Source organism: Dickeya sp. NCPPB 3274, from assembly GCF_000406205.1.
Classification (GTDB): Bacteria; Pseudomonadota; Gammaproteobacteria; order Enterobacterales; family Enterobacteriaceae; genus Dickeya; species Dickeya fangzhongdai.
On record NZ_CM001979.1, the window covers coordinates 998,690 to 1,054,964 of the forward strand.

Annotated in this window: 53 protein-coding genes and 3 tRNA genes (1 of these 56 only partly in view); 32 read left to right on the forward strand and 24 right to left on the reverse strand. The window is 56.5% G+C overall.

Annotated elements, in window-relative coordinates; genetic code table 11:
- Positions 1 to 16: 16 nt before the first annotated feature.
- Positions 17 to 92 (reverse strand) — tRNA-Phe (locus DXX3274_RS05235).
- 665 nt (positions 93 to 757) lie between these two features.
- On the opposite strand from DXX3274_RS05235, the gene DXX3274_RS05240 reads away from it, so the two are divergent.
- Complete coding sequence (locus tag DXX3274_RS05240) at positions 758 to 2,911, forward strand: ornithine decarboxylase (protein WP_042858954.1); 2,154 nt, start codon at positions 758 to 760, stop codon at positions 2,909 to 2,911.
- Between the two features lie 67 nt (positions 2,912 to 2,978).
- Here the strand turns inward: DXX3274_RS05240 and ansP are convergent, their stop codons facing one another.
- From ansP to mutY, 4 genes are all read right to left on the reverse strand, one after another.
- Positions 2,979 to 4,436 carry an L-asparagine permease gene (gene ansP / locus DXX3274_RS05245; RefSeq protein ID WP_042858955.1) on the reverse strand — a complete coding sequence of 486 codons (1,458 nt, stop codon included), beginning with the start codon at positions 4,434 to 4,436 and terminating at the stop codon, positions 2,979 to 2,981.
- Positions 4,437 to 4,915: 479 nt separating this feature from the next.
- Entirely contained in the window at positions 4,916 to 5,998 is a 1,083-nt protein-coding gene (gene mltC, locus DXX3274_RS05250; RefSeq protein ID WP_042858956.1) for a membrane-bound lytic murein transglycosylase MltC, read from the reverse strand.
- A 54-nt stretch (positions 5,999 to 6,052) separates the two neighbouring features.
- A complete protein-coding gene (locus DXX3274_RS05255; RefSeq protein WP_038661627.1) occupies positions 6,053 to 6,325 on the reverse strand; it encodes an oxidative damage protection protein in 273 nt (90 codons plus the stop codon).
- 2 nt (positions 6,326 to 6,327) lie between these two features.
- Positions 6,328 to 7,413, reverse strand: a complete 1,086-nt coding sequence (gene mutY / locus DXX3274_RS05260) for an A/G-specific adenine glycosylase (protein ID WP_042861900.1) — start codon at positions 7,411 to 7,413, stop codon at positions 6,328 to 6,330.
- A gap of 158 nt (positions 7,414 to 7,571) precedes the next feature.
- Between mutY and trmB the strand changes: the two genes are divergently transcribed.
- The 6 genes from trmB (at position 7,572) to DXX3274_RS05290 (ending at position 15,026) form a co-directional block, all read left to right on the forward strand.
- Positions 7,572 to 8,291 carry a tRNA (guanosine(46)-N7)-methyltransferase TrmB gene (gene trmB, locus DXX3274_RS05265; RefSeq protein ID WP_042858957.1) on the forward strand — a complete coding sequence of 240 codons (720 nt, stop codon included), beginning with the start codon at positions 7,572 to 7,574 and terminating at the stop codon, positions 8,289 to 8,291.
- Positions 8,291 to 8,635, forward strand: coding sequence for a YggL family protein (locus DXX3274_RS05270; RefSeq protein ID WP_038661622.1), 345 nt, complete (start codon positions 8,291 to 8,293; stop codon positions 8,633 to 8,635). Before trmB ends, DXX3274_RS05270 begins: the two co-directional genes overlap by 1 nt.
- A 108-nt stretch (positions 8,636 to 8,743) precedes the next feature.
- Complete coding sequence (locus DXX3274_RS05275; protein ID WP_038661619.1) at positions 8,744 to 9,463, forward strand: DUF2884 domain-containing protein; 720 nt, start codon at positions 8,744 to 8,746, stop codon at positions 9,461 to 9,463.
- Positions 9,464 to 9,619: 156 nt separating this feature from the next.
- Positions 9,620 to 10,189 carry a TetR/AcrR family transcriptional regulator gene (locus tag DXX3274_RS05280; protein ID WP_042861902.1) on the forward strand — a complete coding sequence of 190 codons (570 nt, stop codon included), beginning with the start codon at positions 9,620 to 9,622 and terminating at the stop codon, positions 10,187 to 10,189.
- Positions 10,190 to 10,240: 51 nt separating this feature from the next.
- Positions 10,241 to 11,158, forward strand: a complete 918-nt coding sequence (locus DXX3274_RS05285) for an oxidoreductase (protein WP_042858959.1) — start codon at positions 10,241 to 10,243, stop codon at positions 11,156 to 11,158.
- 931 nt (positions 11,159 to 12,089) lie between these two features.
- Positions 12,090 to 15,026 (forward strand): autotransporter domain-containing protein, encoded by a 2,937-nt coding sequence (locus DXX3274_RS05290; RefSeq protein ID WP_238556085.1) that lies wholly within the window; start codon positions 12,090 to 12,092, stop codon positions 15,024 to 15,026.
- 56 nt (positions 15,027 to 15,082) lie between these two features.
- On the opposite strand, the gene DXX3274_RS05295 is transcribed toward DXX3274_RS05290, so the two are convergent.
- From DXX3274_RS05295 to mutH, 4 genes are all read right to left on the reverse strand, one after another.
- Positions 15,083 to 16,123 (reverse strand): NADP(H)-dependent aldo-keto reductase, encoded by a 1,041-nt coding sequence (locus DXX3274_RS05295; RefSeq protein WP_042858961.1) that lies wholly within the window; start codon positions 16,121 to 16,123, stop codon positions 15,083 to 15,085.
- 214 nt (positions 16,124 to 16,337) lie between these two features.
- The gene (locus DXX3274_RS05300) at positions 16,338 to 16,556 is read right to left on the reverse strand and encodes a YgdI/YgdR family lipoprotein (RefSeq protein ID WP_042858962.1); all 219 of its coding nucleotides are present in this window, start codon (positions 16,554 to 16,556) and stop codon (positions 16,338 to 16,340) included.
- A gap of 153 nt (positions 16,557 to 16,709) precedes the next feature.
- Positions 16,710 to 17,426, reverse strand: a complete 717-nt coding sequence (locus DXX3274_RS05305; RefSeq protein WP_042858963.1) for a TerC family protein — start codon at positions 17,424 to 17,426, stop codon at positions 16,710 to 16,712.
- A 98-nt stretch (positions 17,427 to 17,524) separates the two neighbouring features.
- Positions 17,525 to 18,211 (reverse strand): DNA mismatch repair endonuclease MutH, encoded by a 687-nt coding sequence (mutH, locus tag DXX3274_RS05310; protein ID WP_038661602.1) that lies wholly within the window; start codon positions 18,209 to 18,211, stop codon positions 17,525 to 17,527.
- A 773-nt stretch (positions 18,212 to 18,984) separates the two neighbouring features.
- Between mutH and rppH the strand changes: the two genes are divergently transcribed.
- The 9 genes from rppH (at position 18,985) to ptrA (ending at position 28,762) form a co-directional block, all read left to right on the forward strand.
- Entirely contained in the window at positions 18,985 to 19,512 is a 528-nt protein-coding gene (gene rppH, locus DXX3274_RS05315) for an RNA pyrophosphohydrolase (RefSeq protein ID WP_042858964.1), read from the forward strand.
- 14 nt (positions 19,513 to 19,526) lie between these two features.
- On the forward strand, positions 19,527 to 21,773 hold the full coding sequence (gene ptsP, locus DXX3274_RS05320) for a phosphoenolpyruvate--protein phosphotransferase (protein ID WP_042861903.1): 2,247 nt from the start codon (positions 19,527 to 19,529) through the stop codon (positions 21,771 to 21,773).
- Between the two features lie 193 nt (positions 21,774 to 21,966).
- On the forward strand, positions 21,967 to 22,830 hold the full coding sequence (gene lgt / locus DXX3274_RS05325; protein WP_038918058.1) for a prolipoprotein diacylglyceryl transferase: 864 nt from the start codon (positions 21,967 to 21,969) through the stop codon (positions 22,828 to 22,830).
- Between the two features lie 31 nt (positions 22,831 to 22,861).
- Positions 22,862 to 23,656 carry a thymidylate synthase gene (thyA, locus tag DXX3274_RS05330; RefSeq protein ID WP_042858965.1) on the forward strand — a complete coding sequence of 265 codons (795 nt, stop codon included), beginning with the start codon at positions 22,862 to 22,864 and terminating at the stop codon, positions 23,654 to 23,656.
- Positions 23,657 to 23,895: 239 nt separating this feature from the next.
- A complete protein-coding gene (locus DXX3274_RS05335) occupies positions 23,896 to 24,432 on the forward strand; it encodes a prepilin peptidase-dependent protein (RefSeq protein ID WP_071604014.1) in 537 nt (178 codons plus the stop codon).
- Positions 24,426 to 25,019, forward strand: coding sequence for a prepilin peptidase-dependent protein (locus tag DXX3274_RS05340; protein ID WP_042858967.1), 594 nt, complete (start codon positions 24,426 to 24,428; stop codon positions 25,017 to 25,019). The genes DXX3274_RS05335 and DXX3274_RS05340 overlap by 7 nt, the downstream gene beginning before the upstream one ends.
- Positions 25,009 to 25,455, forward strand: coding sequence for a YgdB family protein (locus DXX3274_RS05345; RefSeq protein WP_193747059.1), 447 nt, complete (start codon positions 25,009 to 25,011; stop codon positions 25,453 to 25,455). Before DXX3274_RS05340 ends, DXX3274_RS05345 begins: the two co-directional genes overlap by 11 nt.
- The gene (locus DXX3274_RS05350) at positions 25,421 to 25,825 is read left to right on the forward strand and encodes a prepilin-type N-terminal cleavage/methylation domain-containing protein (RefSeq protein WP_152495228.1); all 405 of its coding nucleotides are present in this window, start codon (positions 25,421 to 25,423) and stop codon (positions 25,823 to 25,825) included. The genes DXX3274_RS05345 and DXX3274_RS05350 overlap by 35 nt, the downstream gene beginning before the upstream one ends.
- Positions 25,826 to 25,864: 39 nt before the next feature.
- The gene (gene ptrA, locus DXX3274_RS05355) at positions 25,865 to 28,762 is read left to right on the forward strand and encodes a pitrilysin (protein ID WP_042861906.1); all 2,898 of its coding nucleotides are present in this window, start codon (positions 25,865 to 25,867) and stop codon (positions 28,760 to 28,762) included.
- 119 nt (positions 28,763 to 28,881) lie between these two features.
- Here ptrA and argA read toward each other — a convergent pair whose 3' ends face one another.
- Complete coding sequence (argA, locus tag DXX3274_RS05360) at positions 28,882 to 30,207, reverse strand: amino-acid N-acetyltransferase (protein ID WP_050569814.1); 1,326 nt, start codon at positions 30,205 to 30,207, stop codon at positions 28,882 to 28,884.
- Between the two features lie 224 nt (positions 30,208 to 30,431).
- Between argA and amiC the strand changes: the two genes are divergently transcribed.
- Positions 30,432 to 31,670, forward strand: coding sequence for an N-acetylmuramoyl-L-alanine amidase AmiC (gene amiC, locus DXX3274_RS05365; protein ID WP_042858970.1), 1,239 nt, complete (start codon positions 30,432 to 30,434; stop codon positions 31,668 to 31,670).
- A 79-nt stretch (positions 31,671 to 31,749) separates the two neighbouring features.
- On the opposite strand, the gene DXX3274_RS05370 is transcribed toward amiC, so the two are convergent.
- Positions 31,750 to 31,826, reverse strand: a tRNA-Met gene (locus tag DXX3274_RS05370).
- A gap of 39 nt (positions 31,827 to 31,865) precedes the next feature.
- Positions 31,866 to 31,942 (reverse strand) — tRNA-Met (locus tag DXX3274_RS05375).
- Positions 31,943 to 32,152: 210 nt separating this feature from the next.
- On the opposite strand from DXX3274_RS05375, the gene mltA reads away from it, so the two are divergent.
- Positions 32,153 to 33,304: a murein transglycosylase A gene (gene mltA / locus DXX3274_RS05380; protein ID WP_042858971.1), complete on the forward strand. Its 1,152-nt coding sequence runs from the start codon at positions 32,153 to 32,155 to the stop codon at positions 33,302 to 33,304.
- Positions 33,305 to 33,363: 59 nt separating this feature from the next.
- Here mltA and DXX3274_RS05385 read toward each other — a convergent pair whose 3' ends face one another.
- From DXX3274_RS05385 to DXX3274_RS05400, 4 genes are read right to left on the reverse strand one after another with little or no spacing between them, the layout of a single operon-like run.
- Positions 33,364 to 33,876 carry a GNAT family N-acetyltransferase gene (locus DXX3274_RS05385; RefSeq protein ID WP_042858972.1) on the reverse strand — a complete coding sequence of 171 codons (513 nt, stop codon included), beginning with the start codon at positions 33,874 to 33,876 and terminating at the stop codon, positions 33,364 to 33,366.
- 53 nt (positions 33,877 to 33,929) lie between these two features.
- Positions 33,930 to 34,409, reverse strand: a complete 480-nt coding sequence (locus DXX3274_RS05390) for a GNAT family N-acetyltransferase (protein ID WP_042858973.1) — start codon at positions 34,407 to 34,409, stop codon at positions 33,930 to 33,932.
- Entirely contained in the window at positions 34,409 to 35,419 is a 1,011-nt protein-coding gene (locus tag DXX3274_RS05395; protein WP_042858974.1) for a D-2-hydroxyacid dehydrogenase family protein, read from the reverse strand. Before DXX3274_RS05395 ends, DXX3274_RS05390 begins: the two co-directional genes overlap by 1 nt.
- Before the next feature lie 20 nt (positions 35,420 to 35,439).
- Positions 35,440 to 35,886 carry a GNAT family N-acetyltransferase gene (locus DXX3274_RS05400; RefSeq protein ID WP_042858975.1) on the reverse strand — a complete coding sequence of 149 codons (447 nt, stop codon included), beginning with the start codon at positions 35,884 to 35,886 and terminating at the stop codon, positions 35,440 to 35,442.
- Positions 35,887 to 36,103: 217 nt separating this feature from the next.
- Between DXX3274_RS05400 and tcdA the strand changes: the two genes are divergently transcribed.
- Positions 36,104 to 36,955, forward strand: a complete 852-nt coding sequence (gene tcdA / locus DXX3274_RS05405; protein ID WP_042858976.1) for a tRNA cyclic N6-threonylcarbamoyladenosine(37) synthase TcdA — start codon at positions 36,104 to 36,106, stop codon at positions 36,953 to 36,955.
- Here the strand turns inward: tcdA and csdE are convergent.
- Together csdE and csdA are read right to left on the reverse strand one after the other, a co-directional pair.
- Positions 36,943 to 37,386 (reverse strand): cysteine desulfurase sulfur acceptor subunit CsdE, encoded by a 444-nt coding sequence (gene csdE, locus DXX3274_RS05410; RefSeq protein ID WP_042858977.1) that lies wholly within the window; start codon positions 37,384 to 37,386, stop codon positions 36,943 to 36,945. The genes tcdA and csdE overlap by 13 nt on opposite strands.
- Positions 37,387 to 37,389: 3 nt before the next feature.
- Positions 37,390 to 38,595, reverse strand: coding sequence for a cysteine desulfurase CsdA (gene csdA, locus DXX3274_RS05415; protein WP_042858978.1), 1,206 nt, complete (start codon positions 38,593 to 38,595; stop codon positions 37,390 to 37,392).
- A gap of 171 nt (positions 38,596 to 38,766) precedes the next feature.
- Between csdA and DXX3274_RS05420 the strand changes: the two genes are divergently transcribed.
- The 4 genes from DXX3274_RS05420 to rlmM all read left to right on the forward strand — a co-directional run bounded on the left by DXX3274_RS05420 (position 38,767) and on the right by rlmM (position 41,806).
- Complete coding sequence (locus DXX3274_RS05420; protein ID WP_039691636.1) at positions 38,767 to 38,988, forward strand: YgdI/YgdR family lipoprotein; 222 nt, start codon at positions 38,767 to 38,769, stop codon at positions 38,986 to 38,988.
- 353 nt (positions 38,989 to 39,341) lie between these two features.
- Positions 39,342 to 40,268: a transcriptional regulator GcvA gene (locus tag DXX3274_RS05425; protein WP_038661551.1), complete on the forward strand. Its 927-nt coding sequence runs from the start codon at positions 39,342 to 39,344 to the stop codon at positions 40,266 to 40,268.
- 49 nt (positions 40,269 to 40,317) lie between these two features.
- A complete protein-coding gene (locus DXX3274_RS05430; RefSeq protein ID WP_038661549.1) occupies positions 40,318 to 40,704 on the forward strand; it encodes a DUF423 domain-containing protein in 387 nt (128 codons plus the stop codon).
- A gap of 1 nt (position 40,705) precedes the next feature.
- Positions 40,706 to 41,806: a 23S rRNA (cytidine(2498)-2'-O)-methyltransferase RlmM gene (gene rlmM / locus DXX3274_RS05435; protein WP_042858979.1), complete on the forward strand. Its 1,101-nt coding sequence runs from the start codon at positions 40,706 to 40,708 to the stop codon at positions 41,804 to 41,806.
- Positions 41,807 to 41,858: 52 nt separating this feature from the next.
- Here rlmM and xni read toward each other — a convergent pair whose 3' ends face one another.
- Entirely contained in the window at positions 41,859 to 42,620 is a 762-nt protein-coding gene (xni, locus tag DXX3274_RS05440; protein ID WP_042858980.1) for a flap endonuclease Xni, read from the reverse strand.
- 53 nt (positions 42,621 to 42,673) lie between these two features.
- Positions 42,674 to 44,038, reverse strand: coding sequence for a nucleotide 5'-monophosphate nucleosidase PpnN (gene ppnN / locus DXX3274_RS05445; RefSeq protein WP_042858981.1), 1,365 nt, complete (start codon positions 44,036 to 44,038; stop codon positions 42,674 to 42,676).
- A 274-nt stretch (positions 44,039 to 44,312) separates the two neighbouring features.
- On the opposite strand from ppnN, the gene syd reads away from it, so the two are divergent.
- The 4 genes from syd (at position 44,313) to DXX3274_RS05465 (ending at position 47,118) form a co-directional block, all read left to right on the forward strand.
- The gene (gene syd, locus DXX3274_RS05450) at positions 44,313 to 44,861 is read left to right on the forward strand and encodes a SecY-interacting protein (protein ID WP_042858982.1); all 549 of its coding nucleotides are present in this window, start codon (positions 44,313 to 44,315) and stop codon (positions 44,859 to 44,861) included.
- A gap of 677 nt (positions 44,862 to 45,538) precedes the next feature.
- On the forward strand, positions 45,539 to 45,859 hold the full coding sequence (locus DXX3274_RS05455) for a YqcC family protein (protein WP_042858983.1): 321 nt from the start codon (positions 45,539 to 45,541) through the stop codon (positions 45,857 to 45,859).
- 2 nt (positions 45,860 to 45,861) lie between these two features.
- The gene (gene truC, locus DXX3274_RS05460; protein ID WP_042858984.1) at positions 45,862 to 46,647 is read left to right on the forward strand and encodes a tRNA pseudouridine(65) synthase TruC; all 786 of its coding nucleotides are present in this window, start codon (positions 45,862 to 45,864) and stop codon (positions 46,645 to 46,647) included.
- Between the two features lie 18 nt (positions 46,648 to 46,665).
- Positions 46,666 to 47,118 carry a flavodoxin gene (locus DXX3274_RS05465; RefSeq protein ID WP_042858985.1) on the forward strand — a complete coding sequence of 151 codons (453 nt, stop codon included), beginning with the start codon at positions 46,666 to 46,668 and terminating at the stop codon, positions 47,116 to 47,118.
- An 88-nt stretch (positions 47,119 to 47,206) separates the two neighbouring features.
- Here DXX3274_RS05465 and DXX3274_RS05470 read toward each other — a convergent pair whose 3' ends face one another.
- From DXX3274_RS05470 to map, 4 genes are all read right to left on the reverse strand, one after another.
- Positions 47,207 to 47,593, reverse strand: a complete 387-nt coding sequence (locus DXX3274_RS05470) for a DUF3461 family protein (RefSeq protein ID WP_038661528.1) — start codon at positions 47,591 to 47,593, stop codon at positions 47,207 to 47,209.
- 122 nt (positions 47,594 to 47,715) lie between these two features.
- Entirely contained in the window at positions 47,716 to 48,540 is an 825-nt protein-coding gene (gene dapD, locus DXX3274_RS05475) for a 2,3,4,5-tetrahydropyridine-2,6-dicarboxylate N-succinyltransferase (RefSeq protein ID WP_042858986.1), read from the reverse strand.
- 65 nt (positions 48,541 to 48,605) lie between these two features.
- Positions 48,606 to 51,287 (reverse strand): bifunctional uridylyltransferase/uridylyl-removing protein GlnD, encoded by a 2,682-nt coding sequence (glnD, locus tag DXX3274_RS05480; RefSeq protein WP_042858987.1) that lies wholly within the window; start codon positions 51,285 to 51,287, stop codon positions 48,606 to 48,608.
- Positions 51,288 to 51,339: 52 nt separating this feature from the next.
- Entirely contained in the window at positions 51,340 to 52,134 is a 795-nt protein-coding gene (gene map, locus DXX3274_RS05485) for a type I methionyl aminopeptidase (RefSeq protein ID WP_039691628.1), read from the reverse strand.
- A gap of 364 nt (positions 52,135 to 52,498) precedes the next feature.
- Here map and rpsB point away from each other — a divergent pair, with 364 nt between their 5' ends.
- The 5 genes from rpsB to ispC all read left to right on the forward strand — a co-directional run.
- The gene (gene rpsB / locus DXX3274_RS05490) at positions 52,499 to 53,224 is read left to right on the forward strand and encodes a 30S ribosomal protein S2 (RefSeq protein WP_033569777.1); all 726 of its coding nucleotides are present in this window, start codon (positions 52,499 to 52,501) and stop codon (positions 53,222 to 53,224) included.
- Positions 53,225 to 53,349: 125 nt separating this feature from the next.
- Positions 53,350 to 54,207 carry a translation elongation factor Ts gene (gene tsf, locus DXX3274_RS05495; RefSeq protein ID WP_038918082.1) on the forward strand — a complete coding sequence of 286 codons (858 nt, stop codon included), beginning with the start codon at positions 53,350 to 53,352 and terminating at the stop codon, positions 54,205 to 54,207.
- A gap of 155 nt (positions 54,208 to 54,362) precedes the next feature.
- Positions 54,363 to 55,094, forward strand: a complete 732-nt coding sequence (gene pyrH / locus DXX3274_RS05500) for a UMP kinase (RefSeq protein ID WP_042858988.1) — start codon at positions 54,363 to 54,365, stop codon at positions 55,092 to 55,094.
- Positions 55,095 to 55,360: 266 nt separating this feature from the next.
- The gene (gene frr, locus DXX3274_RS05510; protein ID WP_024104878.1) at positions 55,361 to 55,918 is read left to right on the forward strand and encodes a ribosome recycling factor; all 558 of its coding nucleotides are present in this window, start codon (positions 55,361 to 55,363) and stop codon (positions 55,916 to 55,918) included.
- Positions 55,919 to 56,117: 199 nt separating this feature from the next.
- Positions 56,118 to 56,275: the 5' end (the start) of a 1-deoxy-D-xylulose-5-phosphate reductoisomerase gene (ispC, locus tag DXX3274_RS05515; protein ID WP_042858990.1), read on the forward strand. The gene runs 1,036 nt beyond the window's last position; 158 of the gene's 1,194 nt are visible here — the first part of the coding sequence; the start codon lies at positions 56,118 to 56,120; the stop codon falls past the right edge of the window.

Here is a 56,275-nt window from a genome sequence, read left to right on the forward strand (position 1 = left end):
CATAAAAAAGGAAAGGTGGTGCCCGGACTCGGAATCGAACCAAGGACACGGGGATTTTCAATCCCCTGCTCTACCGACTGAGCTATCCGGGCAACGGGGCGCATTAAACCGTATATCGTGGGGAGCGTCAACGAGTTTCTGTCATAATCGCTGCGGTTGGTCTATTTTCAGTCAGTTACCCTCATTGGCAGCCGGTTTCCGGCGTGCCGGAACGTTCCTGCGATGACGCGGCAGGCCAGACGGCGCGCGGTGTTGCGCCGATAAATACTGTCACATTCGTTTTCTTGAATTCGGCGAAAAATAATGCCACTATTGCGCGGTTTTTAACTTACCTTTCACCTGCGGTTATTAGAGGGTTGCGGATATGTCGGATTCAATGCTCATGGTACAGACGCCGTGCGCCGGATCTCTGCTGCTGTCGCCGCACCCTGAACGCCCTGTGTTAACCCCGTCCCTGTTTTCCCGATTATCCCTCGCCACCATGCGGTGAGGCGTGCTGACGCTCCCTGTTAGGCATGATTAAAAATAGAGCCGGTCTCTGATTTTACTGATGTCTATCGGACGGTGCTGGTCCCAGATGATGCGATGTTTGCCTGCGCTACCGGCGCGGGTCATACGTTTGTCGCGGTTGGCTGGCACGCTGTTCGTCGTTTTGGGCAGTAGTTGATCGGGTGCGTTACGCTTAAAGCGTGGCGTTATCCCTGCGAGGTGTCTTTTAGACACGTGCACTCATTCTTAACCGTTTGGGTTTGGTTACATGAAACAGTTAAAAATTGCGGCTAATGCGGCGGTTGCCTCCCGTCTAATCACCCTGCGTCCGGTTGTGGCGCTCAGTCAAACCGATTTTACCGACATCGCGGCCGTCGTGGTCTCGGTTGAAGAGGCGCGCAGCGGCATCCTGTCGGTGATGCATCACTCCGGTTTCGGTATTCCGGCATTTGTAGTGCGGGAATCCTGGCATAGCAGTCAGGAAACGTTGCCGCCGGGCAGCGAGTGGCTGAGTCTGGATAAAGGCGGGGAACACTCGCTCCTGCTGGAAAAAGCGGCGGCGGAGTATCAGGCCCGGTTGTTGCCGCCGTTCTTTGACACGCTGTCCAAGTATGTCGGCATGCGCAACACCACTTTTGCCTGCCCGGGTCATCAGGGCGGGGCGTTTTTTCGCAAGCATCCGGCCGGCCGCCAGTTTTTCGATTTTTACGGCGAAAACCTGTTCCGGTCCGATATCTGCAACGCGGATGTGAAGCTGGGCGACCTGCTGATTCATGAAGGGGCGGCCAAAAAGGCGCAGAAATTCGCGGCCACCGTGTTCAACGCCGACAAAACCTACTTTGTGCTGAACGGTACCTCGGCAGCCAACAAAGTGGTGACCAACGCCTTGCTGACGCGCGGCGATCTGGTGCTGTTCGACCGCAATAACCACAAATCCAATCATCATGGCGCGCTGATTCAGGCCGGCGCGACGCCGGTTTATCTGGAAACCGCCCGCAACCCGTTCGGTTTTATCGGTGGGGTGGACGCGCACTGTTTTGACGAAAGTTACCTGCGTGAGCTGGTGCGCGAAGTCGCGCCAGAACGTGCTGATGAAGCCCGCCCGTTCCGTCTTGCGGTGATTCAGCTTGGCACCTACGACGGCACTATCTATAACGCCCGGCAGGTGGTGGACAGCATCGGTCATCTGTGCGACTACATCCTGTTCGACTCCGCCTGGGTGGGATACGAGCAATTTATCCCGATGATGGAGCAGTGCTCGCCGCTGTTGCTGGACCTTAACGAGAACGATCCGGGGATTTTCGTCACCCAATCGGTGCATAAGCAGCAGGCTGGTTTCTCGCAGACCTCGCAAATTCACAAGAAAGACAACCATATTCGTGGGCAGAAGCGCTTCTGCCCGCACAAACGTCTCAACAATGCCTTCATGTTGCACGCGTCCACCAGCCCGTTTTATCCGCTATTCGCCGCGCTGGATGTCAACGCCAAAATGCACGAGGGGCCGAGTGGCCGTCGGCTGTGGATGGAGTGCGTCAGGTTGGGGATCGAAGCGCGCAAGCAATTGCTGGAGCGGTGTTCCCTGATTAAGCCGTTCGTGCCGCCAATGGTGGGCGGTATGCGCTGGCAGGACCATGACACCGACGTGATGGCGCAGGACGTGCGCTTTTTCAACTTCGAGCCGAGCGACAACTGGCACGCCTTCGAAGGTTATGCGCAGCAACAGTATTTTGTCGACCCGTGCAAACTGCTGCTGACGACGCCGGGGATTGACGCGGTGACCGGCGCTTATACCGAATTTGGTATTCCGGCGACTATTCTCGCCAACTATCTGCGCGAACACGGCATCATTCCGGAAAAATGCGATCTTAACTCGATTCTGTTCCTGCTGACCCCGGCGGAAGACCGGGTGAAGATGGAGCGCCTGGTGGCGGCGCTGGTGCAGTTCGAGCAACTGATCGAGCAGGATGCGCCGTTAAGCGAAGTCTTGCCCAACCTGTATCAGAAATATGAGCAGCGCTATGCCGGTTATACCTTGCGCCGCCTGTGTCAGGAAATGCACGATTTTTACGTCAGCCACGATGTGAAGCGGCTGCAAAAAGAGATGTTCCGCAAAGCCTCGTTCCCGCAGGCGGTGGTGTTACCGCAGGATGCTCACACTGCGTATATCCGCGGCGAGGTGGATCTGGTGCCGTTGGCCGCAGCGGAAGGGCGCATCGCGGCGGAAGGGGCGTTGCCTTACCCGCCGGGTGTGCTGTGCGTAGTGCCGGGGGAAGTCTGGGGCGGGGCGGTGCTGCGTTATTTCCAGGCGCTGGAGGCAGGCATCAACCTGATGCCGGGTTTTGCGCCGGAGCTACAGGGTGTCTACAGCGTCGCGCAGGAAGACGGCAGCAAGCGCCTGTGCGCGAATGTGATTGCTCGCTAACTGACTTGCACGGTATCTACCAAAGAGAAAACCGGGGAAATCCCCGGTTTTTTATCGCTAGCGGTCATCAGACCGCGGCTTTCTCGTGTTCCGCTTTCAGCCGGTTAACTTCTTCTTTCTGTTTACGCAGCCCGTACCAGCCGACAATCAGCAGGATCGCCAGCACCGGGATGGTGGCGATAGTCCAGGTGCCGTTCGGATAATCCAGCGCCATCAGCACCAGCACACTGAACAGAAACGCCAGCGTCAGCCAGGAAGAGAACGGCGCCAGCGGCATACGGAAGGCGACCGGGCTGGCTTTGCCCTGATTAATGGCCTGACGCAGCTTCATCTGGCAGATGATGATGAATGCCCAGGAGGTGATGATGCCGAGCGACGCCACGTTCAGGACGATTTCAAACACCTGCGACGGCACGATGTAATTCAGAAATACCCCGATAATGTGGATGCAGACGGTGACCAGAATCCCGGCGTAAGGCACCGATTGCGCGTTCATATTACCGAGAAATTTCGGTGCGGAGCCGCCCTGAGACAGCGAACGCAGGATACGGCCGGTGGAATACAACCCGGAGTTGAGGCTGGAGAGCGCCGCCGATAGCACCACGATATTCATGATGGTGCCGATATAAGGCACGCCCAGTTTGCTGAAGAAGGTGACAAACGGGCTTTGCCCGGCCTGGTAGGCATTCCACGGCAGCAGGCACACCAGCAGAATGATCGACCCGACGTAGAACAGGCCGATACGCCAGATCACGCTGTTGACCGCTTTGGGCAGCGTTTTTTCCGGGTCTTTACACTCGCCGGCGGCGGTGCCGATCAGCTCCACCCCGGCGAAGGCGAAAATCACGCCCTGAATCAGCACCAGCGCCGGCAACAGGCCGTGCGGGAACAGGCCGCCGTTATCGGTAATCAGGTGCAGCCCCGGCACGTTGCCGTCCAGCGTTTTGCCGGTACCGAGGAAAATGGTGCCCACTACCAGGAACAGGGAAATCGCGGCGACCTTGATCAGCGCGAACCAGAACTCCATCTCGGCGAACCATTTCACGCCAATCATGTTCATGGTGGTGACGATCGCCAGCGCGCCGAGCGCGAACATCCATTGCGGTACGTCGGCAAAGGTGCCCCAGTAGTGCATGTAGAGCGCGACCGCGGTGATATCGACGATGCCGGTCATCGCCCAGTTGAGGAAGTACATCCAGCCGGCGACATACGAGGCTTTTTCACCCAGAAACTCGCGGGCGTAGGAAACAAAGCTGCCGCTGGACGGACGGTGTACGATCAGTTCGCCCAGCGCCCGCAGAATGAAGAAAGAGAAGATGCCGCACACCAGATAAACCAGCGCCAGCGCCGGGCCAGCCATCTGCAGCCGCGCGCCTGCGCCCAGAAATAAACCGGTGCCAATTGAACCGCCGATGGCAATCATCTGTACCTGACGGTTGCCCATACTTTTGTGGTAGCCCGCTTCATGTGAATCGAGCCAGCGCCGTTTGGCATGGTGTTCGCTCTCGTTGTTATGTTGAGTCATTGCCCGTTTGATTCCCTTGTCTGTCATTCAGGAGAATGAATTGGCTGTTGTATCACAGCGTTGTGTCACAGCCTGGCTTATTGAGTGGATGGTGTTTCTCGGGCCGAGCCGGAACCGGACTCCCTGCCGGGGCCGGGCCAAAAAACGTCAGCGATGCTACCGTTTCCTGACCTGAGAGGCAAAAATTCTCTGCGCTGATTCGGTGGGTTTGTTTTGTTTGTATGCTTTAGTTTTTATTTATATCAAACGATTAATCCGTTAATTGTTTATTTTTAAGTCTTTAAGGCTATTAAATGCTGTTGAGATAGTGTTTGCTTATGACTGTAACCAATCGTTTGCATTGGTTATTTGTTAATCATTGCTGATGTGATCACGGCGGTGAGAGAAGGGGGGGTAGCAGAAAAATGCTGACCGGGAGCCGGCGAGCGGTGTCCTGTGCCGGACAGGAACACCGCTTGTTCGGGGCTGAGGCTGTGCCGTCAGCGACTGTAGCCGCGATAGTTTTTCTGCGCGGTGTTGACCTTATACAGGTAATGCCGCGATTCAGCGGACGGATGGCGCGTCGTCAGGGTTTGGTAGACCTCGCCGGGCGACATATTGTTGATGATGCCGAACGCGGTGTCCTTATCGCTGGAGAACACTCGCAGCACGCTGCCCGCGCCGCCGTTATAGGCGGTGATGACGGCGTAGCGCTGCGACGTCGGGTCCTGAATGCCCGACAGGTAGACATTTTTCAGCATCGACAGATAAGCCGTGCCGGTGTCGATGTTGTTCTCCGGGTCGAACAGGTAGCTGCGGCTGGGTTGTCCCCATTTGCCCTTCATCTTGAATACGTCGCGGCCGGCGCTGTGCTGCACCACCTGCATCAACCCCAGCGCGTCGGAACGGCTGACCGCGTAGGGGTTGAAGCTGGACTCGGTCTGCATGATGGCCAGAATCAGCGAGGCGTCGATGCCGTAGCGCTCGGAGGCCTGACGCACCATCGGCAGATATTTGTGCGCTCGTTTATCCAGGTGGTTCGGCACCAGTTGAATGGTGACCGACCAGATCACGCGCATGCCGGAGGTACGGCGCTGCAGCCGGTTCTGAATCAGATAATCGGCAAAGTTGCCGGCGCGGCCTTCCCAGCGAATCGGCTGGCCGGTGTTATCCAGCACCTGACCGTACAGCAACGGTTCACGGCTGATCTGGATATCGTTGGCGTCGGAATAGAGGTCGGTGTTGCTGGCGTTATCGCCCATCAGCAGGGTGGTGATGATCGCCTGACGCAGGCTGGCCTGATAATTGGTAGAAGAAATGGTTTCGATGGTGATGGTACCGGCGTCGAAGTTGACGTGACTACGCGTCATGTATTGGTCGGAGTATTTGACGTAGTCTTTGGGGCCGGCGATCAGAACCTCGTTCAATCCCCAGATGTTTTCGATGTTATTGGCGAATTGCCCCATCAAAATGTCGAAGGCGTTGGTGTCTTTGATAAAAGCCTCGTTGTTCTCGCTTCCTTTTTTGCTGGAGCAGGAGATCAACAACGGGGCAACAAGCAGCAAAGCAAACAGTTTCTTCATCGTATCAAGCCGTACGGGATCAGGGACGCGTCAGGGCCTGGCGGCCCCTGTCATTTAATGTTGCGGTGGGGTGTAACCGTCGATATGCACGTCCTTGCCTTCGAACAGGAACTGCACCATCTCCTGCTCCAGCAGCTTACGATGCTCCACATTCATCATGTTGAGCTTTTTCTCGTTGATAAGCATGGTCTGCTTGGTCTGCCACTGGGACCAGGCTTCCTTTGAAATGTCGTTATAGATGCGTTTGCCCAGCTCGCCGGGGTAGAGCTGGAAGTCGAGCCCTTCGGCGTCGCGTTGTAAAAAGGTACAGAAAATGGTTCTGCTCATGCTTATTCCTCATCATGTGCGCAGGCTTCAGCGAAGATCGATTGTGGCTGAGCCAACTGGCGTAGCAGCCGTTCCACCGGGGCGGCGAGCCCTACGGACGGCGGCTGCGCTAAGTTATACCAGAGACCGGCACCTTCATCCATGCAGGAACCTTGGTCGGAAAGATCCAGCCACATCGGCACAATATCCAGATGGAAGTGGCTGAAGGTATGACGAAAAGCAATGCCCTGACGCAACGCCTGCCGCCGGATGCCGCGCTGGTCGAGCCATTGCGTCAGGTCATCCGGGCTGGCGAATTGCGGGAAGCAATACAGACCGCCCCACAGGCCGACCGCCGGGCGCTGTTCCAGCCATACCGTCTGCGCATTTTGCAGCAGCAGAAACCAGGCGGTTTTCTCCGGCAGCGTTTGTTTGGGTTTTTTGCCTGGATACTCGGCCCAGCTATGGTTGGCGTAAGCGACGCAGCCGTTGCTCAGCGGGCACAGTTCGCATTTCGGGCGGCTGCGGGTGCAGACCATCGCGCCCAGATCCATCATCGCCTGATTGAATTTTTCGACCCCGAGTGCGGGCGTGACGGTTTCACTCAACGTCCAGAGCCGCTTCTCGACCTCTTTTTTCCCCGGCCAGCCGGCTACGGCGTAGCAGCGCGCCAGCACCCGTTTGACGTTGCCGTCCAGAATCGGGTAGTGCTGACCGAGCGACAGCGAGAGAATGGCGCCGGCGGTGGAGCGGCCCACGCCGGGCAGATCGGCGATGTCGTCAAAACGGGTCGGAAACTCGCCGCCGTGGCGGTCGACGATGGTCTGCGCCGCCTTGTGCAGGTTGCGGGCGCGGGCGTAATAACCCAGCCCGGTCCATAAGTGCAGCACTTCATCCAGCGGCGCGGCCGCCAGTTCGGCCACCGTGGGAAAACGCGCCATGAACCGTTCAAAATAGGGAATGACGGTGGTCACCTGGGTCTGTTGCAGCATGACTTCCGACAGCCAGACTTTATAGGGGGTTTTTTCGAGTTGCCAGGGTAGGGTTTTACGGCCGTAGCGCTCGTACCACTCCAGTACCTGTTGCGCGAACTGTTGCGCTTGCATCATAGAGGCGTCGTTATCCGGCTGGTAAAAATTTGACAGCGATTGCAGCACAGAGTGAATGTACTGTAAACCGGAACTTTCCGCCTCCGGCTACTTGCTAAACAACCGTATCCTTGGATAATGCGCGTTTTCCCAACCCAATCAGACTTACAGAAAGCATTATGATCAATAACGTCATCTCTCCGGAATTTGATGAAAACGGACGCCCGCTGCGCAGAATCCGCAGTTTCGTGCGCCGCCAGGGCCGCCTGACCAAAGGGCAGCAACAGGCGCTGGATGATTTTTGGCCGGTGATGGGCGTGGAGTATCAGAATGAGGCGCTGGATTTCGCCCGGCTATTCGGACGCGACGCGCCAGTGGTGTTGGAGATTGGTTTTGGGATGGGGGCGTCTCTGGTTACGATGGCGCAGCAGCATCCGGAACAGAATTTTATCGGTATAGAAGTGCATGTGCCCGGCGTAGGGGCTTGTCTGGGCGCGGCGCAGGAAGCGGGCGTCGACAACCTGCGGGTGATGTGCCATGACGCGGTGGAAGTGCTGGAACGCATGATCCCTGATGGTTCGCTTGCTATGGTGCAGTTGTTTTTCCCCGATCCGTGGCACAAGGCGCGCCATAATAAACGCCGCATTGTGCAAGTGCCTTTTGCCGAGCTGGTGCGCAGCAAGCTGGCCGTCGGCGGCGTGTTCCATATGGCGACCGACTGGGAACCTTATGCGCAACATATGCTCGAAGTGATGAGTTCGCTCGCAGGTTATCGCAACCTGTCGGACCATAATGATTATGTGCCGCGCCCAGAGTCGCGGCCATTGACCAAATTTGAGGCCCGCGGCCAGCGGCTGGGGCATGGTGTCTGGGATCTGATGTTTGAGAGGAATCAATAATGGCTAAGAATCGGAGTCGTCGTTTACGTAAAAAGCTGCACATCGATGAATTTCAGGAATTCGGCTTCTCGGTAAGCTGGCGTTTCCCGCAGGGGACCAGCGTAGAAGCGATCGACAGCTCGCTGGACCTGTTCGTCGATGAAGTGATCGAGCCGAATGGGCTGGCGTTTGAAGGCAGCGGTTATCTGCAGTGGGAAGGGCTGGTGTGCCTGCAAAAACTGGGTAATTGCACCGATGAACATCGTGAACTGGTACGCAAATGGCTGGACGCGAACCAGATGACGGACGTGACGGTCAGCGATCTGTTTGACATCTGGTGGGATCTGCCCGCCAACCTCGGTTAAACCGCGCATTCTTCGTCATCACCGGCGGTTCCGCCGGTGATGACGGCTGTCGGTCTTGGCGGCCGGTCGTTCCGGCTGGCGTCGGGCGCTGTTTTTTCAGGAGTCTTTATGTTGCGTAAAATGACCTTGGGTGCATTGATGTTACTGGCCTGGCAAGCGCAGGCGGCCTATCAGTGCAATGTTCAACCTCAGGACGACATCATCATCAGCCCGCAGAGTGTGAAAGTGGTCGGCGCCAGCGGCAATTTGCAGATTTCGCCGCAGGGCGACATGCTGAGCAACGGCAGCGCGCTGAATCTCGATGCCGGACAGCGTCAACAGGCCAAAGCGTACCAGTCTGAACTGCGTCAGCAACTGCCGTGGATTGATGAAGGCGCAAAGCAACATCTGGAGAAAGCTCGCCAGGCGCTGGACAAGGTGATTGTGCAACAGTTGGGCAGCGACAGTAATGTGCGCAACCGTCTCGGCACGCTGGACGAACAGTTAAAGCAGCAGATGAACCGGATTATCGAACACCGTAGCGATGGCCTGACCTTTCATCATCAGGCGATTAAGCAGGTTGAGCAGGACGGACGGCAGATTGTCGAACGCAGTCTGGGCGGCGTCTTACAGGATAGCCTGAATGAAATGGGCGTCAAACAGATGGGCAGCGGTGGCGGCGGTAATCCGTTGCAGGCAATGATGGGTAATCTGGGCGGTCTGCAGAAAGCGATCCAGACCGAGTGGAACAATCAGGAAATGGATTTTCAGCGCTTTGGCCGTGATGTCTGCAATCGGGTGACCGCGCTGGAAAATCAGCGCCAGACGTTATTGCAGTCGATTAAATAACCCTTCTTTATAAAAGGGCAAATTTCGTTTTGTATTTGCCCTTGATTCTCCGGTCGTTCCGACAAAATGTATTCTGCCTGTCTTGATCGCGTCTCTGGGCTGACTTATATTAATGAGCAAGTAAGTGCTCAATTATAAGCGTGAGTGGTTGATGACATGGCTCGTCCCCTGAGTGAAGAAAAGCGTGAATCGATCCTGACCGCTGCCGCTGAACTGGTGGCGGCGCTGGGAACCGGTGCGTCCACGGCGAAAATCGCCAGCGCGGCCGGTGTTGCCGAGGGAACATTGTTCACGTATTTCGCCACCAAAGACGAGTTGCTGAACCAGCTGTTGCTGGAGATTGAAACCGACCTTGCGCGTAGCGTACTGGATTCCTGTACGGCGTGCGGTTCCTCGCGCGAGTGTATTCAGCGCATATGGGATTGCCTGGTGGACTGGGGGATGGCTCATCCGGAGCAACGCAAAGCAATGCGTCAGCTTAAGGTCTCGGACCGTATCAGCGACGAGTGCCAGCAGCGTTGTAATAACTTGTTTCGTGAGGCTCGGGAGAGGGTGGAGCAGTGTCTGACCGGACATGTCGATCCGGAACGCGCGGCTTTTTATATCGATACCATACTGCTTGGGCTGGCTAATATGACGATTGACGCCATTACCGCTAATCCTCAAGGCCAGGAGCACATACGGCAGGCTGGTTTTGACCTGTTCTGGAAGGGAATTGCCGCATGATTTTTTATATCTCAAAAATGAGCAAGTACTCAATCAATTAAAGGGGGAGCCATGTCAAACACTGGATTTACTGAAGCCGATGTTCCCGATCAAGCGGGCAAGTGCTTTGTTATCACCGGGGCGAATACCGGTATCGGTTTTGAAACGTCACGCGTACTGGCGGCGCGTGGCGCACGAGTCATCATGGCCTGCCGTTCAAGAGATAAAGCGGATGAGGCCATTCGTCAGATCAAATTGTTGACCCCTCAGGCCGAGCTGGTGTTTCTGCCTTACGATCAGGGTGATCTTGATAGCATCAGGACGTCTGCCAGACTATTGGCTGAAGAATCAAGGATCGATGCGCTGATTAATAATGCCGGTGTGATGACGCCACCGCTGATGCGCACAAAACAAGGTTTTGAGCTTCAGTTCGGCGTCAACCATCTCGGTTGCTTCGCGCTGACTGCGCTGCTTCTGCCCACGTTGATGAAAACCGATGGCGCGCGAATCGTTGTTACGTCCAGCGTCGCCCATCGGGGGGCGAATATCGACTGGGACGATCTTAATGCGCAGAAAAGTTATGATCGAATGAAGCGTTATGCGGCCAGCAAACTTGCCAATGCGCTGTTCTTCTTTGAACTGGCCCGCCGTCTGTCAGGTTCTGCCGTAATAGCCGTGGGCTGTCATCCGGGTTCTGCCGCGACCGATCTGGGGCGCCATATGGGAGCGCTTCAAATACTGTTGCCGCTGGTCCGTGTCTTCCTGAACAGTGCGGCGAAAGGGGCGTGGCCTGCGTTGCAGGCGGCCACCGGGAATGTAACGCCGGGGGGTTATTACGGGCCGATTGGTTTCGCGGGGATCCGAGGTAAGTCTGGCGAATCAAGCCGTACCGGGCAGGCGCAAGACCCGGAACTTGCCCGTCGGCTGTGGGACGTATCCATCGCTATGACCGGGATTGACCCTGGTTTGCCGCCGTTTACAGAGAAATGATGTCGTTATCGTCTGAGTGCGCGGCGATTGTTGGTTGTGATAGATAACGAGAAACTGCCTGTTTTATTTGATTTATCATTCGCCCCAGTTGCCTGACTGCAATAAGCTACTGGGGATTCACTTCATTACCACTTTCCCGCAGTTCGAATTATTTTCGGTATAACATCTGATGGCGCAGACCCTGATGGCCTGAATTTTTATAAATGTTTTTTTCTCTCTGTCCCTGAGTGTTTCTCTATTTTTCTATTTATTTCTTTATGGTTTTTATTCATAAAATCGTCAATTAAAAGGCTTGTTTTGTTCATTTTTATAGTGTAAAGATATCGTTAAGAAGCGCATTTTTTGTGATTTCAAATAAAGCGATTTTGAGTTAATGGAATATGCTTGCCGAAAAGGGATGATGGTAAATGGCATCTGGTTGCTACCGTAAGAATAGTATTTTAATAAATATGATGATAACGCGCGAAATTTTTATCTTTTGGCGAAAATCATCAATTTTATTTCTTTATTCAGTATCGTTTTTTCGAATGTATACCCTAAATAATTCAGGTGTGCAGGATGTCTTGCGCATCTGCAACTTGAATTATGGCGAATATATCGGATAAAGCGATGCTCCCCGCACAGCAGATAAATGCACCCGTAATGCTTGATTAGCGGATCACGCGATCCGTTTATTGAGATTTTATTATTCTTTAATATCGCCAGGATGTGTCATATGCGCATGACGTTTAATACGTTAGGGTTTTCTTATGTCAGAAAATCAATAGTTTTTCACCGTATAAAAACGGATTTTTATCACCGTGGGAACGCGCAAGATAAAAAGCGATTTAACAGGCGGTTGATCGCCGCGCTGCTGCTGGGCCAATTGACGGGCTCCGTATTACATCCGGCGCTGGCTGCGACCGCTGAGGACTTTCGGACCCGCGAATATATGTTTAACGGCGCGGCGCTGGATTCCATGCATGTCGCCGAAGCCTACGCGTTGGGATACAGCGGCGCCGGGGTAACGGTCGGGATTATTAACCGCGTCGGCGATCTGTCCGGTAATGACGAATTCAATGGCAAGGTGGACGCCGGTTCACACTGGATCAGCGACCCCAGCAGAGGCAGCTCGCATGGGTATTGGGTGGCTGGGGTCATTGGCGCGGCAAGGAATGGTTTCGGCATGCAGGGCGTGGCCTATAATTCGAACCTGCTAACGCTGGGAACGGATAATACCGTCAATGCGCTATTTCAGGGTATGGTCGATATGGGCAACCGCCCGGATGTGAAAATCATCAGCAACAGCTGGAACTTTCTGTTTTATCCCGACCAGATTTCCTCTTATTCCGCCGTCATGCAGGATTTTTTGTTAAATACGATGGTGCCGGTATATACCAGCGCGGCGGATGTGCTGGCCAGTCAGGGGCAGTTAATGGTGATGGCGGCCGGGAACGAAGGGCACCTGACGCCGGCGCTGTTTGCTGCGTTGCCTACGGTGCTGGACAATAATGGCTTGCAAGACAATATCGCCAACAGCTGGATTAACGTCATGGCGTACGATCCGTCTCAGCCCACCAGCAGCGCGGCGTTTATCGCTACCTTCAGCAACCTGGCGCAGGGCGCGACCGACTATAGCCTGCTGGCGCCGGGCGTGAATGTCATCACCTCCTCCGCCAACAACACCTATGTTAGCATCAACGGCACCTCGTTTGCTTCACCCTATGTCGCCGGCGTCGGCGCGCTGGTCAGTCAGGCGTTTCCCTACATGAGCGGCAAGCAGATTGCCGATGTGCTGCTGTCTACCGCGACGCCGCTGACCGGCAGTAATTTGCCGAAAGCGGTGGTGCTGGCCAACGAGCAGTATGATGAAAACCGGTCGCTGACCGGCTCCGCCGTTAAGGTCTACTCCACCCATACCGGCATTACGTTTACCGACGACGAACTGACCACGCTGATAAGCTCGCTGAAGATTAACAGCACATATAGCGTCATGACGGACGACCAGGTTCGCGCTGCGATTCTGAGCGCCGCCGCCGACCAGAATATTACCGTGATGACGCAAAGCGACTATCAGGCGCTGTTCGGTCAGGGGGTGGTTAATGCCTTCAAAGCGGTGCAAGGCCCCGGCTTGCTGAACGCCAAACGTCTGGTGAACAGCGATCTCAGCAGCGGCGCCTTTGGCGGGAACTTTGCTCTCTATTCGATTGATACCAAGGGCATCGACAGCACCTGGAGCAACGATATCGGTCAGGTGAAAAACACCGCCAGCGGCAGCGCGCTGTCTGGGCTGGACGTCGGCTTGCGTAAGCAAGGCGCCGGTACGTTGTATCTGACCGGCAATGATACTTTCGCCGGCCCGACCGTGGTGGAAGGCGGCAAGCTGATCGTGGGCAAGGTCGCCGGCGGCTCCGGCAGCCTGGCGGGAGACGCCTGGGTGCAATCCGGCGCGGTACTGGGCGGGCACGGCGCCATCAACGGCTCGGTGGTAGTGCAGAGTGGCGGTACGCTGTCGCCCGGCAATTCGGTCGGGACGCTGACGGTCGGCAATGTACGTTTTGATCCCGGTTCGATTTATGAATTTGAGATTGATCAGCAGGGCAACGCCGACCAACTGGTGGTGACCAACAATGCCCAACTGGCGGGAACCGTGAAGCTGGTCGGGCGGACCACCGGACATCTGGGCGACAGGTTCGCGTTGGTGCAGGCGGGAGGAACGCTGAGCGGCGCGTTCGACAAGCTGGAGTCGACTAATAACTCGCTGTTTTTGGCCGACGCGCTTGCCTACAACCCGCAAAGCGCGTTTGTTAGCGTGGTGCGTAACAACGTACGCTTCAGCGATGTGGCGCAAACCGCCAATCAGAAATCGGTTGCGAACGCCATTGATAACCAGTCGGGCACCGCGGTGTTGAGCGCCATTGCTGACCAGCAGGATGCCGACAGCGCCCGGCGCGCCTTTGACAATCTGAACGGCGAGTTCTACGCCACGGCGCGCAATGCGCTGATTCGAAACAGCCGCTCGGTACGCGATATCCTGAACAGCACCATGAGCGGTGCGGGCAAAGGCGCCGAGCCCTGGGTGAGTAGCTGGGGGTATGACGGCCGTCAGGACGGCGACGGCGCGCAGGCGGGCATGAAATACCATGGCTATGGTCTGCTGCTCGGCAACGGCGGGCATTTGGGGGAACAGGGAACGCTGGGGGTTGCCGTTGGAGCGGAGAAAGGGCGGATCACCATGGACGATCGCGCGTCACGCGGCGATCTGGACGCCTGGCATGCCGGCGTTTATCTGTCAGGCCAGGCGCTGGCGCTCGATCTGCGGTCCGGACTCAGCTACAGCTATCTCACCCTCGACAGCCAGCGCGGCATCAACGTCTCCGGGCTGAGCGGTCAGGCGACGGGCGACTATCGCGCTAATCTGGTACAGGGGTTTGTCGAAGCCAGCCATCGGTTTGATTTCTTTAATACCGTGAGCGTGGAGCCGTATGGCAACACCGCCTGGGTTTGGCTACAGAATCAGAGCGGGCAGGAGAGCGGGAACGGCGCGGCGCTGGTGTTTGCGAAGGACACCACCCGCGCGGCCTTTGCAACCGGCGGCCTGCGCCTGAAAGTACAGCCATTGTCACGTCTGCCGGTATCGCTGTATGGGGATATCGGCTATCAGCGCCGCTTAACCCGCGACGATAATCAGGTCCGGCTGCGCTTTGTTTCCGGCGGCGATGCCTTTACCACCGAAGGTTTGCCGCTGGCGGACAATACCCGATTGATGCGGGCGGGCGTCGCGGTGGACTTCTCCCGCAACATCCACCTGTCGCTGGGGTATCAGGGCGATCGCGCAACCCGGGTTAAAGACGACAGCGCGCAGGCCCTGTTCAGTATGGCGTTCTGACAGCATGGCGTTTTGAGGTAAACATGCCTTCCCGATAAGGAAGGCGTGTTGCGAGGTCAGGGCGCGGGAATGGTAAAACGACGGTGGATGGCTTCCAGTTCCGTCAGTACTTCCTCGCCGAGCGTCAGGTCAAGGCTGCCCAGGTTAATCTTTAATTGTTCCAGCGTGGTGGCGCCGAGCAGGGTGCTGGCGACAAACGGCTGCTGACGCACAAACGCCAGCGCCATCTGCGCCGGATCCAGACCGTGTTTTTGCGCCAGCGCCACGTATTCGGCGATGGCCTGCTGGGTATGGGGCGCCGAGTAGCGCACAAAGCGGCTAAACAGCGTATTGCGCGCGCCGGCCGGTTTGGCGCCGTTCAGATATTTGCCCGTCAGTGTGCCAAACGCCAGCGGCGAGTAGGCCAGCAGTTCCACCCCTTCATGCTGGCTGATTTCCGCCAGCCCGACCTCGAAGCTGCGATTTAGCAGGCTATAGGGATTCTGGATCGAGACAATGCGCGGCAGGTCGTGCTTTTCCGCCAGTTGCAGATAGCGCATCACGCCCCACGGGGTTTCGTTCGACACGCCGATATAGCGAATTTTACCGGCGCGCACCTGCTCGTTCAGCGCTTCCAGCGTTTCCAGCAGCGTGACGGCCGGTTTTTCGCTGGTGTACTGATAGCTCAGTTTGCCGAAGCTGTTGGTCTGGCGCTGCGGCCAGTGCAACTGATACAGATCGATGTAGTCGGTGTTCAGACGCTTGAGGCTGTCGTCCAGCGCGGCGCGGATATTTTTGCGGTCCAGCGCCTGCTGCGGACGCAGGCTGTTGTCGTTGCCGCGCACCGGTCCGGCGACTTTGCTGGCGATGATCAGTTTTTCGCGCCCGCCGCGGCTTTTCAGCCAGGAACCGATATAGCTTTCCGTCAGCCCCTGCGTTTGTGAACGTGGCGGAACCGGGTAGATTTCCGCGGTATCAATCAGATTAACACCGGCGGCGACCGCGAGATCCAACTGGGCGTGGGCATCCGCTTCGCTGTTCTGTTCGCCAAAGGTCATGGTGCCCAGACCCAGCGTACTGACTTCCAAACTGCTGTGGGGAATACGGTGATAGAGCATTGCAGTGTCCTTTTTATTCTTCTGAGTAACGCGGGTGCGACGGCACCGCATTTTCGACTATAACCAAGCCGTGACGAGGGGGGAAGACTCTTTGTGCGGGAAGGCCGGGCATTAATGCGGGGAAAATGGTTTTTCCCCCAGATAGGGAAGGCGACGAGGATGGCGGGGCCAAACAGAATCTCCGAATCTGGCCCGGCAGATGCGAATAACCGCTCTAGCGTTCAATCACCTGGGAAATGTTGTCGTTATTGATCTGGTGTTTCACGCCTTCTTCATCAGTATAACTGAGCAGACCTGTAGCCGGATCCAGCGTCGGTTTTCCCTTGGTCAGCAACATCTGGCCGTCTTTGGTGGCGATAACATAGTGGCTGGAACAACCGGAGAGCAGGACGACAAAAGTCAGGGCAACGGCGGTTTTTATCCGAAATCGCATGCTGAATTTACCTGTTATTTAGCAAAAAAACTGAACGTCTTTTCAGTCTAGCAAAGCGTTGTCCGGGCGAGGTTAGGATTTATGGCAAAAAAATTAAAAAGATACGTAAGGATGGGACGGGAAACGGCGCGCTGGCCGTTTCCCGCAGGGGAATTACCGTTTTTTGACGGATTTCTTGCCGCGCATCAGGTTCAGCGCCTCTACCGACATGGAGAAGAACATGGCGAAGTAGATGTAGCCTTTCGGCACGTGGATATCGACGCTTTCCAGAATCAGCGTAAAGCCCACCAGAATCAGGAATGACAACGCCAGCATTTTCACCGACGGGTGGCGATCGACAAATTCGCCGATGGGACGGGCGGAAAACATCATAACGCCGACGGCAATCACCACGGCGGCCATCATAATGAACAGATGGTCGGACAGACCTACGGCGGTAATTACCGAATCCAGGCTGAAGATGATGTCCAGCAGCATAATCTGCACGATGGCGCCAAAGAAGGAATGCACCTGCGAGGTATGGTCTTCCGCGCCGCCTTCAATGGTTTCGTGGATCTCCTTGCTGGATTTCCAGATCAGGAACAGGCCGCCGAGGAACAGAATCAGGTCTCGGGCGGAAACTTCCTGCCCGAACACGCTAAACAGCGGATTGGTGAGTCTGATAACCCAGGCGATGGACGCCAGCAGACCGAGACGCATCAGCATCGCGCCCATCAGGCCGATACGGCGGGCTTTGTTCTGCTGATGTTTGGGAAGCTTGGCGACGACCAGCGACAAAAAGATGATGTTGTCGATGCCAAGTACGATTTCCAGTATGGTGAGTGTTCCCAGCGCCAGCCAGGCGTTGGGATCCGCGATCCAATCGAACATTATCTCAGTGCTTCCTTAAACGAAACGTAAATGACCATTATCTCTGGCCTGCTACCGTGCAGGCAAGAGGATTTAGGCTGTGTCCCGCCCGCAAGGCATTACAGCAGAAAATGTCGGGCCAGTAACGGCGTGGTGAAGGTTTTCTTCAGGTAAAAGCCGCGTGGTAACGTCAGAATCGGTTGCCCGTGTTCGCCAATAGCTTCAGTCAGCGCCCGGCTGTTGGCGGCCTTGGGGCGCAACTGCAACACCTCGCCGTGACGGGCGGTGATGCTTTCCACTTTACCCAGCACGATCAAATCCATCAGTTCTTCCCAGTCCTGCCGTAATTGCCGCTCTTCCTCCGGGCTGGGGCTCCATAACAACGGCGCGCCGATACGGCGCTCCCCCAGCGGGATAGGCCGCGACCCTTCCACCGGAATCCACAGCACTCTGGTCAGTTTATGGCGCACATGGCTGCTTTCCCAGGTCACGCCGCTGTTGCCGGTTAGCGGCGCCACGCAGACAAAGGTGGTTTCCAGCGGCCGCCCTTGTTCATCCACCGGGATGGTTTTCAGCTCAATCCCGATGTCAGGAAAGTCCTGCTCCGGCTTACTGCCGGCGCTGGCGCCCAGAAAGCGCTCCAGCAGCACGCCGATCCACCCTTTGTCTCGCTTAAGGTTGGCGGGCAGCGGCAGTTGGGCGATTCGGGCCAGTTCCGCCAGCGAATAGCCGGCCAGCGCCTGTGCCCGCAGCAGCAGGGCCTGTTCACTGTCCGGTGCGTCCTGGTGGGGAATGGGTGTCTGCATGGGATTGCGTATCCGTTACTGATAACAAAGGTGATTAAAAAAAATACAGCCATAACGGAGGATAACGTCAGGCATTCAGCTATTCAGGTGAAAAATAATAATAGCATGATTCCTTTATGATTTTTCTTCCTCTCTCCACAGGGGAAAACACGTCGCCGATTTTTGTTCATGACAAGACACCGACAATGAACAGGATTTTACACTATGTTATCCACAGTTTTTTGGGATAACCGGGATAAGTCGGGATCACTGTTTTGATTTACAGCCTTGACTGGCGATGCTTTTGCTGGTTTTGCCGATTTTTTGGCTGGTTTTCGGCTGTTGCCTGTGGATAAAACCGTCGTAGTGCGATCTTTCGCCATTCCGAAAACCACATCGGAATCGGGTTACGTCAGGCGGTGGAGAAGTCGGGGAAAGGCAGGTTAATTGGTTGAAAGGGAATGGCAATTTAGCAGAGAAGATCGCAGCGACGTGAAGGTCGAAATGAGTTTTACGCACTTTTTCATGATGTTCTTCACAAAGATGTCCACAGAAAAAGTGAATAAACCGACGGAATTGCCGTGTGAATGTTTATAACTTTGATCTTATCTGTGGGTTAACGGCGTTTTATCAGCGTGGCGCGGGAACGTCGAGGCGGCGGCTTAAGCCGCCGATGCCCGGTGCGATAGCCGGAAGCGGCATCAATAAAAGGGATGTAAAGCGGGAGTTTACCGTCTGTCAGGAGTGTGAAACAATCGAGCCATCTTTGCATTCTAGTTTATTGAGGTAGTCCGGTGATCGACGATGATGGCTACCGCCCGAATGTTGGTATTGTAATTTGTAATCGGCAGGGTGAGGTATTGTGGGCCCGTCGCTACGGTCAGCACTCCTGGCAGTTTCCTCAAGGGGGAATCAACCCCGGAGAGAGCGCGGAACAAGCGATGTACCGCGAACTGTTCGAGGAGGTTGGGCTGCGGAAAAAGGACGTTCGTATCCTGGCTTCCACCCGAAGCTGGTTACGCTATAAATTGCCAAAACGTTTGGTGCGTTGGGATACAAAACCGGTATGTATCGGCCAAAAGCAAAAATGGTTTCTGCTACAGTTAATGTGTAATGAATCAGACATCAACATGCAAAGCAGCGGCACCCCGGAATTCGACGGGTGGCGCTGGGTGAGCTACTGGTATCCGGTACGCCAGGTGGTGTCGTTCAAACGTGACGTTTATCGAAAGGTGATGAAGGAATTTGTCATTGCCGTGATGCAGCTACAGGAGAATTCGGCTACCCGAATGTCATCAGGAACCAGACGAAAACGAGGATAATCCGACACATCATGATGCTCACGCGACTGCGAGAAATTATTGAGAAGGTTGCAGCCGCGGCCCGGCTGAGTGATGCGTTGGACATTCTGGTGAATGAAACCTGTCTGGCGATGGATACGGAAGTCTGTTCCATCTATCTGGCCGATCACGATCGTCAATGTTATTACCTGATGGCGACGCGCGGGCTGAAAAAGCCGCGCGGCCGCACCATTACGCTGGCGTTCGGTCAGGGGATTGTCGGGCTGGTCGGTGAACGGGCGGAACCCATCAATCTGGCGGATGCGCAAAGCCACCCCAGTTTCAAATTCATTCCTGCCGTACGTGAACAACACTTCCGTTCGTTTCTGGGCGTGCCGGTGATCCACCGGCGTCAACTGCTGGGCGTGTTGGTCGTCCAGCAGCGCGAACACCGGCAGTTCGACAAAAACGAAGAATCGTTCATGGTGACGCTGGCCACCCAGATGGCGGCCATTCTGTCCCAGTCCCAGATGAAAGCGCTATTCGGGCAATACCGGCAGACGCGCATCAAGGCGATGGCGGCGTCTTCCGGCGTGGCGATCGCCCCCGGCTGGCAGGACCGCGGCCAGCCGTCGCTGGAACTGGTATTTCCGGCCTCCAGTCTGGATAGCGACCGTGAACGATCCCGGCTGCTGATGGCGATGGAAGAGGCCGCGGCGGAGTTCCGCCGTTTCAGTAAGCGTTTCAGCGCCAGCGCGCAGAAAGAGAGCGCGGCGATCTTCGATTTCTATTCCCACCTGCTCAACGACGCGCGCCTCAAACGCGAGCTGTTCCAGGAGGTGGATACCGGCAGCGTGGCCGAATGGGCGGTCAAAGTGGTGATCGAACGGTTTGCCGCGCAATTCGCCAGCCTGCAGGACCCCTATCTGCGCGATCGTTCCAGCGACTTGCGGGCGCTGGGGCAGCGTCTGCTGTTCCATCTCGATGACAACGCCCAGAGCAACGGCCAGTGGCCGGAGCGTTTTATTCTGGTGGCGGATGAACTGACCGCCACGCTGCTGGCGGAGGTGCCGCAGGAGCGCCTGGCCGGCGTGGTCGCGTATGACGGCGCCGCCAATTCCCACGCCGCCATTCTGGTGCGGGCGATGGGCATTCCCACGCTGATGGGCGCCGATATCCAACCCGAACTGTTGCATCAGCGTCTGCTGGTGCTGGATGGTTATCGCGGCGAGTTGCTGGTGGATCCGGAACCGGTGCTGGTGCAGGAGTATCAGCGTCTGCTGAGCGAGGAAAACGAGCTTACCCGGCTGGCGGAAGACGACATGGAACGCCCGGCGGTGCTGAAAAGCGGCGAGCGGGTGGAAGTGATGCTCAACGCCGGTCTGAGCGCCGAGCATGAAAAGCGTTTCATCAATCAGGTGGACGGCGTGGGGCTGTATCGCACCGAAATTCCGTTCATGCTGCAAAACGGCTTCCCCTCGGAAGAGGAGCAGATGACGCAATATGAAGGCATGTTGCGGCTTTATCCGTCCCGCCCGGTGATGCTGCGTACGCTGGATATCGGCGCGGACAAGCAACTGCCTTACCTGCCTATCAGTGAAGAAAATCCTTGTCTGGGCTGGCGCGGCATTCGCGTAACGCTCGATCAGCCGGAAATCTTCATGATCCAGGTTCGCGCCATGCTGCGCGCCAACGCGCATATCGGCAATCTGAGCATTTTACTGCCGATGATCAACAGTCTGGATGAGATCGATGAGGCGAAACGGTTGATCGATCGCGCGGCGGCGGAAGTGTCGGAAATGCTCGGCTTCCCGCAGCCGCGGCCGCGCATCGGCATTATGATCGAAGTGCCGTCGGTGTTGTTCCTGCTGCCGCATCTGGCGTCCCGTATCGATTTTGTCTCTGTCGGCACCAATGACCTGACCCAGTATCTGCTGGCGGTGGATCGTAATAACCCGCATGTCGGCTCCCTGTACGACAGCCTGCATCCATCGATGCTGCAGGCGCTGAACATGATCATCACCCATTGCCGACAATATTCGTTGCCGGTATCGGTGTGCGGCGAGATGGCCGGCGAGCCGATGGGCGCGCTGCTGCTGATCGGGCTGGGATACCGTACGCTGAGCATGAACGGGCGCAGCGTCGCCCGCATCAAATACCTGCTGCGCCGGATTGGCGAGGAAGAGTCGCGCCAGTTGACGGACAAGGTGCTCAGGGCGCAAACCGCCAGCGAAGTGCGCCAGTGGGCGTCGATTTTCATTGAAGAGCGCGGGCTGGGCGGCCTGATTCGCGGCGGGCGTTGAACGCGGCGTCGCCTCATTTTCATACCGGATTCATGCCGGAAATGTTTACAGTTCTTTTATCCCCTCGTCGCCAACTGTTTCCATTGGCTATGCTATCATGCGCAACCGCGGACGGCTGACGGAAGCCCTGCCTTCCTTCCGGCCCTTGAATAGCCCCGAAATCAGGGACAAAGCAACGATAATGTGGTGATCGATGACGACGAGCTATCTGGTATTTCCCCAGTTTGATCCGGTAATTTTTTCGTTAGGGCCGGTTTCCCTGCACTGGTATGGATTGATGTATTTGGTCGGGTTTGTGTTTGCCATGTGGCTGGCGGTACGCCGGGCGAACAAACCGGGTAGCGGATGGCGCAAGGAAGAGGTGGAAAACCTGCTCTATTTCGGGTTCCTCGGCGTATTTGTCGGTGGTCGTCTGGGTTATGTGCTGTTCTACGCTTTCCCGTCGTTTCTGGATAATCCGCTCTATCTGTTCCGCGTGTGGGACGGCGGCATGTCTTTCCACGGCGGCCTGCTGGGCGTCATCGCGGTCATGCTGTGGTTTGCGCATCGCACCAAACGTCATTTCTTCCAGGTATCTGATTTCATTGCCCCGCTGATTCCTTTTGGTCTGGGCGCCGGGCGTCTGGGCAACTTCATCAATGGCGAACTGTGGGGCCGCGTCAGCACCGATGCGCCGTGGGCGATGCTGTTCCCGGGGTCGCGCGGCGAAGACATGGCGCTGGCGGCCGGCAACCCGCAGTGGCAGGCGATCTTCAATCAATACGGCGTATTGCCTCGCCACCCGTCGCAGTTGTATGAACTGGTGCTGGAAGGGGTAGTGCTGTTTATCATTCTGAATGTGTTCATTCGCAAAGCACGCCCGATGGGCAGCGTATCCGGCCTGTTCCTGATCGGCTACGGCTGCTTCCGCATTATTGTGGAATTCTTCCGCCAGCCGGATGCTCAACTGGGGCTGTTCGGCGGCGTCAGTATGGGGCAGATCCTGTCGGTGCCGATGGTATTGGCCGGAATCCTGATGATGGTCTGGGCGTATCGTCGCCAGTCTGCCCGGCAGTAAATGTTGATAAAAATTAAGTAGGTGAGATGGTATGAAACAGTATCTGGAACTGATGAAAAAGGTGCTTGAAGAAGGGACTCCCAAGGATGACCGCACGGGCACGGGGACGTTATCGATTTTCGGCCATCAGATGCGTTTCAACCTGCAGGATGGCTTTCCGCTGGTGACCACCAAGCGTTGCCACCTGCGCTCCATCATCCATGAGCTGCTGTGGTTTCTGAACGGCGATACCAATATCGGCTACCTGCATGACAACAAGGTCACCATTTGGGATGAATGGGCGGATGAAAATGGCGACCTGGGGCCGGTTTACGGCAAACAATGGCGCGCCTGGGGTGCGGCGGACGGCCGTCAGATCGACCAGTTGCAGACGGTGCTAAAACAGCTGAAACAGGACCCGGATTCCCGCCGCATCATCGTTTCCGCCTGGAATGTGGGCGAGCTGGACAAAATGGCGCTGGCGCCCTGCCACGCTTTTTTCCAGTTTTATGTCGCGAACGGCAAACTCTCCTGCCAGTTGTACCAGCGCTCCTGCGACATTTTCCTCGGCCTGCCGTTCAACATCGCCAGCTACGCGCTGCTGGTGCATATGATGGCGCAGCAGTGTGACCTGGAAGTGGGTGATTTCGTCTGGACCGGCGGCGACACCCACCTCTACAACAACCACCTTGAGCAGACTCGTCTGCAGCTTAGCCGTGAGCCGCGTCCTTTGCCGCGACTGGTGATCAAACGCCGTCCGGCGTCGCTGTTTGATTACCAGTTTGATGACTTCGAAATAGAGGGTTACGACCCGCACCCCGCCATCAAAGCGCCGGTAGCCATTTGAGTCTTATCCTGCTCTGATACCGCCCAACGGCGGATGTCGCTGACAATGGAAATGGCTGTTTCCTGTTGATCAGTCGGACATCGCGCCGTTGGGCGGTTTTTTTGTCTTATCTGCTGATTTGCGAGCAACCGCGCAGTTTCTCTGCATGTTGCCGTCGCCCTGTATCTTGCCTGCGAAGCGTCTCGTAACCTCATCCTCTGCTGCTATTCACGCTGAAACCACGCTCTAGAATGGCGGTCATGAATAGAAACCACGCAAATAGAAACCACGCAAATAGAAACCACGCAAATAAAAGCAACGCATGGCAACAGGGTTTTTCCTTGCTGGAACTCATCGTGGTGATCACCATTGTGGCTTTGCTGACGGGCGGCGGGCTGCATAGCTGGCTGGCTTATCGCCAGGCTCTTTTGCTGGAGCAGCACGCCCGGCACCTGCTGGCATTCATGACGCGCATACAGGCCAACGCCTACTGGCACAATCAGACCGACAGTCTGTGGTTCAAATCGGTGGGCGATAACTGGTGTATTGGGAATGGCGCCGAACCGGCTTCCTGTCCGCCGGAAAGCGCTTTCGTTTTTACCCGCGCCGTGCGGGACGCCGCTATCGCCGAAACCACCAGCGAGCGGTTGGTGTTTTACGGGCTGCGTAATGCCGCACAGGCTGGGCATCTCACCCTGAGCAACCCGGCCGGGCGTGTGAGGCTGGTGATCTCGGCGCGCGGGCGCTTGCGCCTTTGCAGCGAGTCGCGGCCAGTACAGGGGATCCCGGTATGCTGAACAGATTAACCGGGAAAGCCGCGGGCGGTTTTACCCTGCCGGAAGTGATGCTGGCGATGGGGATGAGCAGCCTGATCATGCTGGCGGTGGCGCAACTGCTGCCGTTGCTGCGGGCCCAGACGCAGGATAGCGCCAGCCTGATCCGGCTGGAACAACTGCTTGGTCAGACTCTGTTCGGAATAGAAAAAGACATTCGGCGCGCCGGATTTTGCGCCGGCCGCTGTCAGGGAAATGCGCTGACGCTGGAGGCCGGCGCCACGAAACAGGTGAGTTGCCTGTCGGTGGCTTATGACGTCAACCGCAATGGCCGTTGGGATACGGGGGAACAGTCGGAGCCGGAGTTTTTCAGTTATCGCTTGCGCGATGGCGCGCTGGAGGTGCAAACGGGCGGCCCTCGTTGTCAGGGCAACCGCTGGGAGAAATTGCTGGATCCCGGCGAGGTGACCATCGCCCGTTTTGAGGTAACGAAGGAGGCGTCCGGTACGCTACCGCGTTATCGGGTATTGCTGGACGGGTACTGGACCGCGCGTCCGACACGGCGACGGCAGGTCGACAGCCTGGTGGCAGGGAGGAATCATGCAGGGTAGGCGACAGCAGGGCAGCATACTGGTGATAGTGATGCTGGTTATGATGATCGGCTTGTTAATGTTGGGCGGATTGCAGCGCCAGTTGGATATTCAGTTGCAGCAGGGAATTGACGAACAGCGCTTCTGGCAGGCATTCAATCAGGGACTGTCGTCGCTGAATTGGGGAATGGGGTTGCGCTGGCAAACCACCGGCGAGTGGCAGTGTCAGGCTCAGCAGTCGGCGCAGTTACGCGCCTGTCTGCGTATGAATGGCGAAGACCATTCCGGGCTATTGCGGGGCGAGGGACGGATAGCCGGTAATCCGCAGCCGCTGGCGTTTTATCATCGGGTAATGGCCGATGCCGCAGCGGCCGACGGCGGCCTCCGGCCCGTCGCGGGCGGATGGCTGGATTTTTGCCCGGATGCGACGGAGCTGGCTTGTGTCCCGGCGCAATGAAAGGTCGCGTCGTGATTCCTGCGTTGGGTTCAGTCTGCCGGAAACGCTGGTCGCCACGCTGTTATTTGCGGTTTCGTTGGTCGGCCTCTTGCAATATCATCAGGTACTTCAGCAATCGTTGTTGCATCAGATGCAGCAGCGTCAGGCGTGGCGGCTGGCTCATCAGCAACTGGAAACCGAAGGCGCAGACCGCGTTTCATCGTCGCGGAGCGTTCCCGCCGGATGGAGTGTGAGCCGGGAAGAACAACGCCATCCTCCGGCCTGTCGCCGCGTGACGGTGACCGTAGTGACGCCCTATCGCTATCGTGCGGTGCTCGGCCGCTGGTTTTGTGATACCCCTGACGCAGTTGCGCAACGTGACAGCCCATAGCCTGGAATAACTGCCTGTATAACGCCTTTGGAGATGTTGATGCGGAAATCTTGTATTTGGTTAAGCGCTTTGTTGCTGTGTTTCTGGTTTCCGATCAGTCAGGCGGCGGATGGCTGGCAGCCGCTACCCGAGACGATAAGAAAGAGTGAGAATGACGTTCGGCAGTATCAGGCGATACGGCTTGATAACGGTATGACGGTTCTGCTGGTGTCCGATACGCAGGCCACCCGTTCGCTGGCGGCGCTGGCGCTACCGGTCGGTTCGCTGGATAACCCCCCGCAGCAGCCGGGTCTGGCCCACTATCTGGAACACATGCTGCTGATGGGGTCGAAGCGTTACCCGCAGGCGGATGGGCTGGCCGAATTTCTGAAAATGCACGGCGGCAGCCACAATGCCAGCACGGCGTCTTATCGCACCGCTTTCTATCTCGAAGTGGAAAACGATGCGTTGCAGCCCGCCGTCGACCGGCTGGCCGATGCGATTGCCGAACCACTGCTCGATCCGGTCAACGCCGATCGTGAGCGTCACGCGGTAAATGCGGAGTTGACCATGGCCCGCGCTCGCGATGGCTTACGCATGGAGCAGGTGGAAGCCGAAACCATTAACCCGGCGCATCCTGGCTCCCGCTTCGCCGGCGGCAACCTGGAAACCCTCAGCGATAAGCCCGGCAGTAAACTGCATGATGAACTGGTCAATTTCTACCAGCGCTACTACTCCGCCAATCTGATGAAAGGCGTGATTTACGGCAAGTTGCCGTTGCCGGATCTGGCTGCCATCGCCGCCTCGACCTTCGGGCGGATAGCCAATCGCCAGGCCAGCGTACCGTCGATTGCCGCACCTGTGGTGACTGATGAACAGCGCGGGCTATTCATCCATTATGTCCCGGCGCAACCCCGCAAGCAGTTGAAGATTGAATTTCGGATCGATAACAACAGCCCGGCGTTTCGCAGCAAGACGGATACCTACATCAGCTACCTGATCGGCAATCGCAGTCAGAACACGCTTTCTGACTGGCTGCAGAAGCAGGGGCTGGCCGAGTCGGTGCGCGCCAGTTCTGATCCCATGTCCGAGCGCGACAGCGGCGTCTTCAATATCAGCGTTGATTTGACCGACAAAGGGCTGGCACAGCAGGACAACGTGATCGCCGGGGTGTTCAGCTATCTGGACAAATTGCGTAAGGAAGGGATTCAGCCGCGTTACTTCGATGAGATATCACGGGTGCTGGGTATTGATTTCCGCTACCCCTCCCTTACCCGCGATATGAGCTATGTGGAGTGGCTGGTGGATACCATGCTGCGGCTACCGGTGGAATACACCCTTGAAGGGCCCTATCTGGCGGATCGGTTCGATCCTGAGGCGATCAAGGCGCGGCTGTCGGCCATGACGCCGCAAAACGCGCGCATCTGGTTAATAAGCCCGGAGCAGCCCCACAATAAAGAGGCGTATTTTGTTGGCGCGCCTTATCAGGTAGACAAGATTGGCGACGAGCGGATGGCGCAGTGGCAGAAGACGGCACAGTCGCTGGCGCTCAGCCTGCCGACGCCCAACCCCTATATTCCGGATAGTTTTTCGCTGATTGCCGCGGATGTCGCCATCACGCATCCAAAGAAAGTGGTCGACCAGCCGGGGCTGCGCGTGTTTTACATGCCCAGCCGCTATTTCGCCAGCGAACCCAAAGCCGATATCACGCTGATGCTGCGTAACCGGATGGCGGACGATTCCGCTCGTCATCAGGTGCTGTTCGCCCTGAATGATTATCTGGCCGGTGTGGCGCTGGATGCGCTCAGCTATCAGGCATCGGTGGGCGGCATCAGCTTCTCCACCGGCAGCAATGACGGGCTGATGATGACGGCCAGCGGTTATACCCAACACTTGCCGGAACTATTGCTGACGCTGGTGGAGCAATACGCCAGCTTCAGTTCGACGGAAGAACAGCTGGAGCAGGCAAAATCCTGGTACGCCGAGCAGTTGGATGCAGCCGAGAAGGCCAAAGCGTATGAGCAGGCGATGTTCCCGATTAAGGGGTTGTCGAACGTGCCTTATAGCGAACGAAGCGAGCGACGCAACTTACTGAAGGACATTACGCTGCAGGAACTGATGGAATACCGTAAGGCCTTACTGCATCAGGCTGCGCCGGAAATGCTGGTGGTCGGCAATCTGGAACAGGACAAGGTGGTTAGCTTGTCGCACAGTCTGCGTGAACGTCTTGGCTGCGGCGGCACCGAATGGTGGCGCGGACAATCCGTCAGCATCAGCCAGTCACAGCGGGCCTCGCTGCAGCGCAGTGGCGGCAGCACCGATTCGGCGCTGGCCGCGGTATATATTCCGACAGGGTATGATGAATTACAGAGCGCGGCTTACAGTAAGCTGCTGGGGCAGATCATTCATCCCTGGTTCTTTAATCAGTTGCGTACTGACGAACAATTGGGCTACGCCGTGTTCGCCACCCCGATCTCTGTCGATCGCCAGTGGGGGATTGGTTTCCTGCTGCAAAGCAACAGCCAGCAGCCTGCCTACCTTTATCAACGTTATCAGGACTTTTTTGGCAAGGCGGAGCAGCGCCTGAGCGCCATGAATGCAGAGACTTTTGCCCAGAACAAGCAGGGGTTGATCAATGCGCTCAGTCAGCCGCCTCAGACGCTGGATGAGGAAGCGGCCCGCCTGCGCGGCGATCTGGAACGGGAGAATTTTGCCTTCGATACCCGCCAGCAGTTGATCGGCCAACTGGCGTCCATTTCGTCGGCGCAGTTAACCGACTTTTTCCGGCAGGCGCTGCATCCACAGGGGTTGGCGATTCTATCCCAGATTTCCGGCAGTGCGAGTGGGCAGGCGGATTACGCCCGGCCGTCGGAATGGCAATCCTATGCATCGACTTCCGCACTGCAACGAACGCTGACGTTGAAACCGGTGGAACAAAAACAGACGGAAACCCAGTAAGGCGCTGGATAGTAAGGTGCCGCTGAAGTATGAATGCCTGTGCCAGGAGAAATGACTGGCACAGGGGAAAGAAGGGAAACCGAGGGTAACGCGTGGCGATGAACCACGCGTTATTTGCCTTACAGGTCGATGACCAGAATCTTGGAACGACGCTGGTAGTTGTAAAGCTCCTGCTTGCGTTTCGGCAACACGGCGACTTCCGCCGGCTGGAAACCGCGTTCCTGGAACCAGTGGATGCTGTGGGTGGTCAGCACAAACAGGCGTTTGAGCCCCTGCTGGCGAGCCTGTACGGCGATATGGTGCAGCAACTGATCGCCACGCGACGAGTTGCGGTATTCCGGGTGCACCGCCACGCAGGCCATTTCACCGATACTCTCTTCCGGAAACGGATAGAGCGCGGCGCAGGCGATAGTCAGATTATCGCGGACCACCACGGTGAATTTGTCGATCTCCATTTCCAGTTGCTCGCGCGAACGGCGCACCAGAATGCCTTGCTGCTCCAGCGGGCGAATCAGCTCCAGGATACCGCCGATGTCATTGATGGTCGCCCGGCGGATTTGCTCGGCGCTTTCCATCACGATCTGGGTGCCGATGCCATCACGGGAGAACAGTTCCTGCAACAGCGCGCCATCTTCCTGATAGCTGATCAGGTGGCTGCGGCGTACTCCGCTGCGGCAGGCCTTCACCGCGCCGCGCAGAAAACGCACAATCTCGGAATTATAGTCACCGGCTTCCTCCAGTGACTGAATACGCAGCTGGGCTTCGTCTGGCAACAGTTCGGACACAATACTGCCTTCGATATTGGTCACGCCCTGGGAAGCGCAGAAACCGATCATCTTTTCGGCCCTGAGTTTTATAGCCAACTGGGTGGCGACTTCTTCCGACGTCAGATTGAAACTTTCACCGGTGACGGAAACCGCCACCGGACCCAGCAGCACGATGGCGCCGCTGTCCAACTGGCGATGCAGCGCTTCTTCGTCAATGCGGCGAATGCGCCCGCTGTGGCAGTAGTCGACGCCATCATCCACGCCCAACGGCTGGGCGATGATAAAGTTGCCGCTGACCACGTTAATGTGCGCGCCCTGTAGCGGCGTGTTCAACAGGCTCATCGACAGCCGGGCGGTGATGTCCAGTTGCAGCATGCCTGCCGCCTGTTTCACCAGTTCCAGCGTGGTGCTGTCCGTTACGCGGGTATGTTTGTGGTAGCGAGGCTCGTAGTGATGGGCCATCAGGTTCGCATCGATCTGGGGGCGTGCGCCGTAAACCACCACCAGCTTGATGCCCAGACTATGCAACAGCCCGATATCATTGACGATTTTGGCAAAATTTTCATGTTCGATAGCTTCGCCGCCGAGCATGATGACAAACGTTTTACCACGATGTGCGTTGATGTAAGGAACTGAGTGGCGGAAGCCTTGAACCAGTTCTGTACTACGTTCCTTCACTGCGAGCCCTCTTTGAATTTTTATTCGATATTTTCGTATTTTTATTCTTCGTAAACTAAAAGGCAAGCGATAACTTTTCGGTCTGGCCCGATAGTTCAGAGAAGTCTGCTTATCACAGTAAAAAACATAAAAATGATTTTTGCATGACAGCCTGATGCGTATTGGTTAAAGTTTTTGACGTTTTTATCAATCTGCCTGATTTCTTTAGCCATTACCGGAGTTGCATGTCTGATCCTAAGCACCATTTGACCCGTCGTCATTTATTACAGGGCGCCGCCGCCACCTGGTTACTGAGTATCAGCGGCATCGGACTGGCCGCCGCTTCGCAGGTGATTGCCGTGCGGGTGTGGCCTTCTTCCGCTTATAGCCGTGTGACGCTGGAGTCCAGTCAGCCGCTCAGGTATCGCCAGTTCATGCTGGAAAATCCCGATCGTCTGGTGGTGGATATTGAAAACGCCTCGTTGAATAGCGTGCTGAAAAATGCCGGTCGGCAATTCGAACGACCGGATCCTTTCATCAAAACGGCGCGCGCCGGGCAGTTCGACAAGAATACCGTGCGTCTGGTGCTGGAATTAAGGCAGAAGGTCAATCCTAAACTGTTTACGTTGGCGCCGGTCGCCGGCTTCCGAAACCGTCTGGTGATGGATTTATATCCCGCCGCCGGTCGTTACGACGATGCTGATGACCCGCTGCTGGCGTTGCTGGAAGATTACAACAAAGGCGATCTGGAACGGACGTTGCCGCCGGAAAAGCCCAAAGACGGCAAGGCGGGGCGCGAAAGGCCGCTGGTTATCATGCTTGATCCGGGGCACGGCGGTGAAGATCCGGGTGCCATCGGCAAAAACCGGACCCGCGAAAAAGACGTGGTGCTGCAAATTGCCCGGCGCCTGAAAGCGCTGATCGAGCGTGAGCACAACATGAAGGTCTATATGACCCGCAATGAAGATGTGTTTATTCCGCTCAAAGTGCGGGTGGCTAAAGCGCGCAAACAGCGCGCCGACCTGTTTGTCTCCATCCATGCCGATGCCTTCACCAGCCGGGCCGCCCGCGGTTCCTCGGTGTTTGCGTTGTCAAAAAAAGGCGCGACCAGTTCAGCGGCGCGCTATCTGGCGCAAACCCAGAACGAATCGGATTTGATTGGCGGCGTCAGCCTGAGCGGCGACCGCTATCTGGACAGCACCATGTTTGACATGGTGCAAACCGTGACTATCAACGACAGCCTTAAATTCGGCAAAGAAATTCTGCATCGGTTGGGAAAGGTTAATCACCTGCACAAAAACAGCGTCGATCAGGCCGGGTTCGCGGTGCTGAAGGCGCCGGATATTCCGTCGGTGCTGGTGGAAACGGCGTTTATCAGCAATCTGGAAGAAGAGCGCAAGCTGCGCACCAGCCGTTTTCAGCAGCAGGTGGCGCAATCGATTCTGGAAGGGATAAAAGCTTATTTCGCGGCTCAGGTGCGGTAAGCGCCGAAAGGCGTACTGTGCCGGAAAGAACGGCCTGAATTGCAGGCATAAAAAAACACCCGTTTGGGTGTCTATTTATTGGTTGCGGGGGCCGGATTTGAACCGACGACCTTCGGGTTATGAGCCCGACGAGCTACCAGGCTGCTCCACCCCGCGTCCGTCTTCTTTCTTCTGATATGATGCTAGTACATCAATTGGTTGCGGGGGCCGGATTTGAACCGACGACCTTCGGGTTATGAGCCCGACGAGCTACCAGGCTGCTCCACCCCGCGTCCGTGGATGCGCACTATACTCCGCGTTCGTTTCGATGCAACCTCTTTTTGCAAATAGTTTACGCTTTTGCTGACAGGTGGTGGAAATGTCGGCATTGCGTTGTTTTTTTAGACTGCCGAGTGTCGTTTTGATGCGATGCGTTTTATTCTCTCCGCCTGTTTGTTATCGTTCTGCGTGGTTTCACACTCAAGCAAGAAGAGAGCACGGAAATGAAAGGATGGTGGGGGAAATACGTGTTGACCGGGGTCGTCATCGCCATACTGGCCGGTTGTCAGACCCGACCCAGCGATCGTGGTCAGCAATATAAAGATGGCCGTCTCGATCAGCCACTGGAATGGGTAAACGCGCCGAACGCTAACGGCAAGCCGGTAAACGCAGTCGATTTTTCCCAGCAAGTCAGCCAGATTCAGGCATCCTCTCCCGGACTCTACTCCCGCAACAGCGATATCTTTCAGGCCATTCAGAACTGGATTCAGGCTGGCGGCGATACCCGCCAACTGACGCAGTTCGGCCTCGGCGCCTGGCAGATGGAAGGCGTCGACAGCTTTGGCAACGTGCAGTTTACCGGCTACTACACCCCGGTGGTGCAGGCGCGCCACTACCGTCAGGGCGAGTTCCGTTTCCCACTGTACGCCATGCCTCGCGTGCGCAAGAACGGCCGTCTGCCGGATCGCTCCGCCATTTATTCCGGCGCGCTGAGCAACGAGCTGGCTATCGCCTGGACCAACTCGCTGATGGACAACTTCATGATGGAAGTGCAGGGCAGCGGTTATGTGGATTTCGGCGATGGCAGCCCGCTGACCTTTTTCGGTTATGCCGGCAAAAACGGTCATGCTTACCGCAGTATCGGCAAGGTGTTGATCGATCGCGGCGAAGTGCCCAGAGAAGAGATGTCGATGCAGGCTATTCGGCAGTGGGCCGACCGGCATACCGAAGCGGAAGTCCGGGAATTACTGGTGCAGAATCCCTCTTTCGTGTTCTTTAAATCGATGGCGTCGATGCCGGTGAAAGGCGCCAGCGCGGTGCCGCTGGTGGCTAAAGCGTCTGTGGCGTCTGACCGCTCGCTGATCCCGGCCGGCACCACGCTGCTGGCGGAAGTGCCGATGCTGGATAATCAGGGCAAATTTACCGGCAAATATGAGATGCGTTTAATGGTCGCGCTGGATGTCGGTGGTGCGATAAAAGGGCAGCATTTCGATATTTATCAGGGTATTGGGACTGATGCCGGGCACGCCGCCGGGTTCTACAATCATTACGGCCGGGTGTGGGTATTGAGAAACGCGCGGTCTTCTTCTGCCATGCCGCTGCTCAGCGCAGGCAACAGCAACGGGGCTGGTGGACTGGTTAGTAGTTCTAACTAATGATTTTCGTCCCGCCGTACTATTGATGTATCGCGGCGGGACATTCCTCTTCCGCTGGCCTACCGGTTGGTTGTATTTGTCGGGCGTATTCTCGCCATGTGAAATACATCCGTGAAACGACCATGACGGAAAGCGTAATCTTTGGACTCGCCTTCGACGACAAAGCCGAATTTTCTGTATAGCGCTAGCGCGGCGTCGTTATCGGTGTAAACGGTTAGCTCAATACGGTGGATGTTCAGCCAGTTGTCCGTCAGGTCGGTCAAGGCTGACAACAGGGCGCTGCCAACTCCCCGGTGCTGATGGGTATCCTTGACGCCCATGCCAAAGGTTCCGGCATGGCGGCGGCGAGGGTTGCTGAATATTTCAAATCCCAGATTGCCCACCAGTTCGCCTTCCCATTCAGCAACCAGGCTATAAACATTCTCCGGCATGTGGTTCAAACGGGATTCCCACACAGCCAGCGACGGATAAGGTAGTTGCAGTGTGCCTGAGTAGGCATGTTCCCCTTCATAAATGCTGGCTACGGCGGCGGCATCGCGTGCTTCGGTGCGTCTGATAATGATATCGCTCATTTTTTCCTCGTGCTGGGAACCGGAATAACAGCATATCGCTTGTCGAGATATTGTCAGCCGATAACTTTGACCATCGGGATACAGGCCAGCGAGAAGCCTCGAGGCGAGTGGTAGAGGCTGATTTCATCGCCTGAAAAGCCCAGCGAGCGGTAAAACGGCGCGGCGTTCAGGCTGGCATCGAGCCGAATTTCCGCCAGACCCGCCGCGCGAGCCAGCGTTTCCAGATGTTGCATCATCCGTTTGCCCACCCCTTGTCCCATTGCCTCCGGGGCGACAAACACCGCGTCGATCATGCCGGTGTGGAGGTTGATCATACCCGTTGCTACGATCTGGCCGGCTTGCTCCGCCAGGTGAAAATGGTGGGTGACGGTGTTCTCGAAAGCCTCGCTGAGGGTGTCGCTGGTCCAGAGTTGCAGTTGCTCAGTCGCATAGTCATGGCGGCAGCCGTGCAGGATGGCGCGGTTACGCAGGTCAAACGCCGTGTGCGCATCGTTTCGACGGGCTTTACGCAGCGTGATCGCGGGTGGTTGCATCAATCGGCTCCTGTTGCGGCATGGTTCCGGCTGGAGGTAAAAAGCGCTGGGCCGTTGACCAGATTGGCCGGGCGTCCGGCGGCAAATGCCGCCACGTTCTCAAACGCGGTTTTAAAATACAGCTCGTAGCTGTTGCGCTCGACATAGCCGATATGAGGCGTGGTCAGCACATTAGCTAGCGTTAGCAACGGTTCGTTCTCCGGCGTCGCGGGTTCGTTGTCGAAGACATCCAGCGCGGCCTGTTTGCCGGGATGAGCGGACAGCTCGCGCCATAGCGCGCCCGGTTCCACCAGTTCGGCGCGGCTGATGTTGACGAACAACGAATCCGGTTTCATCAATGCCAGGTCTGCCTGCGTTACGCTATGGCGGGTGGCGTCGTTCAAACGCAGATGCAGCGACAGTACGTCGGCGCCGGCAAAAAATGCGGCTTTGCTGTCGGCGGCGGTAAAGCCGTGCTGGCGCGCCAGTTCACGCGATGTTTCGCTGCCCCATACCAACACCGTCATGCCGAATGCCGCGCCGTACCGGGCGATGAGCTGGCCGATTTTTCCGTATCCCCAGATGCCGAGCGTCAGGCCATGCAGCGTTCTTCCCAATCCCAACGTGCCGTTCTGTTGCCAGTGACCCTGAGCTAACTGGTCGCTGTAACAGGGCAGATGGCGCGAAGCCGCCATGATCAAACTCCAGCACAATTCGGCGGGCGCCACCGGCGAGCCGGTGCCTTCGGCCACTGCGAAGCCATGCCGGGTACAGGCGTCAACGCTGAGGTGCTGGCTTACCTTGCCGGTCTGACTGATTAGCTTCAGGTTCGGCAGTTGAGCCAGCAATTCATCGGTAATACGGGTGCGTTCACGAATCAGCACCAGCGCTTCAGTATCTTGCAACTGCGCCGCCAGTTGGGCGGTATCATAGGTCTGATTCAGAATCCGTACCTGATGACCGTTCAGCAGTGAAAAGCAGTCCAGCCGTCTGACGGTATCCTGATAGTCATCCAGTATGGCGATGTTCATGCAGGGAGTCCTTGTCTGTTTTATTGCGGTTGAGGGCGGCTGGTCATGATGAACTCCCGGTCGGTTTGGTCGGTGACCCGAAACCCCAGCCGGTGATACAGATGGCGCGCCGGATTATTTTTCAGCACGCTCAACACCACCGGTTGCCCCTGTGCTGATGCCTGCGCGAGCAGGGTTTCAATTAATAGCTTGCCGAGGCCGCGGTTTTGAAAATCCGGGTGGATCTGAATCTGGATCAGATACCAGTGCTGTTCCTGCGGCATAAAGCGATATTTGAACAGCCCGGCGGGTTGCCCTTCCACCTGCACGATATGAGCGTGTTCAAACTCGTAGCGAACGCGCCGCATCAGACTGTCGATGTCTGTCGATGCGCCGATGTCCACCAGATATTTCCCCATGGTTAGCCTGCGCAGTTGTAGCAGGAAATCGATATCCGATTCGGTGGCGGGGATCAGTTCAGGGTGCATGGTTTCCTCCGGCGGGAGCCGCCTAATGAGCGTCATCAGTTAAAGTGCCACAGCTCACCTGAAGTCGTCACCTGTCACAACGGTAAATAATGGACGGAGGGGACAGGCACCGCCTGTGGAGAAAAGCAGCGTGTGGGAGAGATTGCCGTTATCCGCTGCGCAAATGGTCCTGACTGGGGTATCATCGCTGCCGTTTGTGATTGAGTGAAGGTGGGCAATGAGTACGCAATTATCCGATAGTTCTCTGCAATCCGATAGTTATCTGCAACGTTTTGGCGGTACGGCGCGTTTGTACGGTCAGCGGGCGTTGTCGCTGTTTGCCGGCGCGCATGTGTGCGTGATCGGCATTGGCGGGGTAGGGTCCTGGGCGGCGGAAGCGCTGGCGCGCACCGGTATCGGCGCGATTACCCTGATTGACATGGATGATGTGTGCGTCAGCAACACCAACCGGCAGATTCATGCCCTGCGTCAGCATACCGGGCAGTTGAAAACCGAGGTGATGGCGGAGCGAATTCTGGCGATTAACCCGGAGTGCCGGGTGACCTGTGTCGATGATTTCATCAGCGCCGAGAATGTGGCGGAACTGCTGGACAACAATTTCAGCTATGTGATTGACGCTATCGATAGCGTGCGCCCCAAAGCCGCGCTGCTGGCCTGGTGCCGCCGCAATAAAGTGCCGGTGGTGATCACGGGCGGAGCGGGAGGGCAGATTGACCCGACCCGTATTGAGGTCGCCGATCTGGCGAAAACCATTCAGGATCCGCTGGCGGCCAAGCTACGCGAGCGGTTAAAGCACGATTTTAATATCGTTAAAAACAGCAAAGGCAAGCTCGGCATCGACTGCGTGTTTTCCAGCGAGCCGCTGATGTACCCGCAACCGGATGGCTCGGTTTGCGCGTCTCGCAGCACCGCTGACGGCGTGAAACGTATGGATTGCGCCTCAGGTTTCGGCGCGGCGACCATGGTGACCGCCACCTTTGGTTTTGTGGCGGTTTCCCATGCGTTGAAAAAAATGATGGCGCGCGATGCCCGGCAGGCGCAGGCCGCTGCGTTGAATCAGGATTCGTGACGGGCGATATCGTGGATGCGGCTGGCCAGCGCGGTCAGCCCGCCGGCGCGTGATGCGCTGAGTTCGGCGCGCAGCCCCAGCCGGTCAAACAAAGCCAGCGGGTCGACTTGTTGCAGCATTTGCGCGGTTTTGCCTTCCACCGCCGTCAATAGGATTGCCAGCAGCCCACGCACGATGCGGCCGTCGCTGTCGCCGTAAAAATGCAGGTTGCCGTCCGCCTGCCGTTGATATCCCAGCCAGACGCGGTTTTCACAACCGGACAGTTCGATGTGTTCCTGACGAAGTGCGTCCGGCAGCGCCGGCAGGGACTTGCTCAGCAGGATCAACTGACGATAGCGCTCTTCCCAGGAGCGACAGGCGTCAAAACGCGCCGTCAGCGCCGCTTCATCAATTTCAGTGCCAAACGGATGGCGTGTAGAGTCGGTCATCATCAATCAATCCATCAGTAATTCAAGCGCTTTTTGGGTAGCCTGGACCAGGTGGTCCACGTCCTGCTGCTGGTTATAGGGCGCAAATGAGGCCCGCAGCGTGCCGGGCACGCCCAGCGCCGCCATCAGCGGCTGGGCGCAATGGTGTCCGGCTCGCAGGGCGATGCCGTCCTCCGCCAGCAGGGTCACCAGATCGTGGTGGTGTACGCCTTCGATAGTGAATGACAACAGGCTGGAACCGGAAGCGCGAAAGCTGCGAAAACCGGGTAACGCGCTCAGTTGCTGTTCCGCATCGCTCGCCAGAGCGACGCTATGCCGATCCGCCGCCGGGCGGTCCTGTTGCTGCCACCAGTCAATGGCGGCAGCCAGCCCGATTACCCCGGCAATGTGCGGCGTACCGGCTTCGAAGCGCTGGGGAACGGCTTGCGGCGTGAAACCGTCAAACGACACTGCCGTCATCATTTTTCCGCCGCCCTGCCAGGGCGGCATGGTTTCCAGCAAGGCCGGTTTGCCGTACAGCACGCCGATACCGGTAGGGCCATACAGTTTATGGCCGGAGAACGCGTAAAAGTCGATATCCAGCGCCGTCACGTCGGTCGCCGTGTGCGCAATGCCCTGTGCGCCGTCGACCATCACCACCGCGCCGGCCTGATGCGCCAGCGTAATCGCTCGTTTCAGGTCCGGCATGCCGCCGGTCACATTCGACATCTGTCCGATAGCCAGCAGGCGGGTTCGGGCGTTGATCAGCGAGGGCAACAGGTGCAGGTCGGGCAGACTATCCGCGCCAATCGGCAGCTTTACCACCCGCGCTCCCGTTTGCTGCGCCACCATCAGCCATGGGATCAGATTGGCATGGTGCTCGGCTTCGCTGACGAGGATCTCATCGCCGGGTTGTAACCGCGGGCGGGCATAACATTGCGCCACCAGATTGATCGCTTCCGTCGTGCCTTTGGTCCAGACGATGCCGCGTGCCTGCGTTGCGCCAATGAAATCCGCCACTTTTTCTCGCGACTGCTCAAATGCTTCCGACAACTGCCGGGCGGCGCGGTGCTGGCTGCGATGAACATTACCCGTTTCACTGGCGTAGTAGTGCTGAACCTCGGCGATAACCGCTTCGGGCTTCAGCGCCGTGGCTGCGCTGTCAAGATAGACGCCGGGCTGGCGAAGCGCGGGAAATTGCTGGCGAAAATGCGGGGCATTGAACGGTTTCATGTCGATCCTCTGTTGAGCGACAGATCCTGTCCCATTTTTGCGGCTGAAACAAGTTTAGGACGATCCTGAACGAAAACCTCGTTCAGCTTGCTACCCTTAATCTTGCTTGATTTGGAATTTAATAATGACTAATGCCTTTATAAAGGCATTAAAAAATACCAGGAGTTAAGTATGAAGAATAAAATTGTAATTCTTGTCGCTCTGGGCCTGGCATTATCGCTGTCAGCCTGCTCCAGCCATTATGTGCTGGAAACCTCCGACGGACGGACCATCATTGCCGATGGCAAGCCGAAGGTGGATGAAGAGACCGGCCTCATCAGTTACACCGATGCCTACGGTCATCATCAACAGATTAATCGTGATGCGCTGAGATCGATGACGGAAGCGAAGTGATCGATATCTTCTGGTCAATACAATATGGGCAAAAAAAAAGCACCGCAAAACGCGGTGCTATGCAAAAATCACTTAGACAGACAGGGTAAATGTACAGGAAATGAAAAGGTAGCATCGCTACCGCGTCTGAAATGCAGACAGTAAACAAATAGCAAACACAACATCACAACCACAAGCCAAAAGCACATCGGTCAACCTTCAGTACTTTTCGTTCCGGCTCAGGGAAGTGGCGCTACTATAGGTATTTGCTGGTGCATCCTCAACGGACAATTTATAATGCATCGGATTACAAAAACTAATGGCAAATCGCGGTAGTATTTACCGGGGTAAGCCGCATATGAAGAATCCGGTTTATGTCGAAACGATTGCCGCCTCTCAATGCTTTGCGTGTCTTTGATGCTGCTGCCCGCCACCTCAGTTTTACCCGCGCGGCTGAAGAGTTATTCGTTACCCAGGCTGCCGTCAGCCATCAGATCAAATCGCTGGAAGATTTTCTCGGCCTGAAACTGTTCCGCCGCCGTAACCGTTCCCTGTTGCTGACGGAAGAGGGGCAGAGCTACTTTCTGGACATCAAGGAAATCTTTTCCGCCCTTAATGAAGCGACCCGTAAGCTGCAGGCTCGTAGCGCCAAAGGCGCGCTGACGGTGAGTCTGCTGCCCAGCTTTGCCATTCACTGGCTGGTGCCGCGTCTGTCGAGTTTCAACACAGAATATCCGGGCATTGATGTGCGAATTCAGGCGGTGGACCGGGAAGAGGAACGACTGTCGGATGATGTGGACGTGGCGATCTTCTACGGACGCGGTAACTGGCCGGGATTGCGGGTGGAAAAACTGTACGCGGAGTATCTGTTGCCGGTTTGCGCGCCGCAATTATTGGCCGGGGAGCATCCGCTGAAAACGCCGGGGGACCTGATATGGCATACGCTGTTGCATGACGCCTCGCGGCGTGACTGGATGGCCTATACCCGCCAGTTGGGGATAACTCAGATTAATGTGCAACAAGGGCCGATTTTCAGTCATAGCGCGATGGTGTTGCAGGCGGCGATTCATGGTCAGGGGGTCGCGCTGGCCAACAATGTGATGGCGCAGACGGAAATTGAGGCGGGCAGACTGGTGTGTCCGTTCAATGATGTGCTGGTCAGCAAAAACGCGTTTTATCTGGTTTGTCATGACAGTCAGGCGGAACTGGGTAAAATAGCCGCCTTTCGCCAATGGATTCTGGCTCGTGCGGCCAGCGAACAGGAAAAGTTCCGCTTCCGCTACGACAACAGTGCGCGCTGAATCCGCCGGGTTCAGCCTCTTTTTCTTGATATATGGAATAGATCAAACGATGAACAGCCGTTTCATGCTGATATTCGCCGCTATCAGCGGGTTTGTATATGTGGCGTTGGGGGCGTTCGGCACGCATGTGTTGAGTAAATCGCTGGGCGAAGCGGAAATGTCCTGGCTGCATACCGGGCTCCAGTATCAGGCGTTTCACACGCTGGCGATTCTGGCGCTGTCGGCGGCGATGCATCAACGGGCGAATGTCTGGTTTTACTGGAGTGCGGCGTTTCTAGCGCTGGGTACGCTGCTGTTTAGCGGCAGCCTGTACTGTCTGGCGTTGTCGCACCTCAAACTATGGGTATTTGTCACTCCGGTGGGGGGCGCGTGCTTCCTGACGGGCTGGCTGTTACTGTTAATTGGAGCCTTACGCTTAAAGAAAAAGGCTGAGTAGCATGAATAAAGTGATTTTGTACTGCCGCCCTGGGTTTGAGAAAGAGTGCGCGGCGGAAATAACCGACAAGGCGGCGCGTTATAACGTCTATGGCTTTGTACGGGTAAAGGATAACAGCGGATATGTGGTGTTTGAGTGCTACCAGCACGAAGACGCTGACCGACTGATTAAGGAATTACCGTTCCAGGAACTGGTATTTGTACGTCAGATGATGGTATGCGGCGAATTGCTGCGCGATCTGCCGCCGGAGGATCGCATCACGCCGATCGTCGGGATGCTGACCGGGGCGTTGGAACGTGCCGGAGAGCTGCGGGTTGAAGTGCCGGATACCAACGAAAGCAAGGAACTGATGAAGTTCTGCCGCAAGTTCACGGTGCCGCTGCGCGCTGCGCTGCGGGAAAGCCGTATCCTGTTGGCGCAGGAGAAAGCCAGCCGCCCGGTGATACATGTGCTGTTCATCGCCCCCGGTTGCTGCTATGTCGGTTATTCCTACAGCAATAACAATTCGCCGTTTTATATGGGGATTCCGCGACTGAAATTCCCTGCGGACGCCCCAAGCCGCTCGACGCTGAAGCTGGAAGAAGCATTCCATGTGTTCGTGCCGGCGGACGAATGGGATGAACGCCTCGCCAGCGGTATGTTCGCGGTGGATCTGGGGGCTTGCCCCGGCGGCTGGACCTATCAACTGGTGAAACGAAGTATGATGGTTCACGCCGTCGATAACGGCATGATGGCGCCGAGCCTGATGGATACCGGGCAGGTGATTCACCATCAGGCGGACGGTTTCCGCTTTGAGCCGCCGCGCAACAATATCTACTGGCTGGTGTGCGATATGGTGGAAAAACCGGCCAAAGTCACCAACCGCATGGCTGACTGGCTGGTCAATGGCTGGTGTCGCGAAGTGATCTTCAACCTTAAGCTGCCGATGAAAAAGCGCTATGAAGAAGTGACCCAGAATCTGGCCTTGCTGGCGCAGCGGCTGGAGGAGAACGGCATCAACTTTGAGATTCGTGCCAAACACCTCTATCACGATCGTGAAGAAGTCACCGTTCATGCCCGGCGTATCTGGGGTGCGACTCCCGGCCGACGCGACGAGCGTTGAGTTTCCGCCGCCGCCGGGCGTAATGTCTGGCGTATCGGCGGTTTAACGCCGCCTAACCCGATGTGGGCAGGCGTAGCTGCTGCAGGTTGCCATTGAGTACCAGATCGGTTCTGAGCGTGGCGACCTGACGGCAGCGGTAAGCCATGTCCTGCTGGGCTTCCAGCTTGCGGCGCCATTTCTCCGGTATCTGCTCCAACTGCTGGTATAGCGCCTCCAGCGAGCCAGCCTGTTGCAACAGCTGGGCGGCAGTTTTCGGCCCAATGCCGCTCACGCCGGGGATTTTGCTGCTGCTGATCCCCGCCAGCCCCCAGTAATCCGGCAACTGTTCGGGTTGAACACCGAACTCCTGCTGGATGAACGGCACGTCCAGCCAGCGCTTCTGAAAGTAATCCCGAATACGAATGGTCGGCGCCAGTAACTGACAGTACCCCTTGTCGGTCGAGACGATGGTGGCCTGGTGCCCTTGCGCGGCGACCTTGCAAGCCAGCGTGGCGGCCAGATCGTCAGCTTCGTTGCCCGGCGAGTGCCAGCTATTTACGCCTGATGCCAGAAAGGCGTCCCTGATCTGCGGCAGTTCCTGCGACAGATTTTCCGGCATGGGCGCGCGGCCGGCCTTGTATTCCGGCAGCAACTGGTGGCGCCAGCTCTGATCCCGCTGTTCGTCATCAAAGACGGCAACGGCATGGGTGGGTTGACTGTGCTGTATCAACTGACCCAGCGCGTGCCGACAGGCAGTCAGACAAGGGGAACCTTGTACCGCATGAATGCGTCGGATCAGGTTGAGCGCGTCGACAATAAGCAGATGTACGGCCATAAGCGGTAGTCATGTGAGTCGCCGCCGGCCTAATGCCAGCGGCGAACTGATGGTCAGGAACGGATCTCGTAGCACGGGACGTAAGCGCTGCCAGGCAGCTTCATACGCTGCTGGGACACAAAGTCCTGCAACAGCTGGTCCATGCTTTTCATGATGTCGGCATTGCCGTGCAATTTGTAAGGGCCGTATTCTTCGATGGCCCGAATACCCGCCTCTTTGACGTTACCGGCCACGATACCGGAAAACGCCCGGCGTAGCGTGGCAGCCAACTGTTCGGCCGGCTGGTCGGGATGCAGATTGAGGTTGGCCATGTTTTCGTGCGTCGGCTCGAACGGCAGTTGCAAGTCCGGTGCGATACGCAACGACCAGTTGAAGCTGTAGGCATCGCCGGTGTGGCGGCGATGCTCTTTCACCTGCGGCATGGTTTTTTTCATCTGTCGGGCCACCTCGGCGGCGTCGTTGATGATGATGGAATAATAACGGCGCGCCTGGCGACCAAGCGTACTGACGATGAATTCGTCAAGCACCCGGAAGTAGTCGGCGCTTTCCTGCGGGCCGGTAAGAATAATCGGCAACACCTGCTCGCTATTGTCCGGATCCATCATGATGCCCAGCAGATAGAGGAACTCTTCCGCGGTGCCGACCCCGCCCGGGAAAATCACGATGCCGTGACCGATGCGCACAAACGCTTCCAGACGTTTTTCAATATCCGGCATGATGATCAGTTCATTCACCAGCGGATTGGGCGGCTCGGCGGCGATGATGGACGGCTCGGTCATGCCGATGAAGCGCCCGTCCCGGTAACGCTGCTGGGCATGGCCCACGGCGGCGCCTTTCATCGGGGCTTCCATCGCGCCCGGTCCGCAACCGGTACAGATGTTCAGTTCGCGTAAGCCGAGCTGGCTGCCGACTTTACGGGCGTACAGGTATTCGGTTTCATTGATCGAATGACCGCCCCAGCACACCACCAGATTCGGCTCCTCGCCCACATGCAGCGCTCTGGCGTTGCGCAGGATGGAAAACACAAGATTGGTGATATGGGTGGAATCTTCGAGATCCAGATTTTGATAGCGTCCGGCGCTGGCGATCTGGCCGTTCACAAACAGGATATCGCGCAGCACGGCGAACAGGTTGGCCTGCAGCGAGCGGATAATCTGCCCGTCGACAAATGCGTCTTCCGGCGGATTGACCAATTCCAGTTTCACGCCGCGCTCACGGCGCAGCACGTTGATGTCGAAATCCTCGTAGCGGGAGAGCAACTCCTTGCTGTTGTCCGTCTGACTGCCGGAGTTCAGTACGGCGAGGGAACAGTTGCGGAATAGCCGGTAAAGATCGCTGCTGGCGGTGCTTTTCAGCATATCCACTTCCAACTGCGACAGTAAATCCATGGACCCTAACGGGCTGATATGTGTGATCATACTACTCCCTGAAACGCAGTGTGCGACGACAGTTGTTCAAGACAGTTGTTCAAGACGTTTGCCCAACACGCAGGTTCGATGCGTTTGTGTGATACGTTTCTTTGCTATCTCACCTTAACGTGTCGAATAGCCTTTTGCCAAGGCATGGTGACCTTCCAACGATAAAGTTGCGCGGCGTTACGCACTTTGATGCGTATTCTGTCGACGGCAGGCGCTATAGTCGGGATAGAATGTGTATTCAGTGAAATCCGACAGACTCAGATTGAGAGGTAAGATGGAGCAGCAGGTACCACAGGCGCTGAACGCATTCACCCAGCGTTATGTCGAATTATGGCAGCGGGAAACGGGTCATCCGCCAGCCAGCGAGGATCTGTATGGCGTGGCTTCGCCCTGCATCGTCGCCACGCAGGATAGCCGGGTGCACTGGTTGCCGCAGGCGCCGGTCGTGCCAGCGCGGCTGGATGGCGTTGAACGGGCGCTGGAGATCCAACTGCACCCGGATGCGCATGCTTTTTTCACCAGCCAGTTCGCCGGCGACATGACGGCTCGCTTTGACGATCTGGAATGTACGCTGCTTCAGGCCTGGAGCGAGGACGATTTTATTCGTCTGCAGGAGAACCTGATTGGTCACCTTTTGACACAAAAACGACTAAAATTGTCACCTACGTTATTTCTTGCGACAACGCATTCTGAAATGGCGCTAATCTCTTTGTGCAACCTGAGCGGCGAAGTTGTGTTGGAAGAATTCGGAACACGCCAGCGTCGAGTGTTGTCATCGGATCTGGCTGATTTTCTGTATAAGCTGTTGCCATTGATTCCATAATGCTGAATCGCGTTTCGCTTTTCGATGTGTGAGAGATCTCTTACATTGCGTGTAAGCGATCTCTTATCTTTAATATTAAACTAAGATTTCCGTTTAATTTTTGCATTATTAATTAATGAATTAATGGTGTTCGTCAATAAACCGTGTTTTTTATGCGGCTATTGGGGCGTTTGGGTGGCTTGCTGATTCGGTTTAATTAATACATCTTATTATTCAGTTTCGTAACACGGTAACAGGGTATGTCGACCATGCCAGGAAGGCAGGGAGTCAATTCCTGTTACACCCAGACTCTTTTTTCAGGATGAAATAAGGGACACCTCCAGGAAGGAGAATGAGAGCCGGCCTGGGAATGCCGGTGGGGCAGGAGCCTAAAGGAATGCGATCACGGATGATTATGAAGGATCGACCGTCACGGATGAAAGAGGGATCGCCAGCAAGGATTGTGGGTTAGGAGGACCATCAGGGACAAGTTTTCAAGGACGAGCAGGGAAGCAACAAGGTAGCGGGACTGCTGCAAACGAACTAAGAGGGAACCGAGAAATCGGTTCCCTCTTTTCGTTTTTGCCAGCTGTCGTTCAGTATGCGCATCCGGTTGCGGGGTGCATGCGGGATGCCAGAACAGGGTAACGATGCTATGCTTTGCCGCCCTGTTACCAAGCCTGATGAGACCCCGGCCCATGAGTGTAGAGATTCGCATCCGACAATCGCTGTTCGCTATAGAGTATGCCCTGAGGGCGAGCCCGTTATGGCAGTCTTCTGCGCCTGATGAGGCGGCGTTTGCCAGTCAGGAGCCGTTCTGCATCGATACGATGGCGGCCGAGCAATGGCTGCAATGGGTATTTCTGCCGCGTATGCACGCATTACTGGATAGCGGCGCGCCGTTGCCGACCCGACTTGCCATCCTGCCTTACTTCGAGGTGGCGTTCGACGGGCGTTCGGATGATGTCGGCGAGTTGCTGACGCAGTTGCGTGTGTTGGACGCAGTGTTTGAGGAATGAGGATGCTGGAGATTGTCTATCAGGATGAGCATCTGGTTGCGGTGAACAAACCGGCTGGCTGGCTGGTGCACCGTAGCTGGCTGGATCGCAAGGAAAAAGTGGTGGTGATGCAAACGGTACGCGATCAGATTGGTCAGCACGTGTTTACCGCGCACCGCCTGGACCGTCCTACTTCCGGCGTGCTGTTGATGGCATTGTCCCCTGAGGTCGCGCGGTTACTGGCGCAGCAGTTCGAGCAGCATCAGATGGAGAAAACCTATCATGCGGTGGTTCGCGGCTATGTGATGGAGGACGGCGTGATTGATTATGCGCTGACGGAAGAGCTGGATCGCATCGCCGATAAATACGCCGACCCCGACAAAGCGCCGCAGCCTGCCGTCAGCCACTATCGGGTACTGTCTCGTGCCGAAATGCCGGTGGCGATCGGACGTTATGACACCTCTCGCTACAGCCTGCTGGAATTGAGCCCCAGGACCGGGCGCAAGCACCAGTTGCGGCGACATATGGCGCATTTGCGTCATCCTATTATTGGGGATACGACCCACGGCGACCTGCGCCAGAATCGCGGTATGGCGGCGCACTTCGACTGTGCCCGCCTGATGTTGCACGCCAGCCGCTTGTCGCTGACTCACCCGGTTACCAACGAGCCGCTGGTAATATCGGCACGCTGGGATGAGCCCTGGCAGGGCGTAATGACGCAATTCGGCTGGCAAGGCAGTCTCCCTGATGTTGAAAGGGTTGAGTTTCCTCAGGCGTCGGGTCAGGATAACGGACTGACGTCAGCATAAAACAGGAGAATCAGCGTCATGGCGCAAGTCGGTATTTTTGTTGGCACGGTGTACGGCAATGCATTGCTGGTGGCGGAAGAAGCGGAAAGCCTGCTTAAAGCGCACGGGCATGAGGTAAAGATTTTCGAAGAGGCTTCGGTAGATGACTGGCTGGCTTACAGCCAGCAGACGGTGCTGGTGGTGACCTCCACCACCGGTCAGGGGCAGTTGCCGGAGTCTATCGTGCCGTTGTACGAAGCGCTGCGCGAAAAAGTCGGTTATCAGCCGGATTTACGCTACGGGCTGATTGCGCTGGGCGACAGCAGCTACGACAACTTCTGCGGCGGCGGCCATCAGTTTGATGCGTTGTTGCAGGAGATGGGGGCGAAACGCGTGGGCGAGTTGCTGGAAATTGATGCGGCCGAGCATCCGGAACCCGAAGTGGTTTCCTGCCCGTGGGTGGAGTCCTGGGCCGCGTTGCTGGATAAGTAACTGTCGGGAGCCGGTTGTGAAAACGGGGCCTTCAGGCCCCGTTTCTTATGCTGATTGGCTGCGTTGCAGCCTTGTCGACGACGCCCACTCAGCGCTGGGTCAGTTTTTCCAGATCGGCTTCGATTTCGCTGATCTTGTTGGTGACTACGCTTTCCAGATGACGCAGGTCGGACAGAATCTTGCGCTTCAAATCCACCTCAACCTGATCGCGCTGGCAAATCTGATCGAGCTCGTCCACGACATAGCGCAGATTGGGGCTGATCTCGTTGATTTCTTTGTAACCCTGCCCGGCGTTATCTGCGACGATGGTTTTGCGCTGGCGCGGATATTTGAACTTGACGCTTTTAGCGAAAAATTCCCCTTTATCCTTGCGAAAGTAAATTTTCAGAATATCGTTGCTGGCTTCCTGGCGGAGGCTATAGCGGTCGATATCTTCCGGGTTGGAAATCCCAAGACTTTTCAGATTGTCGTACATAACACCACCTTTCTTGTTTTACGTCGGCTTGAAAAACTGGGCCAGTGTTGTTGGTCGTGATGGCTTGATGCCGTAAAAAATGGCGGGTCGTAACCCGCCATTCAGTTTAGTCGATAGTGGTATTAGTCGATAGTGCGTAATAACTCATTAATTCCCACTTTACCGCGGGTTTTCGCATCCACTTTCTTCACGATCACTGCGCAGTAGAGGCTGTAGCTGCCGTCTTTAGATGGCAGGTTGCCGGATACCACTACCGAGCCCGCCGGTACGCGGCCGTAATGCACTTCGCCGGTTTCACGGTCGTAAATTTTGGTGCTCTGGCCGATGAATACGCCCATTGAGATCACCGAGCCTTCTTCCACGATCACGCCTTCCACGACTTCGGAGCGAGCGCCGATGAAGCAGTTGTCTTCGATGATGGTCGGGTTAGCCTGCAGCGGTTCCAGAACGCCGCCGATGCCGACGCCGCCGGACAGGTGCACGTTTTTGCCGATCTGAGCGCAGGAGCCGACGGTCGCCCAGGTGTCCACCATCGAGCCTTCATCGACGTAGGCGCCGATGTTGACGTAAGACGGCATCAGTACGGTGTTACGGGCGATAAACGCGCCCTGACGTACGCTGGCTGGCGGCACGACGCGGAAACCCTCACGCTGGAAACGCGCTTCGTCGTAACCGGCGAATTTCATCGGCACTTTGTCGTAGTAGCGGGTTTCGGCTCCTTCCATCAGGTGGTTGTCATTGATGCGGAAAGAGAGCAGCACCGCTTTCTTCAGCCACTGATGCGTCACCCACTGGCCGTTGATTTTCTCAGCCACACGCAGCACGCCGCTGTCCAACTGGCTGATAACCTGATTCACCGCTTCGCGCGTCACCGTGTCCACATTGGCCGGGGTGATGTCTGCGCGACGCTCAAATGCGGTTTCGATGATGTTCTGTAATTGCTGCATCCTGTTTCTCTTTCGTGATTAATCAAACCAGGCCGCGCGCCGCCATGCGGGACGCGGCTTAACATTTAAGAAGCTACTTTATCGTTTGGGTCGAGGGCTTCTGTCAACCGTTGTTGCAACTTAAGCCGTAATTCGGGGCTTAATGCCCGTCTTTCGCTATCTGCCAGAATAAACAGGTCTTCTACTCGTTCGCCGATGGTGGAAATACGGGCGCCGTGCAGCGACAGATTAAGGTCGGCGAACACTTCGCCCACCCGCGCCAGCAGACCGGGCTGATCGAGCGCGATTAGCTCCATGTAACTGCGCCGGTCGGTATGCGTCGGCAGAAAACCGACTTCCGTCGGCACGCTAAAGTGGCGCAGACGCGAGGAGGGCCGGCGCGCTCTCGGATGCTGGTAATCCCGTTGGGTCAGCGCCTGCTCGATGGCGTGGCGGATCATCTCGTGACGATCCGGCGCCAGCGGGCTGCCGTCCGGCTCCAGCACGATAAAGGTGTCCATCGCCATACCGTCGCGGCTGGTGAAAATCTGGGCGTCGTGTACGCTCAGGTTACGCCTGTCCAGTTCGCCGGCGACCGCGGCGAACAGGTAAGGGCGGTCCGGGCTCCAGATAAAAATTTCGGTGCCGCCGCGACTGGCCTGGTGGCTGATCAGCACCATCGGTTTACTGACGTCATGCTCCAGCAGATGGCGTGCGTGCCAGGCCAATTGATTCGGGGAATGACGCAGGAAGTAGTCGGCGCGGCAGCGGCTCCAGATGTGGTGCAGCGCTTCCTCGTCGATATTGTCCATGCGCAACAGCGCCAGCGCCTGCAAGCGGTGATGGCGCACCCGTTCGCGCAGGTCCGGCGTGTTCTGCATGCCGCGGCGCAGCTGCTTCTCGGTGGCGAAATACAATTCGCGCAGCAGGCTCTGTTTCCAGCTGTTCCACAGCGTCTCATTGGTGGCGCAGATATCCGCTACGGTCAGATTCAACAGGTAGCGCAACCGGGTTTCGCTCTGTACCTGTTCGGCGAATTGCTGGATTACCGCCGGGTCCTGAATATCGCGGCGTTGCGCGGTGACCGACATCAACAGATGACAGCGCACCAGCCAGGCGACCAACTGGGTTTCTCGTGAATTCAAGCCATGCAGCGCGGCGAACTCCAGCGCGTCCTTGGCGCCCAGTTCCGAGTGGTCGCCGCCGCGACCTTTGGCGATGTCGTGGAACAAGGCGGCCAGCAACAACAGTTCCGGCTGCGGCAGTCGCGGATAGAGTTCCACGCACAGCGGATGCGCCGCGCGAGTGGCCTCTTCGGTAAAACTTTCCAGTTTCAGCAGCACGCGAATGGTGTGCTCATCCACGGTATAGGCGTGGAACAGGTCAAATTGCATCTGCCCGACGATATTGCCCCACAACGGCATGTAGGCCCACAGCACGCTGTGGGTGTGCATCGGCAGCAGCGCCCGACTGACGGCGCGCGGGTGACGCAGAATATTCATGAACAGGCTGCGCGCTTCCGGAATAGTGCACAGCGGCTGGCTCAGATGCCGGCGCGCATGGCGCAGATGCCGCAGAGTTGTTGAATAGATGCCGCTGATTTCCTGATTGCGCACCATCAGGTAGAACATGCGGATGATGGCTTCGGGCTTGCGCTCGAACAGGGTTTCGTCACGCAGGTCGATAAGCTGGCCGCGCAACTGGAATTCCTCGTCCAGCGGACGGGGTTTCTCGCTGGCATCCAGCGCCAGAATGGCTTCGTCAAACAGTTGCAGCAGCATCTGATTCAGTTCGCCCACTCGACGCGTCATACGGTAGAAGTCTTTCATCATGTGTTCTACCGGCGCGTTGCCTTCGCCCTGATATTGCAGCAGTTGCGCCACATTGAGCTGGCGGTCGAACAACAGGCGGTTATCGTAACGGGGCAGGATCAAATGCAGCGCGAAGCGAATGCGCCACAGAAAACTCTGGCATTCGTTCAGTTCGTTGCGTTCAGCTTCGGTCAGAAAACCGAACCCGACCATTTCGTTGAGCGACGTGGCGCCAAAATGACGACGGGCGACCCACAGCAGGGTGTGGATATCCCGCAGTCCGCCGGGGCTGCTCTTGATATCCGGCTCCAGATTGTAACTGGTGCTGTGGTAGCGCTGGTGGCGTTCCCGCTGCTCGGCGATCTTGGCGGGGAAAAAGGTTTCCGATGGCCAGAACGCGTCGCTGAAAATGTGTTTTTGCAGCATCAGGAACAACGCGACGTCCCCGCAAATCATGCGGGATTCGATCAGGTTGGTGGCGACGGAAATATCCGCCCGGCCTTCTTCCAGACATTCGTCCAGCGTGCGCACGCTGTGGCCGACTTCCAGCCGCAGGTCCCACAGCAACGTGATAAAGGTGCCGATAGCCTGTGACTGAGCGTCCGTCAGCTTATGCTGGCTCAGGACCAGCAGGTCAATGTCCGACAGCGGGTGCAATTCTCCGCGCCCGTAGCCGCCTACCGCCACCAGCGCGGTTTGCGGCGTACTCTCAAAACCGTAAAAGCGCCACAGCCGTTGCATCAGGTGATCGATAAACAGCGTGCGGGCATCGATCAACGCTTCCGCGCTGACGCCGGCTTTGAACTCCTCCGCCAGCCAGCTCTGGAACTTTTCCAGATGGGTTTTCAGCGTCTGACATTTCAGCATGTCGTCCGTGAAGGTGAGGGGAGAAGCCGGTGCCGGATGAACCGTGGTGGTGGAACCGGGGATATCGTGCGGAAGGTCTCTGTCGATCATGTTGCGCCACCATAGACATAAAAAAAGCCGGCATCAGCCGGCTTATGCTCAATTATTCCTGATGCGTGATGATGTTGGGGATAGTGTCATCCTTACGCAACGTCATTATTTCGCAGCCGTTTTCAGTCACCACAATAGTATGCTCGTATTGCGCCGACAAGCTGCGATCCTTGGTTTTTACCGTCCAGCCGTCTTTCATGGTACGGATGCGGTAATCGCCGGCGTTGACCATCGGTTCCACGGTGAACGCCATGCCCGGCTGCAACACCACGCCGCCGTCGTCGGCGTCATAGTGCAGCACCTGCGGTTCTTCATGGAAACCACGGCCGATGCCATGACCGCAGTACTCGCGCACCACGGAGAAATCCTGCGCTTCCACGTATTTCTGGATTTCGCGGCCCAGCGTGCGCAACCGGACGCCCGGTTTGATCATCCGCAGCGCCAGATACAGGCTTTCCTGAGTAACCTTGCACAGGCGTTCCCCCAGAATGGTCGGTTTGCCGACAATAAACATTTTGGAGGTATCGCCGTGAAAATCGTCTTTGATCACCGTGACGTCGATGTTGACGATATCGCCGTCTTTGAGGATTTTCTCGTCGCTTGGAATGCCGTGGCACACCACTTCGTTAACGGAGATGCAGACGGATTTCGGGAAACCGTGGTAGCCGAGGCTGGCGGAAATCGCGTTTTGCTTGTTGGTGATGTGGTCATGACAGATGCGGTCCAGCTCGCCGGTGCTCACGCCGGGAACCACGTGCGGCTCGATGATTTCCAGCACTTCCGCCGCCAGGCGGCCGGCCACACGCATTTTTTCGATATCTTCAGAGGTTTTGATTGATATTGCCATTGAATTCAGTCCACAGGTATCGCCTTTTCCGGCGAAAGAGGGTCGGTAAATAGTGATTTATGGTATCAGCCCAGCCTGACACTGCCAAATCATCATTCCGTCACGAGGCTGTCATTCAGGGCTCGGGGCGTTACGGTAGAATGCAACAAAAGTTGGTGTCCGGAGGCGGTTTATGGTATAAAGCGCGCCGGTGATCCGGCTGGCGTTCAGGCAACTGAATACCGACTGGTTCAAACTGAACTCACTATGTGTATAACACACACGTGTCGGCACATTCGCCGGGGTGCCAGAGTGGTTTTCCATTCAGGTCGGCGCAATGGGACACGTGGAGGCATAACCCCATACTTAATCTATAGAGGTAATCATGGCAACTGTTTCCATGCGCGACATGCTCAAGGCGGGCGTACACTTTGGTCACCAGACTCGTTACTGGAACCCGAAAATGAAACCGTTCATCTTCGGCGCACGTAACAAAGTTCACATCATCAACCTTGAGAAAACGGTACCGATGTTCAACGAAGCCCTGGCTGAGCTGAGCAAAATCTCTTCCCGCAAGGGCAAGATCCTGTTTGTCGGTACTAAACGCGCAGCAAGCGAAGCGGTAAAAGAAGCTGCTACCGGTTGCGACCAGTTCTTCGTGAACCATCGCTGGCTGGGCGGTATGCTGACTAACTGGAAAACCGTTCGTCAGTCCATCAAACGCTTGAAAGATCTGGAAACTCAGGCTCAGGACGGCACGTTCGACAAGCTGACCAAGAAAGAAGCGCTGCTGCGCACCCGTGAACTGGACAAGCTGGAAAACAGCCTGGGCGGTATCAAAGACATGGGCGGTCTGCCTGACGCGCTGTTCGTTATCGACGCCGATCACGAACACATTGCTATCAAAGAAGCAAACAATCTGGGTATCCCGGTATTTGCAATTGTTGATACCAACTCCGATCCGGATGGCGTTGACTACATCATCCCTGGTAACGACGACGCCATCCGTGCAGTAACCCTGTACCTGAGCGCTGTTGCCGCCTCTGTCCGCGAAGGCCGTTCTCAGGATCTGGCTGAACAGGCAGAAGAGAGCTTCGTCGAAGCTGAATAATAAGGCCAGCTCTGTTGAGCCCTTATTAACCAGGTATTGACATATGTTGGTTAGGGGGCCTTGTCAGGCCCCCTTTTTACTTATCTCTTACTTATCTCCCCCACGAGATAACCGAGGAAAAGATAATGGCTGAAATTACCGCTGCCCTGGTAAAAGAACTGCGCGAACGTACCGGCGCAGGCATGATGGAATGTAAAAAAGCTCTGGTTGAAGCCAATGGCGACATCGAGCTGGCAATCGACAACATGCGTAAATCCGGCCAGGCTAAAGCTGCGAAAAAAGCAGGTCGCGTTGCTGCTGAAGGCGTGATCCTGACCAAAATTGCCGCTGACGGCAAATACGGCGTCATCGTTGAACTGAACTGCGAAACTGACTTCGTAGCAAAAGACGCCGGCTTCAAAGCGTTTGGCGAAGAAGTTATCGCCGCCGCGCTGAACGAGCGCATCACTGATGTTGAAGTTCTGAAAGCGAAATTCGAAGAACAGCGCACCGCGCTGGTAGCGAAAATCGGTGAAAACATCAACATCCGTCGTATCGCCGTTCAGACTGGCGACGCGCTGGGTTCTTACATGCACGGCGCTCGTATCGGCGTTATGGTTGCCGCTACCGGTGCCGACGAAGAGCTGATCAAGCACGTTGCCATGCACATCGCCGCCAGCAAACCGGAATACGTTCATGCTGAAGACGTGCCGGCTGACGTAGTTGCCCGCGAGCATCAGATCCAGCTGGACATCGCCATGCAGTCCGGCAAGCCGCGCGAAATCGCTGAGAAAATGGTTGAAGGCCGCATGCGTAAGTTCACCGGCGAGATCTCTCTGACCGGCCAGAACTTTGTAATGGACCCGAACAAAACCGTTGGCCAGTTGCTGAAAGAGCACAATGCCTCCGTGAGCAGCTTCATCCGCTACGAAGTGGGTGAAGGCATCGAGAAAGCTGAAGTTGACTTTGCTGCTGAAGTCGCAGCAATGAGCAAGCAGTCTTAATAAAAAAGGAGCCGCCAGTTGGCGGTTCCTTTTTATCCAGCCAAACTATTCGTGGTACAAGCAATTTCATGGCATCTGGCAACCCCGTCTGCGGCGCGCCGGGTGTGGCAGTAATAACCCCCAGTACGATGACAGCCTGTTAGGACAAGAACACCATGGCAACCAACGCAAAACCCGTATATCAACGTATCCTGCTGAAGCTGAGTGGCGAAGCCCTGCAGGGAGCTGAAGGTTTCGGTATCGATGCGAGCATCCTCGATCGTATGGCCCAGGAAGTGAAGGAACTGGTTGAGTTGGGCATTCAGGTCGGTGTGGTGATCGGCGGCGGCAACCTGTTCCGCGGCGCTGGTCTGGCCAAAGCAGGCATGAACCGTGTGGTGGGTGATCATATGGGGATGTTGGCTACCGTCATGAACGGTCTGGCGATGCGAGATTCGCTGCATCGTGCTTATGTCAACGCCCGCCTGATGTCGGCCATTCCGCTCAATGGCGTGTGCGATAATTACAGCTGGGCTGAAGCCATCAGCCTGCTGCGCAACAACCGCGTGGTGATTTTCTCCGCCGGTACCGGCAATCCCTTCTTCACCACCGACTCCGCTGCTTGCCTGCGCGGGATTGAAATCGAAGCCGATGTAGTGCTGAAAGCCACCAAAGTGGATGGCGTATTTTCGGCTGACCCGGTTAAGGATCCCAACGCGACGCTCTACGAATCGTTGAGCTATCAGGAAGTGCTGGAGCAAGAACTCAAAGTGATGGATCTGGCGGCCTTTACGCTGGCGCGTGACCACAACCTGCCGATCCGGGTGTTCAATATGAATAAGCCGGGGGCGCTGCGTCGCGTCGTCATGGGCGAAAAAGAAGGGACGTTGATCAGTAATAACGGCTGACGTCTAATTTAAGGTAATATCTTGTTTTGGTGATATACCCAAATAATTCGAGTTGCAGGAAGGCGGCAAGAGAGAGAATCCCGATGAGCTTACTCAGGTAAGTGATTCGGGTGAGTGAACGCAGCCCACACACCTGCAACTTGAAGTATGACGGGTATACAAGATTGCGCCATACATCGCCAGCCTGCCGCTGGTAATCAATGATTCGCTGGGTCATGCAAGTCGCGCGTGACCTGACTGGCAACCAGTTTTCAAGGGTTCACAACGTGATTAATGAAATCAGAAAAGACGCTGAAACGCGCATGGACAAATGCGTAGAAGCTTTCAAGAACCAGATCAGCAAAGTGCGTACTGGCCGCGCGTCCCCCAGTCTTCTGGACGGCATTCATGTGGAATATTACGGTAGCGCAACCCCGTTACGCCAGTTAGCCAATATCGTGGTGGAAGACACGCGTACGCTGGCTGTCACCGTATTTGACCGGACGTTGGGCCCGGCGGTGGAGAAAGCCATCATGGCATCCGATCTGGGTCTTAACCCGATGTCTGCCGGCACGGTTATCCGCGTTCCGCTGCCGCCGCTGACGGAAGAACGTCGTAAAGACCTGATCAAGGTGGTGCGCGGTGAAGCCGAGCAGAGCCGTGTGGCGGTACGCAACGTTCGCCGTGACGCTAACGACAAGCTGAAGGCGCAACTGAAAGATAAGACCATCAGCGAAGATGATGAACGCCGCTCTCAGGACGACGTCCAGAAGCTCACTGATAGCTTTATCAAGAAAATCGATGCCGTTCTGGCCGAGAAAGAAAAAGAACTGATGGATTTCTAATCCGTCGGTCAGGCACAGCGCCGCGGCAGGTGCAGGGTCAGGCCCGCGCCTCCTGCGGCGTTTTGTTTTTCAGCTTTTGGATGCGGGATGTTTTGCGTAACGCCACGCATTTTCACACCAGCCTTATCGACAGGCCGGCGCTGACGTTACAGACTGGCACCACGCCTGTTATCAAACCCAGCTTTATCAGGTCATATTCATGAAGCAACTGACAATCCTCGGTTCCACCGGTTCTATTGGCGTCAGTTCCCTGGCTGTGGTCAGGGCCAATCCAGACAAATTTTCGATAACGGCACTGGTTGCCGGACGCAATGTTTCCCTGATGGCGGAGCAGTGCCTGGAGTTTTGCCCGGCGTA

Excerpts from the sequence above, each read along its gene's own strand:
- ansP (WP_042858955.1), bottom strand. The coding sequence starts at position 4,436 with ATGACTCAACATAACAACGAGAGCGAACACCATGCCAAACGGCGCTGG.
- mutH (WP_038661602.1), bottom strand. The coding sequence starts at position 18,211 with ATGCAGACACCCATTCCCCACCAGGACGCACCGGACAGTGAACAGGCC.
- DXX3274_RS05285 (WP_042858959.1), top strand. The coding sequence starts at position 10,241 with ATGTCAAACACTGGATTTACTGAAGCCGATGTTCCCGATCAAGCGGGC.
- DXX3274_RS05395 (WP_042858974.1), bottom strand. The coding sequence starts at position 35,419 with ATGAACATCGCCATACTGGATGACTATCAGGATACCGTCAGACGGCTG.
- ptsP (WP_042861903.1), top strand. The coding sequence starts at position 19,527 with ATGCTCACGCGACTGCGAGAAATTATTGAGAAGGTTGCAGCCGCGGCC.
- DXX3274_RS05465 (WP_042858985.1), top strand. The coding sequence starts at position 46,666 with ATGGCGCAAGTCGGTATTTTTGTTGGCACGGTGTACGGCAATGCATTG.
- DXX3274_RS05470 (WP_038661528.1), bottom strand. The coding sequence starts at position 47,593 with ATGTACGACAATCTGAAAAGTCTTGGGATTTCCAACCCGGAAGATATC.
- DXX3274_RS05345 (WP_193747059.1), top strand. The coding sequence starts at position 25,009 with ATGCAGGGTAGGCGACAGCAGGGCAGCATACTGGTGATAGTGATGCTG.
- ppnN (WP_042858981.1), bottom strand. The coding sequence starts at position 44,038 with ATGATCACACATATCAGCCCGTTAGGGTCCATGGATTTACTGTCGCAG.
- csdE (WP_042858977.1), bottom strand. The coding sequence starts at position 37,386 with ATGATGACCGACTCTACACGCCATCCGTTTGGCACTGAAATTGATGAA.
- trmB (WP_042858957.1), top strand. The coding sequence starts at position 7,572 with ATGATCAATAACGTCATCTCTCCGGAATTTGATGAAAACGGACGCCCG.
- xni (WP_042858980.1), bottom strand. The coding sequence starts at position 42,620 with ATGGCCGTACATCTGCTTATTGTCGACGCGCTCAACCTGATCCGACGC.
- pyrH (WP_042858988.1), top strand. The coding sequence starts at position 54,363 with ATGGCAACCAACGCAAAACCCGTATATCAACGTATCCTGCTGAAGCTG.
- DXX3274_RS05425 (WP_038661551.1), top strand. The coding sequence starts at position 39,342 with ATGTCGAAACGATTGCCGCCTCTCAATGCTTTGCGTGTCTTTGATGCT.
- DXX3274_RS05430 (WP_038661549.1), top strand. The coding sequence starts at position 40,318 with ATGAACAGCCGTTTCATGCTGATATTCGCCGCTATCAGCGGGTTTGTA.
- DXX3274_RS05295 (WP_042858961.1), bottom strand. The coding sequence starts at position 16,123 with ATGCTCTATCACCGTATTCCCCACAGCAGTTTGGAAGTCAGTACGCTG.
- truC (WP_042858984.1), top strand. The coding sequence starts at position 45,862 with ATGCTGGAGATTGTCTATCAGGATGAGCATCTGGTTGCGGTGAACAAA.
- rpsB (WP_033569777.1), top strand. The coding sequence starts at position 52,499 with ATGGCAACTGTTTCCATGCGCGACATGCTCAAGGCGGGCGTACACTTT.
- DXX3274_RS05255 (WP_038661627.1), bottom strand. The coding sequence starts at position 6,325 with ATGAGCAGAACCATTTTCTGTACCTTTTTACAACGCGACGCCGAAGGG.
- DXX3274_RS05300 (WP_042858962.1), bottom strand. The coding sequence starts at position 16,556 with ATGCGATTTCGGATAAAAACCGCCGTTGCCCTGACTTTTGTCGTCCTG.
- DXX3274_RS05420 (WP_039691636.1), top strand. The coding sequence starts at position 38,767 with ATGAAGAATAAAATTGTAATTCTTGTCGCTCTGGGCCTGGCATTATCG.
- csdA (WP_042858978.1), bottom strand. The coding sequence starts at position 38,595 with ATGAAACCGTTCAATGCCCCGCATTTTCGCCAGCAATTTCCCGCGCTT.
- tcdA (WP_042858976.1), top strand. The coding sequence starts at position 36,104 with ATGAGTACGCAATTATCCGATAGTTCTCTGCAATCCGATAGTTATCTG.
- DXX3274_RS05275 (WP_038661619.1), top strand. The coding sequence starts at position 8,744 with ATGTTGCGTAAAATGACCTTGGGTGCATTGATGTTACTGGCCTGGCAA.
- map (WP_039691628.1), bottom strand. The coding sequence starts at position 52,134 with ATGGCAATATCAATCAAAACCTCTGAAGATATCGAAAAAATGCGTGTG.
- DXX3274_RS05305 (WP_042858963.1), bottom strand. The coding sequence starts at position 17,426 with ATGTTCGATTGGATCGCGGATCCCAACGCCTGGCTGGCGCTGGGAACA.
- DXX3274_RS05335 (WP_071604014.1), top strand. The coding sequence starts at position 23,896 with ATGAATAGAAACCACGCAAATAGAAACCACGCAAATAGAAACCACGCA.
- tsf (WP_038918082.1), top strand. The coding sequence starts at position 53,350 with ATGGCTGAAATTACCGCTGCCCTGGTAAAAGAACTGCGCGAACGTACC.
- rlmM (WP_042858979.1), top strand. The coding sequence starts at position 40,706 with ATGAATAAAGTGATTTTGTACTGCCGCCCTGGGTTTGAGAAAGAGTGC.
- dapD (WP_042858986.1), bottom strand. The coding sequence starts at position 48,540 with ATGCAGCAATTACAGAACATCATCGAAACCGCATTTGAGCGTCGCGCA.
- lgt (WP_038918058.1), top strand. The coding sequence starts at position 21,967 with ATGACGACGAGCTATCTGGTATTTCCCCAGTTTGATCCGGTAATTTTT.
- DXX3274_RS05340 (WP_042858967.1), top strand. The coding sequence starts at position 24,426 with ATGCTGAACAGATTAACCGGGAAAGCCGCGGGCGGTTTTACCCTGCCG.
- DXX3274_RS05270 (WP_038661622.1), top strand. The coding sequence starts at position 8,291 with ATGGCTAAGAATCGGAGTCGTCGTTTACGTAAAAAGCTGCACATCGAT.
- syd (WP_042858982.1), top strand. The coding sequence starts at position 44,313 with ATGGAGCAGCAGGTACCACAGGCGCTGAACGCATTCACCCAGCGTTAT.
- mltC (WP_042858956.1), bottom strand. The coding sequence starts at position 5,998 with ATGAAGAAACTGTTTGCTTTGCTGCTTGTTGCCCCGTTGTTGATCTCC.
- thyA (WP_042858965.1), top strand. The coding sequence starts at position 22,862 with ATGAAACAGTATCTGGAACTGATGAAAAAGGTGCTTGAAGAAGGGACT.
- mutY (WP_042861900.1), bottom strand. The coding sequence starts at position 7,413 with ATGATGCAAGCGCAACAGTTCGCGCAACAGGTACTGGAGTGGTACGAG.
- DXX3274_RS05240 (WP_042858954.1), top strand. The coding sequence starts at position 758 with ATGAAACAGTTAAAAATTGCGGCTAATGCGGCGGTTGCCTCCCGTCTA.
- DXX3274_RS05280 (WP_042861902.1), top strand. The coding sequence starts at position 9,620 with ATGGCTCGTCCCCTGAGTGAAGAAAAGCGTGAATCGATCCTGACCGCT.
- DXX3274_RS05400 (WP_042858975.1), bottom strand. The coding sequence starts at position 35,886 with ATGCACCCTGAACTGATCCCCGCCACCGAATCGGATATCGATTTCCTG.
- glnD (WP_042858987.1), bottom strand. The coding sequence starts at position 51,287 with ATGATCGACAGAGACCTTCCGCACGATATCCCCGGTTCCACCACCACG.
- amiC (WP_042858970.1), top strand. The coding sequence starts at position 30,432 with ATGTCTGATCCTAAGCACCATTTGACCCGTCGTCATTTATTACAGGGC.
- DXX3274_RS05455 (WP_042858983.1), top strand. The coding sequence starts at position 45,539 with ATGAGTGTAGAGATTCGCATCCGACAATCGCTGTTCGCTATAGAGTAT.
- DXX3274_RS05290 (WP_238556085.1), top strand. The coding sequence starts at position 12,090 with ATGTTTAACGGCGCGGCGCTGGATTCCATGCATGTCGCCGAAGCCTAC.
- DXX3274_RS05390 (WP_042858973.1), bottom strand. The coding sequence starts at position 34,409 with ATGCAACCACCCGCGATCACGCTGCGTAAAGCCCGTCGAAACGATGCG.
- mltA (WP_042858971.1), top strand. The coding sequence starts at position 32,153 with ATGAAAGGATGGTGGGGGAAATACGTGTTGACCGGGGTCGTCATCGCC.
- DXX3274_RS05385 (WP_042858972.1), bottom strand. The coding sequence starts at position 33,876 with ATGAGCGATATCATTATCAGACGCACCGAAGCACGCGATGCCGCCGCC.
- ptrA (WP_042861906.1), top strand. The coding sequence starts at position 25,865 with ATGCGGAAATCTTGTATTTGGTTAAGCGCTTTGTTGCTGTGTTTCTGG.
- DXX3274_RS05350 (WP_152495228.1), top strand. The coding sequence starts at position 25,421 with ATGCGACGGAGCTGGCTTGTGTCCCGGCGCAATGAAAGGTCGCGTCGT.